Below are 57,671 nucleotides of genomic sequence, written 5' to 3'. Positions count from 1 at the left end.
TTCGAAAATCTCCTGAACCTGATCTCCTACTACAACACCTTTTAGAGCGGATGTTTTTATATTTTCAACCATACTTATTTAATTTAAAAATTCTTAAGGAGCTAATATAACAATTTTAAAGCTTTCTTATATCATGAAAACACGATAAGTTGAAAATTTAGACCATTTTTTGTAAAACTTTTCCTGTTCTGGCATGTAATTTCAAAAAAAGGGTATGAAAAATAAGCGGAAAAGTCCCATTATTACCAGGAATAAAAAATCCTTACATTCCCCAGCCAGTGTTCCTGCAAATTCTTATTTTAAAATCCTATTTAGACCTAAAATGCAGGATAATCTTCTTATTACAGTTTTTGAAAAGCATCTTCCGAAAGGAACAGTTTCATATTGTTACAAGCTATGGTATGAGAATCACTTTTACTTCAGGCTGGCCCGGAGAAGAGAGTCGAAACTCGGAGATTACAGATATGATCCCAGGACAAAGGAACACACCATAACGCTTAATCATGACCTGAACCCCTATTCATTTCTTGTCACCTATCTGCATGAAGTGGCACACCTCAAAGCACAGATCCGTTATGGGAACAGGATAAAGCCTCACGGAGATCAATGGAAGGCAATCTTTTCTGAATTACTAATACCTATATTCGAAAGGCATGATTTCCCTACCTCCTTGTCGAAGGCATTAAAAGATTATATCGCAGACCCTAAAGCTTCCACTTGCTCAGATACCAATCTGATGATGGCTTTAAGAGAATTTGATAAGGATGACAATCTTGTCTATTTATCGGAACTTACGGAAGGGCAAAGATTCCGACTTGGAAGAAAATTCTTTATAAAAGGAAAACTTAATCGGACAAGGTACATATGCAAAGAATGCAAGAGCGGAAAGAGCTATTATGTGTCTGAAGTTGCTCTGGTGGAAATATAAAAGTTGTAAGTTATAAGTAGTAAGTTGTAAGCCTCTTTTCTTAAAACTTACAACTTATAACTAAAAGAAAGAGGTTGCTTCCTTTGGAAACACCCTCTTTTAGTTTGATTATAATTCTGATTAAAATTTAGGAAGTTTTTTAAGCTGATCCTTAACGCCTTTTTCAGCTTCTTTCTTCAGTCTTTCCTGCTCTGCTTTCTGCTTTTCTTCCGCTTCTTTCTTAATTCTCTCTTGCTCTGCTTTTACTTTCTCTTCTGCAGCTTTCTTCGCCTCATCTGCTTTTTTCTGAGCTTCCTGAATCTGAGCATTGTTCTTGATCTCTTCTTTTACTTTGTTTTCAACAGCAGTTTTTGCCTGCTCTTTCCCTTGCTCCTGAACGCTGCTGCCAGCTATACCAACTTTGGGATCGCTGTTGGTACCGCCAATTTTCAGATCAAGTTTTATGTTTTCTGAGCCTGATGAAGACTGTCCTGTAATCTTTCCTAAAGCAGAATTTACAGCAGAACCTAAAGCACCAGCCGGAACATCCATTTTTACAATGTAATCAAGACCTCCGTCAAAGCCCGAAGCACCGCCAATATTCATCTTGAAATTGCCTGAATTTACGTCAAATGGTTCAACTTTTAACTTACCTCCTTCAATCTTGAAATTAGCAATCACATTTTTAACTCCAAGCGGATTAAGCTCTTTTACCATAGTAAGCTTGCTCATTGTAGCAAGAATAGGATTATCTTTAATCGTAGCATTAGGTATTGCTAGGGTTCCAGCTCCAGACATTGTAGGATAAAGCGGATTCATATATTTATCCATTAGACCGTTTGTCTTCAGGGATAAAGAAACTACACCTTCCATATTTTTTGCCATTGGAGCAAATGTCTGAACTGTATTGAAGGTTTTAAAAGCCTCTTTAATCTGAATTTCTGTAATCTTCATATCAAAATCGAATGACGGCTTTTCTATATCCTTAGTGTTATACTCTCCCTTTGCAAGCAGGAAATTTCCACCGAGAGAATTGAACACAAGATTTTCAAGCCTCGCTATCCCATCTTTCATGATAATGTTACCTTTAAGATCTTTAAGACTCATATTATCATAAAGAACTTCTCCGATTTGAGATGCTAGGAAAAAGTCAATGTTCTTCGGTATTTCGACAAGACCACTATCGACCGGTTCGGCCTGAGCTTGAGGAGTAGTAGCCTCTTCATCCGTCATCCATTCATTCACATCAAATTTCTTAGAATTAAAGCTCATGTTTCCGCGAAGGACCGTATCCTGCTTTCCGAACATATAACCCATGTAATTAGAGAAAAATCCCTTTATGCTGATATCACTTTTCCCAAGATAACCATCCATGTTATCGATAGTCATTTTATCAGGAGAAAGTGTAAAACTTGCTGAAGAAAGAGCCATTCCCTGAGGGAAGTCTTTACTTGAATATTTCAGATTAGAGACCTTCATTGTACCTGCTGTAGAAGTTTTATCATATCTTCCTGCTTCCACATCAGACAACACCCCTTTAGTTGCAATATCTGCAATGATTCTACCTGCTACGGTCATATCTTCAAGAGGATAAATCTTCGTCATTTTTGTAAGATCAATAATTCCTTTCAGATTCACGTCATAGGCAGGGTCATCAAAATTCACAACATTAGCCTTCATTTCAAACGGCTCTCCGTCCATTACCATTTTAAAGTTCTCCAATGATGCTTTAGATGTCGGCATATCACCAGAGCTTTGCACAGCAGCGTTAAAGCTCATTTGCTCTAATGCAGCAGGGAAATCTTTAGTTTTAACATAACCATTCTGTAAGAACATTTTCGCATCTACAACAGGCATCAGTTTCAGTGAATCACTATACATACCCTTCACCTTTACATCTGCACCGAAAAGACCTTTCAAAGTAGTTCCTTCTATAGGATAGAATTTAGTTACATCATCAAGTTTTACCTTAGCAAGTATATTAGCATCAATTTTATATGGATTCAATCCTTCAACAAGAGCACGAGCATCTACAGGATTTTTATCCATATCCATGTGGAATTTTTTCAGGTTGATAACAGTATTATCAATAATACCATCAGTATTAACAACACTCAGATCTGTAACAATATTGCTGATAGCAGAAGGAAGTGATGGATACTTCATGCTTGCATTATCAATTTTAAGATTGAAGGTAAAGCCAGGAAGCGTTGTTGCTGTTTGCTTACCTTTTACAATTCCGTTAAATGCAACTTTACCATCCGCTTTCAGGTCATTATAGTCTTTTGTGTAAACCGCAGGAACAAGAGAGATCAGGTCTTTGAAATCTGTTTCCTTTGCTGCATAGGTTAGATCATAAATTATATCATCACCTGGCATAGCTATAAGTCCGTCAAATCCGAAATCAAAATTATTGATCTTGATATTGTTCTCAAGAAACTTATACTCGGATTTAGGCATGTTAATATTCAGGTTAAGATTTGCCTCCACCTGATGTTTGTTCAGATAAGCAACATTATCAAAAATAACAACTGTCTCTTTAGACTTAGTGTATGTCTCAACATCATATATATCCTGAGTAATATCTCCTTTTCCAGTATGGTTAAAGCCTCTCAATTCAGCATACATGGGCAATGATTTGTCCTCATAAATAATAAGACCATCTTCGATTTCCCATTTGTCAAGAGCAATACTGAATTTTGAAGGTTCTTCAGGAGCTTTCTTTACAGTATCTTCAGGAGTAGCTATAGCAATGTCCCAGCTCATTTTTCCATCTTTTGTTACATATGTTGCAACAATTGGCTTATTCAGATAAATGCTTTTAACTTTTATCTGATCTCCTGAAATAACACTCATGATATCTGCGACAACTTTAAAGTTCTTAGCGAAGAAAAGCGTGTCGCCTTTAAACTCTTCCTGTTTTCCGATGATACCAAAATCATCGATTGAAATAGTTACGTTAGGAAAGTTTCTGATAAGAGACAATCCTAATTTATCTGAATCAAAAACAACAGTAGCATTGACGCTTTTTGCTATTTGCTCATCTACTTTAGCTTTGATTTGATCTTTAAAAAGGAATGGAATGGTTAACAGGAGGATAAATAAAAATGCTATTATCCCCAGAAAAATAAGAATACCTTTTTTCATTTGAATTGAATTAATTGATTTCTGTCAGATTTCTGTATAAACACTAAGAGCCCTAAAGATAGGCTTTTTTTCTATACGATTTATCGGATAAAGATATTGCGGAAGAGACTAAAGGAAGAAAAATAAATCGGAAACAAGTATTTAAAAAAATATCAATGCTAATCGGCCATTAGAAGTTATAATCACATGATTGATTATAGTGATTAACAGGATTTTTCAACAGCTAATGCTTAATTTTAATAATTTATCAGAACAATCCGGCAGCAGTTTTTCTTTTATAAAAATCCTGAAGGATATTTGCAATTTTTTCAGTTTCAATCAAAAAGCCATCGTGGCCATACAAAGAATCAATTTCCTGATATTCTGCTCCGACAATATTTTGTGCTAAGAAAATCTGCTCGCAAACAGGGAAAAGTATATCCGTTTTGATACCGATCACCAATGTATTTGATTTTATAGCTTTTAAAGCAACCTCAGCTCCACCTCGCCCACGTCCAACGTGGTGGGAATCCATTGCTTTTGAAAGATAAAGGTATGAATGACAATTGAATCTGTTTACAAGCTTAACCCCTTGATAATTCTGATAAGAGGATGCTTTATAATTATCCAGCTTATTGTCGTCTGTTTCTTTCTGTGTGGAAACGTAAGTATTATAATTTCTGTATGAGAGAAGCGCTATAGCCCTAGCAGCTTTCAAACCTTCCTGCCCTGCATCTTCTCTGCACTCCTGCCAGGATTTATCAGCCTGTATTGCCATTCTTTGGGACTCATTAAAAGCAATTCCCCATGGAGAATGAAAAGCATTTGTAGCCAGCAAGATCAGGTTTTCAATTGTATCAGGAGCTATGATAGACCATTCCATTGCCTGTTGACCGCCAAGAGAACCACCTATACAAGAATGTATTTTAGAAATACCTAATTCTTCTTTAAGAAGAATATGAGCATTTACCATATCTCTTATTGTAACCTGCGGGAATTCCAGAAAATACTGCTTTCCGGTCCGAGGGTTAACATCCAGCGGACCACTGGTTCCATAGCAAGAACCAAGAATATTGGCACATACTATAAAGTGTTTCTCTGGATTAAAAAATTTATCCTCTCCCACCAATCCATACCACCATGTATGTACTTCTGAATTAGCAGTAAGAGCGTGGCAAACCCAGATTACATTGTCTTTTCTACTATTTAGTTTTCCAAATGTAGAATATTGAATCGTAAGGTTTTCAAGAACCTGTCCTGACTCTAAAACAAAATTATTCTTATATGTAAAGGTCTTGTTTTCCACTTTTTAAACTCCAGATTAAACCAACAAATTCAGCACAAAACTAACAACAGATAAAGAGGAAATTAAAAGACTGGCCTTTACTCTTAAGGAAAGAGGTATAACGAAAGGTGTAGTAATATTCAATTAATTTCTTCATCATAATTAATTTATATGCCCTAATATCTTAGGAAAGGAATTAGCACCTTATCTCAAAAAGGATAGGTTGCTAGAGGTTCAAAGAGCCTTTTCTCTCCCCTCTTCTTTATAAATCAATTACATGTTCAGAGTAATTGACTTTGGAGGGTTCAAAATTAATCGGAGAAATGTTAAAAACAAAACAAATTGACCAATTGTAACAAATTTTAGTATTTGCATTCAAATTAAACACTATAAGCTACTAATAATCAGAAATCTAATTATAGTAGACATACAAGGGGATAAGGGAAAAATATTAACACAGACCTGATAAGGAATCCGGAGCCTCTTCATTACATAAATCGTTTAATATCACAGAAATAAAATTCGTGAAAAATCAGGTTACTTACCCTCTAAAAACACGTATAAATACCTAAAGACCTTAATTTTTTTTGTTATGCTACTATTCTTTATAATCGCCATCGTCTGCTTTTTAACCTATAAGGTCGTTTCTATGCCTAAAAAAATAGGCAAAAATAAAAACACAAAACATATAAACTCATCTCTTTAAGTTTTCGCATTCAAATAAATATTTTCCAAACTATTATACCCCATTTGCTGTTCCTAATTTTTCGAATTCCAAATCCTGGAATTCAAAGACGAACAATGATAAACAATTAAATTTTAGTCTGTTTATTTACGTTATAATTCCAATTAGTTAATATTGCTAACAATTAACTTAATTTACTATTGTTGTTGCTTTAAATGAGAATTATTTCATCAAAAGAACCTCCGCTGGGAAAACGCTGCACAGATCTGGCTAAAAATTACCTAGCATTTCTTGTAGAAAACCTGGAAAGCTCCGGTTTGGATAGATATTATTATATGTTGTTGGTTCTGGATGAAAACTCAGGGAAGATAACCCAGCAGCAACTTTCCGAACTACTTCATTGCGACAAAGTTACCACCTTGCGCAATCTTGATCATTTGTCCAAGCTTGAACTCGTGGAGAGAGTCATAAACCAGAAAGACAGAAGGGAGCATCTTTTACAAGTGACCGCCAAAGGCAAAAAATTGATTCCTCAAATACGGAAAACATATAAAGAATTGGAGCAAGGAGCTTTTAATGGAATGAGCGAAATGGAAATAAATACTTTCTACAATACTCTCGACCTGATAAGAAATAATCTAAAAGCCCTGCATTCAAGCAAAATAGACATCAAACTCAAAATTAAAAAAGTTAAGTAAAACCAAAGCGATGAGTATCAGAACCACCATATTTCCCGCTATTTTTATTTTGGCCATCGTCTGGTCATGCACATCCTCTGGCAAGAAGGTCAAAGAGATCCGTGGACCAAAAGATACACCACCTTTATCTATCACTGGCTTAATTCTAAAGCCTGAAGAGGTGGATAATAAAATAGAAATTATAGGAACTATACTTTCAAATGAAAAAGTAGATCTCAGAAGCGAAGTTTCCGGAAGAGTAACAGGCATCCATTTTAAAGAGGATGCAAAAGTTTCAAAAGGAACACTTCTTGTAAAAATCTTTGATGAAGAACTTAGAGCTCAATATAAAAAGATCAAGCTTCAACAAGAGCTAGCTAACAGAGAAGAGGACCGCAAGAGAAAGCTTCTAGAAATTGGCGGTATCAGTCAGGAAGAATATGACATTGCCAGCAACCAGGCAAGTACTTTGAATGCAGATCTTGACTTACTATCTGCTCAATTACGCAAAACGGAAGTTAAAGCACCATTCAGCGGCATCATCGGACTTCGATATGTAAGTGAAGGAGAAATCGTCTCTCCTACCACAGTCATAGCTTCTCTTCAGCAAATCGATCCGATAAAACTTGAATTTGACATCCCTGAAAAATACGGAGCCTTTGTAAAAAAAGGCTCAGATATAAAGTTTACTGTAACCGGATCTGACAAAATTTATCAAGGTACAGTATATGCTTCAGAACCTATGGTTGATGTGGCTACAAGAACTTTAAAAGTACGTGCCAGATCTTCCAATGAAGACTTCAGTCTGAGACCAGGATCATTTATTAAAATTGATCTCTTATTGCAAAAAGATGCTCAGGCTATTATGGCGCCTACGCAGTCTATTGTACCAATGCAAAACGGCTCAAAAGTATTTGTTTATAAACAAGGTTATGCAATTTCCAAAAATGTGAAAACTGGTGTGCGTAACGACTCTGCCATTCAAATTACCGATGGCCTGAATGCCGGAGACACTTTAATTACTTCAGGTATTATGCAATTAAAAGACAGCCTGAAGGTCAACATAACCTTATCAAAGTAAACTGCTATGAATATTTCTTCAGTAAGTATAAACCGCCCGGTTCTGGCAACTGTGATGTCCATAGTAATTGTGCTATTCGGACTGATCGGCTATAAATATCTCGGAGTGCGGGAGTTTCCGTCCATTGACCCTCCTGTCATTACAGTAAAGACATCCTATACCGGTGCCAATGCTGATATTATAGAATCACAGATCACGGAACCTCTGGAAAAAAGTATCAACGGAATCGCCGGTATCAGATCCATCTCTTCTTCCAGCAGTACAGGGACAAGCAGTATCACTGTTGAATTTAACCTGGATGCAGACCTTGAAACCGCAGCGAATGACGTTCGAGATAAAGTTTCACAGGCTGTTCGTTTTCTTCCGTTAGATATCGATGGCCCTCCTGTTGTTACCAAAGCCGATGCCAACTCTGATGCAATCATTGCTCTTACCTTACAAAGCAATACCAGAAGCCAGCTAGAAGTGAGTGACTATGCAGAAAACGTAGTGCTTGAAAGACTACAGACAATACCTGGTGTTAGTACTGTGCAGATCTGGGGACAGAAGAAATATGCTATGCGTATCTGGATGGACCCATTCAAACTTGCTTCTTATCAATTGACTGCGGCCGATGTGTGGGGTGCTTTAAATAAAGAAAATGTAGAACTGCCAAGTGGTAAGATTGAAGGTTATGCTACCGAGCTTTCCGTAAGAACTATGGGAAGGCTTACAACAGAAGATGAATTCAACAATCTCATTATTAAAAACGATGGCACCAGAATTATAAAGCTGTCTGATATCGGAAGAGCTACTTTAGGTGCGGAGAATGAAAACACCATGCTGAAGGAATCTGGCATCCCAATGATTGGTCTTGGTGTAGTGCCTCAACCTGGAGCAAACTATATTGAAATTGCCAATGAGTTTCACAAGAGATTTGATCAGATAAAAAAAGATCTCCCTGAAGATTATAAGTTGGACATTGCGCTCGATAACACTAGATTTATTAAGACATCTATCCTCGAAGTTCAGGAAACTCTGATCATCGCATTCGTGCTTGTGGTTATCATCATCTATCTGTTCTTCCGCGACTGGCTGATCGCATTCCGACCATTGATAGATATTCCGGTTTCACTTATTGGTGCATTCTTTATCATGTATGTTGCAGGGTTTTCAATTAACATTCTTACACTCCTTGCAATAGTGCTTGCGACAGGTCTGGTAGTCGATGACGGTATAGTAGTCACGGAAAATATTTACAAAAAAATTGAAGAGGGCATGGATCCCTTAAATGCCGCTCATGAAGGTTCGAAAGAGATCTTCTTTGCGGTAATATCCACCTCCATTACCCTTGCAGTGGTGTTTCTTCCGATTATATTTCTTGAAGGCTTTGTAGGACGCTTATTCCGGGAATTCGGTATTGTGGTTGCGGGTGCGGTACTAATATCAGCATTTGTATCTCTTACACTTACGCCAATGCTGAATGTAAAACTGGCGAGAAAAGATCACACGAAGAGAACACGCTTTTATGAATGGTCCGAGCCATTCTTTGTAGGAATGACCAATGCGTACAGTCGCTCATTAGGAAAATTCCTGAATATAAGATGGGTTGCAATTGCCATACTTCTTGGCTCACTTGGTACCATCTGGTATATCAAAGGAAATCTTCAGTCCGAACTTGCACCCCTTGATGACAGAAGTGTACTAAGAGTTTCTGCAACAGCCCCTGAAGGTACTTCATTTGACTATATGCTTAATTACATGGACAATGTATCTAAGTTCATCAAAGATTCAGTACCTGAGAATAAAATTGCAATGACCATCACTGCACCGGGATTTTCAGGATCCGGTGGTATGAACACAGGCATTTTCAGAATAGCCTTGACAGACCCTCATGACAGGGACAGGTCACAGCAGGAAATTGCAGATTACTTATCTAAAAATCTGAAGTCCTTCCCTTCTGCAAAACTCTTCGTTGTGCAGGAACAGACAATCAGTGGAGGTGGTGGTGCTGCAAAATCAGGACTTCCAGTCCAGTATGTTATACAGTCATCTGACTTTAAAAAACTGTCAGCAGTACTTCCTAAGTTTATGGAAGAAGTAGGAAAAAATCCCACGTTCATGGGCTTTGATGTGAATCTAAAATTCAACAAGCCAGAGCTTATTGTAAAACCTGACAGAGAAAGAGCCAAAGCTCTGGGCGTTTCTGTGAGTGACATTGCCCAAACGCTTCAGTTATCATTTAGTGGACAGAGGTTTGGCTATTTTAATATGAATGGAAAACAATATCAGGTTATAGGTCAGCTCGATAGGGCTAATCGCGATCAACCATTGAACCTGAGCTCGCTTTATGTAAAAAACAAAGATGGAGTCCCGGTCCAGATGGACAACCTGGTGAAAATAGAGGAAACAAACAGTCCGCCACAACTTTATCACTTCAACAGATATAAATCTGCAACAGTATCTGCCGGACTTGCTCCTGGTAAAACAATTGGTGATGGAATTGAAGCTATGGATCAGATTTCCAAAAAATTGCTTGACGACTCTTTCAGCACCAGTCTGAGCGGACCATCGAGAGATTTTGCTGAGAGTTCATCCAATATTCTATTTGCATTTACATTAGCGCTTGTACTTATCTATCTGATATTGTCTGCTCAATTTGAAAGCTTTATAGATCCGCTGGTAATTATGTTAACCGTACCACTAGCACTTGCCGGAGCTTTTATAACTTTGTATGCGTTTGGCCAGACATTAAATATCTTCAGCCAGATTGGTATCATTATATTAATTGGTCTGGTTACGAAAAACGGAATTTTGATCGTGGAATTTGCGAACCACAAAATAGAAGAAGGATTATCTGTAATGGATGCAGCACGTGAAGCGGCAGCAGCACGTTTAAGACCAATTCTGATGACCAGCCTTGCAACTATTCTTGGAGCTGTTCCAATTGCATTTGCTATCGGAGCTGGTGCTAAAAGCCGTATACCGATGGGACTTGTAATTATCGGAGGATTATTGTTCTCTTTAATCCTTACCTTATATGTAATTCCGGCGATGTATACATTCTTATCCAGAAAGAAGAAGAATAAAAAGAAAGAAGTTAAAGAAGAGCCTAAAAAAATAGAATATTCATATGAATAAAATTAAATTTTTTATGCTGGCTGTTATATGGACAGCCAGCTTTTTAAATGCTTTCTCTCAGGATACGCTTACACTTGAAAAAGCTATTCAAACAGGGCTTGAAAATAACTATTCCATTATAATAGCACGGAATAATCAGAAGATTGCCGAAAACAGTAATACCCTGGGGAATGCCGGATTTTTACCTACGGTTGACTTAAACTTTAACAATACCGGCAATCTTGTGAATACTCACGTAGAATATCAACCACCAACGCCTCCAAGGGATGCAAACGGCCTTAGACCCAAAAGCATCGCTGCCAATGCGCTTGTCAACTGGACCATTTTCGATGGGTTCAATATGTTTATTACAAAAAATAAACTTCAGGAACTTGAAAAAGCCGGACAAACAAAGGCTCGAACAGATATTGAAGTGACAGTTGCAAATATCATCAATACATATTACTCAATTGTCCAGCAGCAAAAGATGATGTATGTAATTCAGGAGGCGATAAGTCTTTCGCTTCAAAGATTAAAGCTGGCCCAAAGTATGAAGAGTATTGGTACTGGGTCTGAACAAGCTATTTATCAGGCAATGGTTGATGCAAATGCTGACAGTACAAGACTCCTGCAACAAGCAGCTCTTATCAGAAATGCCAAAGCAGATCTAAACAGGCTTCTTGCACGCGAAATCACCACTGCATTCGAAGTAAGACCAGAAATTCCAATTAATTCAAAACTTGATTATAATGATCTTTCCCAGAAGCTTGAGAGCCAGAATGCAATGTTATTGACCTCGAGAGCGAATGCCAATATTGCAAGATATGACATCGGGACTTATAGAAGTCAATATTTACCAATAATCGGTGTGTTTGGAGGATATAACTATTCAAAAACTCAAAACCCTGTGAGTCCTGCAAGGTTAAATAGATCAAATGGTTTAACATACGGAGTGACTGCAAGCATGAACATCTTCACTGGTGGAATCACTAATTTAAATGTCCAGAATGCAAAGGTTCTATACCAATCAAGTACTTCCCAATACGAAGACACCAAACTGTCTCTGAAGAATGACTTGTATAAATATTATAACAATTACCTCACAAGCATTCAACTGGTAAACATTCAGGTTGGAAACGTTGAAGTCGCGCGCAAAGATCTGAATATTGCGGTAGGAAGATATAAACTCGGTAATATAAATGACATAGATTTACGAATTACCCAGCAAAAACTTACCGATGCAGAAAACAACCTTCTTTCAGCCCAATTTACAGCAAAAACTGCCGAAATTGAGCTGCAAAGGTTAAGCGGCCAATTATTGAATGATCTTCAATAAAAGAATAACTTTACAGACGGTCAACGCTCGTCATGCTTTCTGGTTGCTTGTACAAATTTGAAAATAAAAGGAGAAGCTGCGAATACGAGAACACCTATAATCGCGGCTTCACCTATTTTTACTATACCAGTTGCAGCACCCGCAACGATGAGTACAACGATACCAATTAATCCAACTATAAAATGTACCTTGCTCATAAGATCTTTCCCTTTGGTTCCTTTATAAATCAACCAAGATCAAAATAAATAGGTGCAATTTCAGTTTGAAAAGAATTGAATCAATATTCCAACTGTTGTAAAATAACTGCAAAACAAGAGAATAAAAACGTAGATAACCTCCTATTCAAAAAGCCATCACCATGAACAACAAGGTTAATAAAAACCATTGGGAAACAGTTTATGAAACTAAAAACCCTGATCAGGTAAGTTGGACACAAGAAGTTCCCAAAACTTCATTGGATTTCATTCATTCATTTGGACTATCTAAGAATGCAAAAATTATTGATATTGGAGGGGGAGATAGTAAACTTGTGGATTTCCTGCTTGACGAAGGTTATGAAAACATAAGCGTACTTGATATTTCAAAAAATGCACTGGACAAAGCAAAAAAACGTCTGGGTAACAAAGCCGACAAAGTAAACTGGATTGTAAGCGATATTACAGAGTTTAAGCCTTCTTCAAGCTACGACGTCTGGCATGATAGAGCTACATTCCATTTCCTTACTACAAAAGATAAAATTGTCCAGTACCTGGAAATTGCGAAGCAAAGTGTATCCGGCTATATGGCTATAGGAACTTTTTCAACCGATGGACCAACAAAGTGCAGTGGACTTGAAATAAAACAGTATGATGAACAAGCATTGATATCAGAGCTTGAAGCTGGATTTGACAAAATGAAATGCATCACTGAGGATCATACTACTCCATTTAATACAAAGCAAAATTTCTTGTTTTGCAGCTTCAAAAGAAGGTTTAACTAAGTTTTGTACTTAATCTTAAGTCCGATTAATCACACCACAAAATAACCTGAAAACGGAACGCCCATTTCCAACGGATATCGAATTTGGTGAATCCTGCCTTGGCAATTAAAAGTTCCAGTTCTTTCTTCTTGAATGCTCTAAGCACCGAAAGCTGAGCATCATATTTCACCATATATGACTTGGAGAACAACCCCGTAAGGTATTTTATGGAATAATAAGCAAACCAATGCCTGTGAATGTCATTAATTATGATAGCAACACGCGTTTGTTTCCTCAATTGCTTTAAAAAATCTACAAAAACATCATCTTCAAAATGATGACAAAATAGTGTACAAGTGCTTATATCAAATAATTCATTTCTGAAATCATTATCCAGCACATTAAATTTTTTAAATGATATACTGTTATGTAAAGGAACTTTTTTTGCTGCATGATTCACCACATAGTCGTTAGCATCAATTCCAATAAGGTTTACTTTTATACTTTTTGACTGTGCCCATTTATAAATGAGTGAAAGCATTTCTCCTCCACCGCATCCGAGATCAGAAATAGTAATAGGACTATCCGATGCTTGCAACTTACCTTCCTTAATAACCCTTTTAACAGCATCCAACGTTACTGCATTACCCCCTAACCATTTATTTATAAATTCAATTTCATCTAACGTTTGACCAAGAACCTCCCCTTCGAACTCCAGGTCGTCCATAATTTCAGGGTCTGCTGATCTTTGCAAAAAACGACTCATACTGCTTCTATATTGATAAACTCCTTATCATCTTCAAGGGCTTTGGTAAATTCTGATGGAACAACTTCCAAAATCATAGATTCCATTGTAAGCCCTGGACCAAAAGCAAATGATAAAATTCTTTTCGAGGAAAAATCATCTTGCAAATCCTGCATAATCCTTTTTAAAACAAACAGAACAGATGGAGAAGACATATTCCCATATTCAGCAAGCACGTCAAAACTCTGCTGACACTTCTGCTTGTTTATTTCCAGCTCATCCTTTATTACTTCAAGTATCTTCTTTCCTCCGGGATGAATGGCGAAATAATCTATTTCATCAACATTGTAACTTAGCTTGGATAAAAGGTTTTTGGTTAATTCTTTTATTCCACTTTTTATCATTGAAGGAACATAAGAGGATAAAGTCATTTCGAAACCAAAGTCAGCTATAGACCAGGCCATGTCTTTGCGGCCTTCAGGAAGCAATTCACAATAAAATAACTCAGGGCTCAATGCTAACCCTTTTGGCCTTTCAGCCTGAACAATCACTGCTGCTGCTCCATCACCGAATATTGCATTAGACAGAATGTGATCCCAATTCATACTCTTCTGATAATGAATGGTGCAAAGCTCAACACAAACCATTAATACAACAGCATTTTTGTCTGCTTTACAGATAGCATCCGCAACTTTCAATCCGGAAAATGCAGCATAACATCCCATAAAATTAACACATGTCCTATTCACGGAATGAGATAATCCAAGTGATTGAACAATATCCAGATCGAGGCCTGGAGCATACATGCCAGTACATGAAACAGTAATAAGATGAGTTATCTTATCTTTGGGAAAAGATCCTAATTGATCAAGACAATTCTCAATTGCAACGATACTCAAAGGCAGCGCCTCTTGCCTATAAAGAGCCAACCTTTCAGACACAGAGGGCATTGCGGTTTTATCTCCAGGTCTGAAAAAATCAGAATGCTCAAATGCAGTACCAAAATCAGGCAAGACAGAATATCTATGTTTTATTCCAGATGCACGATATAAGGTAAACAACCTTTGTCTTTCTTCTTCATTCATGGAAACAGCATCCGACATGAACTCCGCAATTTTTAACTGAGGGAAGCCGTATGCAGGATTTGCAGTACCTATCGCTGTAATGAAACTTTTCATTCCTTAGAAACAAAATTTTATCTATCTTGTTAAAAACTCTTAAAACAATGATGATTCAAAAATCAACATTAATACACTTGAGAATTCCCTTCTCAATTTTTTTGATGCCTTTCTTCATCTTTGCTTTAAGCCAGTCACCAAATCCCAATATACCTTATTTGATTCTTTCATTCATTATAATTCACCTCTTTTTTTATCCCTCGAGTAATGGCTATAACAGCTATTTTGACAAAGATGAAGAGAGTATTGGAGGCATTGAAAATCCACCTCCGGTTTCTAAAGAGTTGTATTATACATCCTTACTATTTGAGTTTATAGCTATTGGTCTTTCATTTATTATAGGATGGCAATTTGCCTTAATGGTCTTTATTGTCGCAATGGCAAGCAAAGCGTACAGCCACCCTTCAACAAGATTAAAGAAATATCCCATAGGTGGACTTCTTGTCGTTTCTTTCTTTCAAGGTATCTGGACTTATCTGATGTCTTATTTGTCAATTAATGGATTATCATATTCTGATGCCAATTTTTATGATCTCATTCTTCCTGCTTCACTTTGTACTATGATCCTTTTAGGATCATACCCTATGACGCAAGTATATCAACATAATGAAGATGGAAGAAGAGGAGATCAGACATTCAGCAGAATGCTTGGAATCAGAGGCACTTTCATCTGGACAGGATTGGTCTTTACAATTGGCTCAGGTGGGTTTGTGTATTATTTTCTTTCAAAAAATCTTCTGATAGCGCTTTACGCTTTCCCTTTATTTATGCTGCCTACATTGGTTTACTTTTTAACCTGGTTTGTAAAAGTCTTAAAGGATGAAAAAGCAGCAAACTTTAAATCAACCATGACACTGAATATGCTATCCTCACTAGGATTTATAGCTTTCTTTATTTTTCTGACTGTTCTTAACTATATCTAGAAGGGCTTACCATGTGTCATTTTTATAAGTTGCCTGGAAACGGGTTTGGCACTATTCAGGAACCTTATAGAAAGTTCTGTCATCAGGTCTTGTCCGAATAACTTTTGTATTTGCCTCCCCACAAACAATCTGGTTGAAAACAATTCATTCCACTTCGATGAATATTGAGCTTCCAAAAGTTGTCTGTCTAAAGATGACTTTACAAAATGTATCGAGATAAGCTCAGAAAGGATCTTTGCAGAATGAATAGCCATCGCCATTCCATTGCCACAAAGAGGAGAGATCATGCCGGCTGCATCTCCGCAAAACAAGAGATGATTGGATACAGCTTCTTTCTTTTCGAAGCTTATTTCATTTATTACTTCCGGCTTTTTATATAGAAAATCAGAATTCTCAAAAATGTACTTTAAATGCCTGTTCCTGAAAAGTACCTCTTTCTCCATCTCATCAATGTTCCCATGATCTTTCAGATTATTTCTTGAACTCAAATAACATAGGCAATATTTATTGTCTTCAATTTTTGATATACCACAGTAACCATCTTTAAAGTTGTGCAAAGCGATCAGATCATCAGGGAACTCAGTTCTGATATGGTATTTCACTCCAATGTAAGGAGACCTTTTAAAGAAAAATTTGCGATTGAGTTGCCTGTCCAGGTTTGATCTTTTTCCAAAACTCCCAACAACGATGCGGGCATAATGCTCTGAGCCATCCTGTAGTTTTATATTGAAGCTATCGCCTTCAAAGTTCACATCTTCAACCTGGCCTTTTAAAAGAAAACTTACTCCTTTTGATTTTGCAAGTTCATATAAAGCGCGATCAAGTGTATAACGACTGAGCCCGAATCCGCCTAGATCAAGTTGCATGTTTACTTCCGCACCAAGCGGAGAAGTAACTTTAAGCCTGCTGATTTCAGAAGGACAAAGATCTGCCAGATTCAATCCTATGGACTGTAAAAATGGTTTTACTTCATTAGAGATGTATTCTCCACAGACCTTATGAAAGGGGTATTCTTTCTTTTCTATCACTAAAACATTATATCCCTTATCTGCAAGGCAAATTGAAGTAATGAGCCCACCGAGCCCTCCTCCTATGATTAGAATATCTTTCAATGTTTTGATAAGCAGTGGTTAATGTATCAAACTTACAATTCCAAAAATAAAATAGGGAATAAAAATGTTTAAATCTGCATTTACTCTATTATTTTTATTCCTGCATTACTGAACGTTTACCAAAAAATAACCAGGATTAAGTATTAAAAGAATGTCCATGTTAATTAACAAATAATAGTTGCAATCAAGTTATTGACTAAAGTGATTAACAGGATTTTTCAATGGGTAACACTTAATTTAAAATAATGCTTAAGTTTTTATAATCACCTATAAAGTTTAAATCATGACTCCTGCATTTAAAGAATGGTCATATATTGTTGAAGCCTTGGGAACAGGGAAGCAGAACATCATCATCCGAAAAGGAGGTATACATGAAGAAGGTTCTGACTTTGAAATTAAGACAAAAAAATTCTTATTGTTTCCTACCCTTTTCCATCAGGCAAAAGACTTGGTAAAAAGTGACTGGTTCGAAGGTTTTGATCCGGATAAGTTTCATAAAGAACAAGATAAAGTAAGAGTTGAGTATTTTGCGGAGATTGCTGACAGCAGGATTATCACAGAGTGGGACACGCTTGTCAAGTTATATCCCTTTCATGCATGGAGCGAGGGAATCATCAAAGAACGATTTGAAAGATGGGAAAAAAGAGCGCATCTATTGATTGTTCAAATATACAAATTGAACGAACCGCAAACTATTGAATTACTGCCGGAATATGGAGGCTGCAAGTCTTGGGTAGACCTGGAGGGAGATTTCAGGTTGGAAGGAAAACCAGTAATAAATAAGATGATTCGTTAGGGAAATAACGAATCATCTTTATTTAACTCATTATAAAATCTTACTTTAATAATTCGAGTGTCTTCTTAATTTCTCCAGCAAATTCATCAACATCCTTCTGACCATTATTTCCCTCGTCCAATTGCCACGATCTTTTCTTGCCATTTTCAGTGAGCTCTACATAAATGGTGCTTTGATCCCCACAACCCGGGCACCCAAAAACGTTCTGCGTTGAATTTCTTAGATATTCAGGAAATTTGTTTCTTAGCTTATGCGAGATAATGTATCTATCCTGGGATAATGGTTTATCACTGAATGTAAATTCATCAGATCCCTTATAATCATTTTTATTAACAGGATAGACTTTTCCATTACGCACAGCATATAAATCGACATAAGTAGACCAGGAAAAGTTATAAACTCCAAAGACAAAATCATAGTGGTCGGCTGTAACTTCAGGATCTTTTTTGCACGAAACAATTGTTAGAAAAATAATTCCAGACAAAAGTAAATTTTTAAAAAATGAAAGTTTTGTTGGATCCATGTTATTTAAATTTTAATATTTTATAAAAATTCTGATAAAAAGATTTAAGGTAAATAAATATACAATGGAAATAGTAAAATAAAGAATTAAGGCTTACAACCTTTTAGTAAAGGACTTATATTTTATAGAAAAGCATTTCACTATTACTAAAATGAAGAAAATTGTAACTGTTATTTTTATAAGCTTATTTTTTGCTGGCTATGCACAATCTCAAAGCTCAGGCATTTACGATAATTATTTTATAAAAAACCAATATGATTTTTTATACTCAAGGAAAATCAGCTATGAAGGTTCTGCTTATAAACATCAGCAATACGATGCTACCCCTTTGAAAAAAAACCTTCAAGGTAAGCCATACAAGATCTACCCTTCAAAGTATTTATATAGAAATTCCTCTCGAAATAGTTCTTGCTACTTTACCGAGCATTTTGTATCTGAAGTGGCAGCACCAATTATAACTGATATTCTTAGAAATCTAAATTGACAATTTCTATTGCTAAAATTTGGGCATGACAATTCACTATGCTTCGTTTTTGATAAATATCCTTTAACTTAACGATTCAATTTTTGCCCTTGCCCAATGCTGCAAATAATTAAGAAAATTTACAAAACTATCCTTTCCGAAAAAACCAGGATAAAACTTCATCATACAAAATTCTTTATAAGAGGTTTCTTTTATTCAGGATCGAAAGTAACATGCGTTTGCTGCAATAAAAATTTTACAAAGTTTCTTCCGCACGGAAATGTAAAAAGACAAAATGCTGTGTGCCCATCCTGCAACACCCTTGAACGCAACAGGGTTTTATATCTTTATTTGAGAGATAGAACAAATTTTATTTATGATAAACTAAGTGTACTTCATTTTGCTCCGGAATACAAACTGGAACAAATATTCCGCAAAAGGAAAAACCTCACCTATATCTCAGGAGATATCAATCCTGAGCTTGCCATGCAACAAGTGGACATACAATCAATTGGCTTTCCGGACAATCATTTTGACGTCATAATCTGCAGCCACGTATTGGGGCATGTTCCTGATGAATTTAAAGCGTTATCTGAGTTAAGAAGAGTAGTAAAGCCTGATGGATCTGTTATCATTATGACAAAAATCTATGAGGATCTTTCAGCCACTTTTGAGGCTTCTGGAATGCAGAATGCCGAGAACCAGGAGATCTTCAGGAAACACGGAAAAGACTTCCCTGAAAGGCTTAAAAATGGTGGTTTTGAAGTAGCGATAATTGACCTGGCCAAAGAAGTGGGGAATTTAGCAGCTGCAAAATATGGGCTGGGAGAAAATGAGCTGATATATCTTTGTAAGCGGAAAGCTTAAAGCGGAAGGCGGAAAGTTTTAAAGCCTACCTTATCGACAGGGAAATGCCAGCATGACATCTCCAGGTGGAATCAAACTTTGTGCTTTTCGCTTTGTGCTTTAAACTTTAACTTCTACTAATCAAAAATCGATTGTATATCTTCTCTGGACAGGTTCTTCACAAAGCTTTCTTCTGTTGTGATAAGCTCTTCTGCAAGCTTTAACTTATTCTTCTGAAGGTTCAATATTTTTTCTTCTACAGTATTCTGAGAAATAAACTTATAGGTAAATACTTTATTCTTTTGACCTATTCTGTAAGCTCTGTCTACTGCCTGCGCCTCAATTGCCGGATTCCACCATGGATCGAGGATGAAGACATAATCAGCAGCAGTAAGGTTAAGACCAACACCACCAGCTTTCAGACTTATCAAAAATACCCGCACCTCTTCATTATCCTGGAAGTAGTCAACCTGCGCCTTTCTATCTTTGGTAGAACCATCAAGATAAGCATACGTGACTTTCTTTTCATCAAGATACTTTCTAAGTATGCTAAGGTGCTTTACGAACTGACTAAATATAAGTATTTTGTGATTCTTGCTAATGGCATTTTCAAGCATGTAAAGGACATCCTCCATCTTGCCTGAATCTCCTTCGTAGTTCTCATCAACCATTAAAGGATGGTTGGCAAGCTGCCTTAATTTGGTAAGACCTTGAAGCAGGAGGAATTGAGAATTTCCAACACCCTTCTCTTCAATAGACTCCAGGATCATGTTCCTGTAGCTTGATTTTACCTTTTCATATTCCGCCTCCTGAGAAGCGGTCATGCGGCAGAACTTAACATTCTCGATTTTTTCTGGAAGGTCTTTTGCTACCTGAGACTTTTGTCTTCTAAGGATAAATGGCTTGATAATAGAGTATAGTCTTTTGATCTTTACATCATCTCTTTTCTTCTCAATCGGATTCAGGAATTCATTTCTGAAGAAAGACTGACTTCCCAATAAACCAGGATTGGCAAAGGTAATCTGAGACCAGAGATCCATAGTACTGTTTTCAATAGGAGTACCGGTAAGAATCAGTCTGTGAGTAGACTTGAGGTCACGAACGGCTTTGGCAATATTGCTGTCAGGGTTTTTGATGGCCTGCGATTCGTCGAGAATAATATAGTTGAAATAGTAATTCTTCAGATGCTCTATATCTATCCTAACTGTTCCGTATGAAGAAAGAACAAGATCATAAGATTCAAACTGCTCAACATTCTTATCTCTTCCTGTTCCTGTATAGTTCAATATTCTCAAGGAAGGAGTAAACTTACGTGCTTCCATTTCCCAGTTATATAACAAGGATGTCGGCATTATAAGCAGCGTTGCGCTTGTCGCACCATTTTCCTTTAATGATTGAAGAAAAGCTAGCGTTTGCACTGTCTTTCCAAGACCCATGTCATCAGCAAGACAGCCACCGAACTTATACTTATAAAGGAATTGCATCCAGTTGTAACCTGCCTTCTGATAAGGTCTTAGTTCACCAAGGAACCCTTCAGGAATCGGATGGTCTTCTATCTCTTCAAACTCCTTAAGCTTTTCAAGCTTCTGACTGATTGTAACCTTCGCCAGGTTCCCACTATGCAGTTCCTGTACAAGTGCAAGATGGTGCTTCTTCAGCTTAAGATCATTCTCATCACTCGGATCTTCCATGAAGGCGAACAGCTCTGCATACTGCGTAAACCATTCTTCAGGAATGACAGCTATTTCTCCGTTAGGAAGAGCAAACTCCTTCTTCTTTCTAAGAATGTAACTACGAAGTTTTAAGAAAGGAATTTCAAAATCACCGAATTTTACTGTAACATGTATATCAAACCAGTCCTGGTTTTCTTTAACTTCTAAGTTGATAGAGGTTTCACCAACAAAATACCTCTTGTTATCTTTTACATTCTGTCGAACAACAAAGTTTTTAGCTACCAGTTCATCTCTATAGCGATTCATCCACGCAAAAGCTTCAAACCTTTCAAGCATAAGCTTGCCGTTTTTCAGCTCAAGGCCAAGATCTCTGAGTTCTACGAGAATTGATTTTTCCCAATCCATAGACCTTTTCACCTTATGAAAAACATAAGAGTCTTTGGTCTTTTCCATTTTCACATAATTGCTTCCATTGACATCTGAATTGAATGTAAAGTTGCCATACTGAAAAGCAAGGTTAAATACAATCTTACAATCATCTGCTTCCTGCACGTCTACATCACCAGAGCCCGCGCTAAATAGGTTCAGGCTCTTGCCTGCAGTAGCGAGTTCGGTAAATGTAATAACAGGTTTCGGTTCATAATCTTCTGCAAAGATTTGAAAACCCTTAGCATGAACATCAAAAGTTGCAATAAGCGGTGTTACAAACTTCTCATAGTAGGTATCTTCCATTTTCCTTGGCACCACTATGAATTTCTTGTTAAGGAAAGGTTTTAACTTATTGCCATCTACGTCTTTTTTAAAGCTGTAGACTTTATCACCAACCAATAGCCATGCGGGTGAGTTACAAATGATGATGGCGTTCTTATATTGGAATTCTACTTTTTCTCCTTCGTATTTAATTGTCGGGAAATAGTGTGTATTATCTTCATTCCTCATGAAATGAAATAATACTGAAGCTTTCTCAGGAGCCAGATGAATGCGCTTCCAGGTCGATTCTCCATCGTTACCCATTTCAAAGACCATTTTATCATGAAGCAAATCAAGGATTTCAGCCTTTCTGTGTTCAATATAATCCCCTATAGCTTCCTGAAGCAGGGCATCCCCCTTGTCTTTATTATATACTTTAAGGAAAAATTCAGCGGGAGTAACTTTTTTATTGTAAAACTTCTTAAGGATTGCATCCTGTTGAATGCTATCGGTAAGATGTATCAGTTTAAAATCTATCTCATTTAAACCTGCTGAAAACTCTTCTGCATTTTTTGAAGAAATATTCTGATGCTTGAACGTAAGCCTTCCATTGGCATCCAATTGAACCACATACGATTCAAAAAGATACCCCAGGTATTCATGCTCAAACAATGAATAGATTATTTGGAACGGTTCGGCAGTTGAGACTTTCATTTCGGATTAAACAAGTATACAATATACTAAATTCAGTTTTATTAGAAATGAAAAAGAGAAGATAATTATACACAAAACTGAATCGTCCTGATTCTTAAATATTTTCCCTGATGCTTACCTGAATGGCTCTGGTTGCGGGTCTTACAGAGGCTAAAAAGGTAATCACAATAATTGTGATACCAGTACTTATAAAATCGGTGACTTCCATTTTAACTGGATATGCATCCACAAGCGATGTTTCCATACCCATAGAAACCATTCCAAATTGTTGTTGTGCAATGCAAAGACCAATACCTAAGACAAGTCCTAAAATAGCTCCGGTAAATGCAATCATAGCGCCTTCAGTAAGAAAAATTGCCCTTACCATATTTGGCGTTGCTCCTAATGAATAAAGTATAGCAACATCGCGTTTCTTATTAATGGCAAGCATTGTAAGACAGAAAAATATATTCATAGATGCAACAGCCAGGATAAATGAAATAGTAAAAAACATAAACAGTTTTTCAATTTTAACAGCCCGAAGCAAGCTTGCATGCTGCTCATCACTGTTCTGTACCAGAAAGTCCTCTCCAAGCAATTCTCTCAATTGATCTCTTACTTTATTTATCTTAAAGCCATCTTTTATCTTTATCTCCAAAGAAGTCCTTTTGTTTCCATAGTTCAGAAGCCTTTCAGCAAAATCCAGCGGTACGAAAATATAATTATCGTCATACTGCTTTTCAATTGCGAAGACTGCTCCCGCCCTTATATTTTCTCTGCTAAAGACTTTATCAGGACTTAAAGATGCAACAGCTTTAATATTTTTTGGATACCATACCTGTAAAGGGTTGATCTCGCTATTTAGAGATATAGCCAGGTTATATTGAATTCCACGTCCAATGATCGCATAGTCTTTTCCATTGTCATGGAACTTCAGCTCTCCTGCCACAATCATGGAATCCAATCTCTTTTGCTTCAGAAAGCTGTCGGAAACCCCTTTCATTTTCACCACCATCTGATCTTCCTTGTATTTGACAAGCACATTGTCTTCTATTACTTCCGTAATAATGGCGATACCTTCCCTGGATTTGAGCTTATCCAGAAAATCATGGTCAACTGTAAAAGATTTTCCCTGTACAGCAGAAATCTTCAATTGCGGATCAAAAGTATTGTAAAGTGATCGGATAAGATTTTCCAATCCATTGAATACGCTTAATGCTACCACCAAAGACATGGTTACAAAAGCAACCACAAGGATGGAGAGCAGAGAAACTATATTGATAAAATTAATTTTCCTGCCAAATAAAAAATAGCGCCTTGCAATGAAAAAGGGTACACTCAAAATTGTAGGGATTTAAAATTATTCTTCTTCGTTTTCTCCATCCTCTTTTTTCGCCGGAGGTATTTCAAGTCCGGAAAGGATCTTATCTATATTAGCGGCATACTCAACTGTATCGTCGATATGAAAAACGAGTTGAGGAACTATTCGAAGCTGTTTTCCGACCTTTTCCCCCAGCATTTTCCTTACCTGCTTTGTATTTTCTCTGATATTCTGAAGGATGGCACTCTGATTATTACTTTTCAGAAAGCTTAAATAAATTGAAGCAACCCCAAGATCCGGGCTGATTTTTACATGTGTAACTGTAATAAATGCTCCCCCAAATATCCCTTTGGTGTCTCTCTGAAAAAGTTCGCCCATTTCTTTTTGTATTAGCCTGGAAACTTTTTGTTGTCTTTTGCTGTCCATTTTCCGTATCGATGAAGGATGATTTATTTAATGGAAATTATTAAAATTATATCCATTAAATGAACAAGTAGTTATATTTACTTCAAACTTAGTTTTAATTAACAAGTTTTAATCGAAAATTAACAAATAATCTTTTGCCTTGGTTAGATTTTTCAAAACTTTTGATCCCTTTCGCTTAGGGATTGTAGTTATTATATTTCTGATAATCAGAATGTCATTCTTACTAAATGGCAGTCCTCTGCTTCTCAGTGAAATCAGTTGGCTCACAATAGGAGAAAAGTTGAATTCCTCGACTTCAATGTACCGAGACATCTGGTATCCTGCAGGGCCATTAGCATCTTCAATTTATTATTTCCTGAATCTGATCTTTGGAAAATCCCAAACCGCTCTTTGGATTACATCTACTCTTTTTGTGATTTTCCAGGCCGTTATCTTCAATTTAATCTTAAATGCAGTTGGAGCCCTGAGAGACAGAAGCGTCTTACCGGCTCTGTTCTATTTCCTCTTTGCTACTTTATTCTTCGATTTTAATACTTTGTTTCCCGTTTTGCTGGGAACTACCTTTCTGCTGATAGCCCTATTTCTTATATTCCAACAGCTTCGTAATGATCTGAAAGAAGAGCATATGCTCTATTCTGGAGTTTTTATAGGAATTGCAGCATTATTTAGCATTCAACTAGGGCTTTTCTTTTTCTTTGCATTTCTTTCGTACTTATTCTTTGGCGTTTTGAATCTTAGAAAGTTTCTTCTGTTAATTGTAGGATTCGCATTTCCGTTTTTGATTGCCTGGACTTACTATTTCCTTAAAAACGGATCTTCTGAATTTGTCACCTACTATGTACTTTCTTTTGTCAATTATAAAAAGACTATTTACGGTAGCCTTCAGCTCTATATTTTAATTTTATTGACCCCGGCAATAATGATGCTTTTCTCATTCTTCATTATAGCTAACTCTTCACGTTATGTTAATTTTCAGTACAATCTCATCAAATCCATGTTGCTTTGGATAATTTTTGGGGTATTTTCACTGGCTTTATCAAACAATCTGACTCCCTCCTCCACCTTTATATTTGTGCCAGCGCTGGCTTTTTTTGCTTCTCACATGTTTTCCCTTATAAGACACAAAGTGTTTTCGGAGTCCTTTTTTGCAGGAACCATCATCTTCATCTTAGGGATAAGTTTTATATTTTCATCAAAAGCTTCGATGAGCAACAAAACATGGAATATCAACTCTATGGTAGCTTCTCCGCTACAAAGTCCATTTGACGGAATAAAAGGGAAGAAAGTATTGGTTTTGGGAAAATTTCCGGAGATGTATATTAACAATACACTTGCTACACCATACCTTGATTGGCAATTGGCTGAAAAAAGGTTTGACAATCTTAATAACTTTGAAAATATTTCAGGGATATACAGAGACTTTTTAAGGGATTCACCGGATTTTATTGTTGACAAAAGTAATCTTGCAGAAAAGATATTTGCCAAAATTCCATCATTAGGGGCAGCTTACAAAAAAGTAGATGAAGGGCTATACGAAAAAGTACAGCCCATTAATAGCATTTATTAATTTTATCAACTCTGTTCTGATGTCTTCCTCCTTCAAAAGGTGTTTCGATGAAAGTCTGAACAAATTTCTTTGCATCTCCCAGCTCAATAAACCTTGCAGGAAGGCATAGTACGTTTGCGTCATTATGTTGTCTCGCAAGCGCAGCAAGATCATTCGTCCAGCAAAGCGAAGCTCTTATATCTTTATATTTATTTGCTGTAATTGCAACTCCATTTCCACTTCCGCAAATCAGAATTCCAAAATCAAACTCTTTGCTTTCCACTGCCTGAGATAATGGATGTACAAAATCCGGATAGTCAACAGAAGCTTCACTGAATGGTCCAAAGTCTTTTACCTCGTAACCTTTGCTTTGAAGGTCCGCTATTATTTCCTTTTTATAAGCGTATCCGGCATGATCACCACCTAGCGCTATTTTTTTAATCATTTGGGTATTTATATTTAATTATCTAAATATTGATAAAAATGAAAGTCCTGCTTTTTAACAAAGCAGGACTTAATATTTCTTATGAGTATGTTAACTCTTGCATTTCTTCTTTCTTCCTTCTCTTCTTGTTTACACTAGCAGAGATAAAGATACTTATTTCATACAATACAAAAAGTGGCAGAGAAATTATTATCTGACTAAGAACATCAGGAGGAGTAATGATCGCTGCAACTGTTAAGATCACAACTATTGCATGCCTTCTGTAAGTTCTCATAAAATCAGGAGTCATTACACCCAATTTGGATAGGATAAATACAGCCACAGGCAATTGAAACATCAACCCGCTACCGAGGACCATCATAGTAAGGGTAGAAATATATGATGCTAGGTCAAAATTGTTTTCTATGCTTGGGTCAAGGGAATAATTTGCAAGAAAGTTAATAGACATCGGAGAAACAATGTAATAACCAAAAAGCACCCCTGAAACAAATAATACAGTTACATAGAACAGGAGACCACTTGCTGCGCTTTGCTCTTTCAGATACAATCCCGGCTTTATAAAGCTCCAGATTTCCCAGAATGTATAAGGGAAAGCAAGAATAAGCCCAATTACAAATGCTGCATTGATGTGCATTGTAAACTGACCTCCTAATGTCCTGTTTTGGAGAGAAAAGTTCATCTTTTCAATACACAAATCCGGACCAAGTTTGCAAAGCATTCTGTAAGTCCAGAAATCTGTTTTGGCTGGTCCCAGAATGACCGTCTGAAAGATGAAATCCTTTGCTAGGAAAGCAACCAAAGAGAATACAACAATTGATATTAACGATCTAATGAGATGCCACCTCAATTCCTCAAGGTGATCGAGAAATGACATCTCTTTATTCTGAGCTTTTGCCACAAATTAGTTTTTATACGTAAAGAGGAAAGTCTTCCATCCAGTGGTTGATGTCTTTTTTCACCTTCTGGATAACCTTTTGATCTTCATTGCTCATCAATACTGTGTCGATAAGCTCAACGATTTTTTCCATATCGGCTTCTTTCATACCTCTGGTGGTAACAGCGGCTGTACCAACTCTCATTCCGGAAGTAACAAACGGAGATTTGTCATCAAACGGAACCATGTTTTTATTTATTGTAATATCTGCCTGTATAAGTGTATTCTCTGCAAACTTACCTGTCAAACCTTTAGATCTAAGATCGATAAGCATTAGGTGATTGTCTGTACCACCTGAAATGATCTCATATCCTCTCTTCTTAAATGCATCAGCCATTACCTGGGCATTCTTCTTCACTTGCTTAGCATACTCTAAATAATCATCAGAAAGTGCTTCGAAGAAAGAAACTGCTTTTGCAGCAATTACGTGCTCAAGCGGACCACCTTGTACTCCTGGGAAAACAGCCATGTCCATAACGTTAGACATCATTCTGATTTCACCTTTAGGAGTTTTAAGACCCATTGGGTTTTCAAAATCTTTACCCATCATGATGATACCACCTCTTGGACCTCTAAGAGTTTTGTGAGTAGTAGAAGTAACAAAATGACAATGAGGAACTGGATCGTTCAATAATCCTTTAGCTATAAGTCCGGCTGGGTGAGCAATATCTGCAAGCAATACAGCACCTACTTTATCTGCAATTTCTCTGAAACGTTTGTAATCCCAGTCTCTTGAATAAGCAGAAGCACCGCAAACGATCAATTTCGGTTTTTCTCTTAATGCTATTTCTTCAACTTTATCAAGATTAATTATTCCGGTTTCTTTTTCAACTCCGTAGAATACAGGTTTGAAATACTTACCTGAGAAGTTTACAGGCGAACCATGAGAAAGGTGACCACCGTGAGAAAGGTCAAATCCTAGTATCGTGTCTCCAGGAGTAAGGCAAGCAAGGAACACAGCCATATTTGCCTGTGCACCAGAGTGCGGCTGCACGTTTGCCCATTCAACTTTAAATAATTTCTTTAGTCTGTCAATAGCCAATTGCTCTGAAAGGTCTACAATCTCGCATCCGCCATAATATCTTTTGCCTGGCAGCCCTTCTGCATATTTGTTTGTTAATACGCTACCCATAGCCTCCATTACCTGGCGAGAGGTAAAATTCTCAGAAGCAATAAGTTCAACACCACTCTCCTGTCTTCTTTTTTCGCGGGCAATTAGATCAAAGATTTGATTATCCCTTAAGGCAGATATTATTGTAGTTTCCATGAAAGAGTTTTTGATTATTTGATATAATTATCAAAATTAACTTAAAGTGCGTTAGGAACAAAGAATTTCCGATTCCAAGATGCCTTTTAAGCTAAATTTTACTGATTTTATGATCGTTAAATAATTGTATTGAAGGAATTACAGCTGTTTATTTTTTGAAGAAAATCACCTTTCATAGGCTCCTAAATCCGCTTTTTCATCTCTGCTCTTATCATCAAGGTCTTTTAATATACCTAAATTAGTGCCTGTATCAATTGCTGGAGAAAGGCTATCGGGATGAAAATCCTCCCGAAACGGACTTTTGAATTGAGGGTCTTTTGAAATAAGATCATTGCCGGGAACTGGCTGAGAATTTCTAATGATGGAATTGGTGACAATAAAATCACCTCCGGGAGCTACTTCATAACTTCTATCACCCCAAATGATACTGTTTTCAATTCTTGTTTTTCCATTTGATTGTGAAAAATCCAATAATGGATAATCCCTGAAAAATGAAAATGAATAACCTGCCAAAGTGAAATGTCTGACATATACTGTTTCATTTCCTTTGGAAAGAATACCATTCCCCAGAATATTATAAGCCAAGTCATTCCATAAATAAGTATCTGCCTCCAAAGAAAAGCCCTCATTTTTCATATTTCTCACTACAGAATTGGACAATATCAACTCAGGAATGGTGTCATTATCCGGCACTGTTTCCTGACTGATGCCGGTATCGGCATTTTCTATTATGGAAAAATTGATTCTATTGTTTCTACTTTTGGCAGTAAACTGTATTCCTGCCCATTGACCAGGCTGATCTTCATAAATTTTCCCTCTTTTATCCGAACCAAAAAACACCTCTTTTCCCTTCTCTCCATTGACAATCAATGTTCCATCTACTTTCATTGAAGCATCATTGTGAAAGAGCACTTTTGTCCCTTTTTCAATTGTAAGCTTGCAACCTTCAGGAATGGTGACATGATTATAGATTACAAAAGGTTTTCCGGCCTTCCAGGTGGTATCACACCCTGTTTGAGCATTAATAAAGAAGTTTGCATTCTGGGCAAAACTTTCCAGTGCTACAGACTGAACGTTACCATTGGTATTAAAAAGAATTTTATCAGAGACAACATATGCATTCGCAGTATCAGTCGACTTCAACAATACAGATATGAGAATATAAATGCTGTCTTTCCCCCTGATTTCAACATCGGAATCAGAAAATGATTTTTTACCATTTATGATTAATGAATATGGTGAATTAGCAAGTCCTTCCAGCGAAATATGACTCACCTTAACAGCATTTTTATTGTGGTTATAAACCAAAAGTCTTTTTGTAATATTCGGAACGGAAGTAAAAAGAGTATCAAAAAAAATAGTGTCTCTTGAAAAAGATAGTTTTACAGAAGGATCTGAAGTCAGCTTTTCATCTGCTTTTTTACAGCACACGAGAAAACATAAAATGCTTAGAAAACAAATAGCAATATTCTTCATTCTGATCGGATAAATCCTAAAAAAATAACGTTGAATTTTGAAAAGTCATATCCAAAATCCAACGTTAAAATTTGATTTTTATTCTAAAAATTATTTAGCTCCTTCTTTCAATCTCTCTGCATTCTCAGCGATACGAAGTTGCTCTATGAAATCTTCAATATGACCATCCATTACAACCGGCAGGTTATAAACAGTATAACCTATTCTGTGGTCAGTAACACGACCTTGAGGATAGTTATAAGTTCTGATTTTATCTGATCTGTCACCGCTACCAACAAGAGATTTTCTCTGAGCTCCGATTTCGTCATTTTGCTTCTGAAGCTCAATTTCGTACAATCTTGAACGCAATACTTTCAGAGCTTTATCGAAGTTCTTAATCTGAGATTTTTCATCCTGACACTGTACCACCACACCAGTAGGAATATGTGTAAGACGAATAGCTGAATAGGTAGTGTTTACAGACTGACCACCAGGACCAGAAGAGCAGAAAGTATCTTTTCTGATATCATTCATGTTGATATCAACTTCCACATCCTCAACTTCCGGAAGAGCCACAACAGTAGCCGCAGAAGTATGTACACGACCCTGAGTTTCGGTAGCCGGTACTCTTTGTACTCTGTGCACTCCAGATTCAAATTTCAGTTTACCATAGACATCTTCACCTGCAACAGTACAGATGATCTCTTTGTAACCACCTGAAGTTCCTTCGGTATAATCCAGAAGTTCAAGTTTCCAGCCCATAATCTCAGCCAGACGCTGATACATTCTGTGTAAATCTCCTGCAAAAATTGCAGCTTCGTCACCACCAGTACCTGCGCGGATTTCAAGAATAACGTTTTTGCTGTCATTAGGATCTTTCGGGATAAGCATTTCTTTGACAAGCTCTTCCATCTTATCCTTTTCCGGAACCAATTCATCCAGCTCTGTCTTTGCCATTTCTCTGAAATCAGGATCTTTCTCTGTTTCAAGTACTTTTTTGGCGCTATCGATATTATCCAGAATTCCTTTATACTTTTTATAGACCTGCACTATCTTCTCCAGTTCCTTATATTCTTTTCCCAGTGCGGAATATTTTTTCATATCTGCCATTGCCTCAGGCTGAATAATTAATTCAGAAACCTCCTCAAATCTTTTTTTAATGGCCTCGAGCTTATCAATCATGTTTTTTTAGAAATTTGCGTTTGCAAAGATAATAAAATCTAAGAATAGAAAGTGACTGTATTCAAACACAAAAAGAAAGGGTTTTGTCCCATGAAATTCAATTTATTTGCCATTTGGGCTTTATTTATAGTAATACTCTCCGCCTGCAACGAGAATTCCGTTGATACCAAAGGAATTTCGGAAGAGCTTCAAAAAAGAAAAATTGTGAGGATTACAGAATCGGAGATCTTTGACATGGCAAATAAAACCGGTGAAAATGCAATCCGGAAGATCAATGAATCTTCAAAAAAGGAATTTGAAGCGCTTATAGTGGCTAAAAAAACCGAAGAAGCTGTTCGAGTTTGTAGCTATGCATCAATTAATAACCTCGATTCTCTGGCAAAAGCGATTGATGTCCTCAAAATCAACAAAATAGACACCAATTTTAAAAGTAAAATCCTTTTATCCGAAATAGAAACTCAACTTTTAGATGCTTATAAATACAATAGAGAAAATAAACTGGAAATGAAGCCCAACCTTCAGGCGGTAAATGATACGCTCTTTGTTTATATGGCTCCAATATTGGCATCCAAAGAATGTATTGCCACATCAAGCCAAACAAAAAGCACCTTAATTAATGAATTTCAAGGAATTTGGAGTGTCTATATTAAGAAAAGAGATATTGTTTTAGCCATTCAAAATGAGCCGAAAAAAAAATAGACGTTTGGCCTGATAAATTTCGGGTCAAATTTTTTTATCTGCATTCTCCCTTAATAAATTTTGTAACACCTGCCTTTTCTGCATAACAGGTATTAGGATAATTTTTGCCGTTGCATCCACAAACGGGATCGTATATTTCTATGCAAACTGTTTCCGGATTTATTTTTGTGGAATCAATACAGGCTTCAGTTCCAAGCTGAAAAGGTTCTTTTTGGCCCTCTTTTTCAGATGTATCTTTTGTGGTTCCATTGCAGGAAAACAAAATAAAAAATAGTACTATGCGATAACCCTGATTCACAATAGATCTGATCATTTTCGTTGTTAGTGTAAAGGTAAAACTTTTGTTTAGGGAAACTGTTCATCATTTAATTCGAACAGATCTAAAACTCAACACTTTTAAAATACGTTTTAAATCAAAGGAGGAGCATAGTTATGATTTACACTCAAAAAAAAGTTTACGATCACAATTTACACTTTTCTCTTGATGAAATCCCCCCGAGGGTTGAGCCAAGAAAAGTTCTAATGGCTAGTCCGGAATATTTTGATATCATAGATGTCAAAAATCCACACATGGAAAAAGGCCTAGGAAACATGGACAAGGAACTAGCAACAAGTCAGTGGGAGAGCGTCCGCAATGAATATGTGCGACTTGCAGAGCTTGGTATACTTGATTCTGTAAATGTAATTTCAGGCGTTCCTGGTTGTGAAGACATGGTATTTGCTGCCAACCAGACATTTCCATGGAGAGATGAATCAGGGAAAAAAGAAGTGATTCTCAGCAAAATGAGACACTGCTCCAGACAGAAAGAAGTGCCTTATTTTGAAGAATTCTTTCGGGATGAGGGATACAAAATAAATAAACTGGTAAAAACAACTCTTTTTGAAGGAATGGGTGACCTGATACCTCATTATGGCAAAATGCTCCTTTACGGTGGTTATGGTTTCCGTTCGGAAAAAAACGCTTATGACGAAATTGCTCAGTTATTGAATGTGCCAATAGTCGCTCTTGAACTTATTAATGAAAACTTCTATCATCTAGATACCTGTTTTTTACCTCTTGATGAAGAAACTGTATTAATATGCGCCGAGGCATTTACAACAGAAGGTTTGAAGACAATTAAAAAAATGTTCCGAGAAGTAATTGCCATCCCTGTGCATGAAGCTGCACAAAATTTTTCCCTGAATGCTCATATTATCAATGATCAGATAACAGGCAAGAAAGTTGCGCTTATGCAAAAAGGAGGCATTATCACTTTTCACCATTTAGTAAAAAAAGGATTTGAAGTAATTGAAGTGGACACTTCGGAATTTATTAAATCCGGTGGAAGCGTATTCTGTATGAAGATGATGGTTTATTAACCTCATCTTCTCATCTAAAACCATGTTTTATGCGATTTGACCAGGGCCAAGTTAAGGATATAGATAATTCTGTCATCCGTGTCGCTTCCGACATCGGAGCACTAAAATCGGTTCTGATCCACAAGCCGGATGAAGGAATTGAAAAAGTAACACCATCAAAGGCTGTTGACCTTTTATATGAGGACATTGTGTACCTTCCTAAAATGGTTGAGGAACATCAGGTCTTCACAAATTTGCTTGGCCATTTTATAGGTGAAAAAAACGTACATGATTTTTCAAACCTTTTAAGAGACATCCTGAAGCAAGACGATATTAAGAAAGAACTGGTAGCAGTAGTTTGCAGACTTGAGCACTGCGATGAAAGGGTAAAACAGTTTCTGATCAATGCAGAACCGGAAGTATTAGCCAATACACTGATATCAGGAGTATACCATAACAAAAAAGAAATCTCAATTTTCTTGCCTCTTCCTAATCTCATTTTTACAAGAGATCTGGGAACAGTCATCAACAACCATCTACTGATAGCACAAGCTTCCAAAAGAGCACGTTCTAGAGAATCCATACTTTCGTACTTTGTATTTCATTACCATCCACTGTTTTCGGCAGTAAACAAAAGCAACAAACTCTTCGGGATCTCAGACAACGTGGAGGAGCTGGTTGACAATAACAATGGTCACCTTGGAGTATTCTCTGTAGAAGGAGGTGATGTAATGATGGTAAATGAAAACCATTTACTAATAGGTACTAGCGAAAGGACCTCTGAAATGGCTGTTGAGAGAATAATCAGGAAAATCTTCGAACACAAAATTGTCAGTGAGATAACAGTTGTAAATCTTCCCCCACTGAGGTTTTGCATGCATTTGGATACTGTTTTTACAATGGCAAAAAGAAATCAAAGTGTGGTTTTTGCTCCTTTGATTATGCAGGAAGGTAAAATGAAAATACAACATTACTCTGCCAATAGCCAAAAACCAATTGTGGCAAAAAGTCTAAGCACGATATTAAAAGACATTTATCCAGACTGGCAGTTCATTCTTTGCGGAGAGGGTAAGTCTCCCTTTGAAGAAAGGGAACAGTGGACCGATGGCTGTAACTTGTTTGCTGTCCGGGAGGGTGTTGCATTCACTTATGACAGGAATCTGAAAACAAACAAAGCACTGCAGGAAGCCGGGTATCAAGTTGTCAAGGCATCGGAATTGCTTCAGGAACTTAGAAGTGGAAAGATTTGCCAGGAAGATATTCAAAATACAATCATCAATCTACCATCAGCTGAATTGTCAAGAGCGAGAGGTGGTCCGCATTGCATGACAATGCCACTTTGCAGGGGGTGACAATTTTCATATTGATTATTTATTGGCTGATAATTTTAATAATTAAGACCTATTTACAAAATTTGCGAACAAACGATTCAATAATCGTTTCTAAAGCTTAAATTTGCCGAATGAGGTTCCTAAAATACGTCACATTTTTTTTCTTCTTCCTCCTGATACACAGGAACGGCTTCTGCCTGCAGGAAGAATATATTGACGGAAATGATACTTATGATACATCTTTTTCTCCTCAAAACTTTCATTTCCAATTTATTGATCAGGAACAACTTAAGCTCAGCATAACACCGAATCCTGTAGAAGGTACATTACAATTATCATTGAAATCAAGTGTTTCCGACGAAGCACAGGTGCTCATCTACAACTCTTTAGGAGTCTTAATCAAAGAAGTTTATATAACTTTTAACAACGGTACAAGTCAGTTTGAAATTCCCGTTTCCAATATCCATCCTGGTCTTTACTTTTTAAGTATTAAAGGCAAAATAGTTAATACAACAGGTCGATTTATAAAAAGGTAGCTATCCTCTCTCACTGCTTTATCTCAACCTTTTAAAAGGTTCTCTGTTTCATTTTCATGGTCATAATCATTGCAGGCCTTCCAGGTTCCGGTAAATCTTTCTTTGCGGAAAAATTAGCTAAGCTTATTGATGCAAGATATCTCTCAAGTGATATTATAAGAAAGGAACTGTTTCAGAATCCTGATTACTCAGAAGAGGAAAAGGAAGCTGTTTATTCAGAAATGAGATTACGGATGAATAAGATCCTATTTGGAAAAAAGGATGTTATTCTGGATGCTACTTTTATTAAAGATGATTTAAGAAAATCATTTTGCAAGGAATGTATACCTCATAAAATCACTTGTAAGACTATTATTATAAGTGCCAATGAAGAGGATATAAAACTTCGGGTCTCTCAGAAAAGACCGTTCAGCGATGCTGATTATTCAGTATATCAGAAAATGAAAGAGCAGTTTGAATTACCTCAGACAGAATTCCTGAAGCTTGACTCTTCACATGATGATATTAACCTAATGCTTACCAAAGCAGTTGCATACTTAAATGCACATTGAAATTTTCATGGAAAAAGAACAATTGGATAAAATAATTTTACCTGATCATTCAAGCCCAATTTCTGTTACCGAAACCTCTATTTCCTGGGTCCTATTCTCAGAAAATAGAGCCTTTAAAATCAAGAGGCCGGTTGAAACTTCATTTCTTAATTTTACATCTTTAGAAAGCCGAAAATATTTTTGTGAAAAGGAGCTACTACTAAATCAAAGATTCTCATCAGATATATACATATCTGTTCATCCAATAAGAATAGTCAATGCGCGTCTTCAGATAGGAGCAGAAAATGGAGAAATCATTGATTATGCAGTTGAAATGAGGAGACTTCCTGAAGGAAAGGAATTAAACAATCTTCTTTTAAAAGAAGAGGTAGCAGAAAATGATATTCGCAATATCGCTGAAGCTATTGCGGAATTTCATTTTTCATCAAACCCTTTAATCATAAATAATCAAAGTGACCTGATTAAAGATAAAACCAAAGACCTCCTCAACTATTCAGCAATATTTAATAAAATTGATCCGGCCAATAAGGACTTTATTGATACAAGTACCAGCTATTGCCTGCAGTTTATTCAGCACTTTAAAAAATTTCTCGAATTCAGAATGCAGCAAGGATATGTCAGAGACTGTCATGGCGATCTTCATACAGGAAACATCTTTCTCCTTAATAAACCTATACTGTTCGATTGTATTGAATTTAGCGATTCGTTGAGGCAAATAGATGTAATGGAAGAGCTTGCCTTTCTTTCCATGGACCTCGACAGTTATGGAAGGAAGGATTTTGGAAAATTGATTCTTGAATATTATAATATATTCAATCCGGCAATAAGAAGCCCTGAGGAATATTTGCTATTTTTATTCTACAAGTATTATAAGGCCGGAGTCAGGGCTAAAGTTATGGCAGTACAATGGATAAGAGAAAAAGATAGCGAAAACAAAGTACAGATAGAATTACAAATGCAAACTTATATAAAACTAATGCATGAGTATTTTAATCAATTGCAAAAGGACTTCAATACAACCTATCCTCAAACTTCTCTGTCTACAATTCTTTGAAAAAAAGAAAAGTTTAACTTCATCAAACTTGCTAATTCATTAAAGAATCAAACACCTCATCGAGTCTGGCAGCAGCATGAATATTAACTTTGAATTTAGCAGTATCCAGACCTTTCTTATTATATTTTGAAATAAAAATATCTTTAAACCCAAGCTTCTCCGCTTCTGAAATTCTTTGTTCTATTCTGTTAACTGCTCTTATTTCACCACCCAGACCGACTTCACCGGCAAAGCAAACTGTCTGTGGAATTGCAAGATCTTTGAAGGATGAAATGATAGATGCACAAACTGATAAATCTATTGCAGGGTCTTCAATCTTAAGCCCACCTGCAATGTTCAGAAACACATCCTGAGCGCCGAGTCTCAACCCTCCTCTTTTCTCCAGCACAGCCAGTAACATGTTTAGTCTTTTCGCATCAAACCCGGTAGAGCTCCGTTGCGGCGTTCCGTAGGTTGCTGGGCTTACAAGAGATTGTACCTCTATAAGCAAAGGACGATTACCTTCTAAGGTTGCTCCAATAGTTATACCGCTCAAAACCTCATCTCTCTGAGATAACAAGATCTGTGAAGGATTAGAGACCTCCTTTAGCCCGGCACCAGACATTTCATATATACCCAACTCAGAAGTAGATCCGAAACGGTTTTTGGTTGTACGCATGATCCTGTAAGCCATATGGCGATCACCTTCAAACTGAAGAACAGTATCAACCATATGTTCCAGAATCTTAGGTCCGGCTATTGTTCCTTCTTTCGTAATATGACCTATGAGGAAAACAGGAGTACCGGATTCTTTGGCAAATTTCAGCAACTCAGCAGTACATTCTCTAACTTGAGAAATGCTTCCTGCACTTGAATCAATAAAAGAAGAGTGTAGAGTCTGAATTGAATCAACTACCAAAACATCTGGTTCCAGAATCTCAATCTGTTTAAAGATGTTCTGAGTAGATGTTTCTGTAAGTACATAACAGTTATTGGATTTTATGCCCAATCTCTCGGCACGCATTTTAGTCTGCTGCTCGCTTTCCTCACCCGAAACATACAATACCTTATGCTCAACAAGACTTAACGCTATTTGAAGCATGAGGGTGGATTTTCCTATACCTGGTTCACCACCGATCAAAACCAAAGAGCCTGGGACAATACCTCCTCCCAATACTCTGTTTAGTTCGCCATCATTGGTATAGATGCGCTCTTCCTGATCGTAAGCAACTTCATTGATGGGCTTGGGTTTATTAGCAACTTTTGTAGAAGAAGAGGACTTCCAGGACTGCTTTTCCTCTTTCTGAATAAGCTCTTCCACATAGGTATTCCATTCTCCGCAGGAAGGACATTTACCCACCCATTTAGCAGACTGCGCACCACAGCTCTGACAAAAAAACGAGGATTTTACTTTGGCCATAATATTATTATTCAAAGATACCACTTATTCATCACAGGACCATATTGTGGAAAAATTTGGAAAAATTCCAAATCCGACATTAAATATTGCTATATCGCGCTAGAGGTCTTTTGATATTTTTGTAATATTGTTCACTATACAGTAACTAATAAAAAACTAAAATATTCTATGAGCTTCAGGATTGAAAAAGACACCATGGGGCCGGTACAAGTTCCGGCAGACAAATATTGGGGAGCACAAACACAAAGATCAAAAGAAAACTTCACCATCGGCGGGCACCTTATGCCTACTGAAGTGATCAGAGCATTTGCTATTTTGAAGAAAGCTGCCGCACAAACCAATCTTGAGCTTGGCGTCCTTTCTGCTGACAAAGCTGAGATAATCAGCAAAGTATGTGAAGAAATTCTGGATGGTAAACTTGACGATCAGTTTCCTTTAGTGGTATGGCAGACAGGTTCAGGAACCCAGTCTAACATGAATGTGAACGAAGTAATCGGAAACAGAGCTCACGTTCTTCTTGGTGGTAAACTTGAAGACGAAAAGAAAAAAATTCATCCGAACGATGATGTAAATAAATCTCAGTCATCTAACGATACCTTCCCGACTGCAATGTCAATTGCAGCATACAAACTGATCGTTGAAGAAACAATTCCTAAGGTAAAGTCTCTTAGAGATACGCTTGATGCCAAAGCAAAGTCTTTTGCAGATGTTGTAAAAATCGGTCGTACGCACTTGATGGATGCTACTCCCCTTACACTTGGAAATGAATTTTCAGGTTATGTAGCTCAGTTGGATCATGGTATTAAAACCCTGCAATCTACCCTGGATCACCTTTCCGAGCTTGCACTTGGAGGAACAGCAGTTGGAACCGGGCTAAATACGCCAAAAGGATATTCTGAACTTGTAGCAAAGAAAATTTCACAACTGGCAGGGCATCCTTTTAAAACTGCTCCAAACAAATTTGAAGCATTAGCAGCTCACGACGCAGCAGTGGGAACTTCAGGGGCGCTGAAAAAACTTGCAGTAAGCTTAATGAAAATCGGAAATGATATCAGATTGCTTGCTTCCGGACCAAGATGCGGGATTGGAGAACTAATAATTCCTGAAAATGAGCCAGGTTCATCAATTATGCCAGGAAAGGTTAATCCTACTCAGTCTGAAGCACTTACAATGGTTTGCGCACAAGTTATAGGAAATGACGCTGCAATTTCTGTCGGTGGAATGCAAGGACATTTCGAACTAAATGTTTTCAAGCCCGTAATAATCTTCAATTTGCTAATGTCTGCAAAACTAATCGGAGATGCTGCCGATAGTTTCAATAAAAATTGCGCAGTCGGTATTGAGCCAAACTTACCATTCATCAATAAAAATCTTGAAAATTCGTTGATGCTGGTAACCGCTCTTAATACACATATCGGCTATGAAAACGCAGCTAAAATTGCCAAAAAAGCTCATAAAGAAAACAAAACTTTAAGAGAGGCAGCTATAGAGCTACAACTATTGACTGACGAGCAATTTACTAGTTGGGTTAACGCAAAAGACATGATAGGAAGCCTTAAATAATATTTTAGGGTTTCCTGTCGGCAATTATAAAAACAGGATACTCTAAAAACATTATTTAAATAGCTACTATCATGAAAAAGAGCGCTCATGTGTTCGGATTGTTAATGTTTCTGGCAGTTTCTGCCGGATTTGCCCAATCTGATAAGGAAACTGAAAAAGAATGGGCTAAAAAACTGAAATCTCTTACTCCGATGGAGTATAAGAAGCTTATTGAAGAAAAAGATGCTTTATCAGCTCAAGCTTCCCAATCAGCCAGTTTAAAATCTGAGGTGGATGCCAAAAATGCAGAAATAGAGCAACTTAAAAAAAGTCTTCAATCAGGAGGAGCTGGCAGTGTTAAATCCAAAACCGTACCTGGCGTTACTTTTAAAGTGCAGGTAGGCTCTTTCAGAAACAAAGACCTGTCAAAATATTTTGACAATAATCCAAACTTCAGTGGCGAAGTAGATAGTGATGGCATAAAGAAGTACACATTGGGCAATTTTGCTGACTATTGGGAGGCAAATACATTTAAAAAAGCACTCAGGGACATGGGTGTAAAAGATGCCTGGATCGTCGCTTATAAAAATGGCGAAAGAGTACCGATTAAAGATGTGCTTGAAGGTGTATTATAATACCTCATTTAATAAGTAATTAAATATTTAAAAAGGCTGATTCGAAAGAGTCAGCCTTTTTTATGCAATAGGATATTTTTTTAATTATCCGATTCTTTATTTTTTAATTCCTTCATAATTTTCCACGAAATTTTTTAAAATCTCCTATTGAATTGCTCTTTCAAAACTAATGATTATTGAGTCATTTCATCTTTTTAACTTTAAGCTTTCTGCTTTTCGCCTTCAGCCACATATTTCTTATCTTTAACAATACTTCAAGAACTTTCTAGTGGAAAATAAAATTACCTGCCCCAAATGCGCTCATCATTTCAATGTAGAAGAAGCGCTTGCCAGCCATATAGAGGAAAAATTAAAACAGGATTTTGAGAAAATCCAGAAACAGAAAGAAGCTGAACTCGCTGAAAAAGAAAACAAACTCCGTGCTTATCAGGCCAAACTGATTAAAGAACGGGAAGATCAGGAATCTCAGATGAAAAAAACACTGATTCTGGAAAAGCAGAAAATTGAGGAACAGCTCAAAGGCAAAGTGAAAGAAGATTTTGAAATGCAGCTCAAAACAATGCAGGAAGAAATTGAGGAACGCAAAAAGGAAAACCGCGAGCTGAAAACGAAGGAGCTTGATCTTTTGAAAAAAGAAAAAGAACTGAAGGAGAAAAGTGATGAACTTGAACTGGAGCTGGAAAAAAAACTTCTGAACAAAACCAAAGAAATGGAAGATCAGCTCAAAAGCAAAGTCAAAGAGGACTTTGAGCTTCAACTAAAAAATTTACAGGAAGAAGTTGATGAGCGGAAAAAAGAAAACCGCGAGCTTAAAACTAAAGAGCTTGAGCTTCTAAAAAAAGAAAAGGAGCTGAATGATAAAAAGGAAGAACTTGAGCTGGAAATGGAGAAAAGGTTTCTCAATAAGGCCAAGGATATGGAGGACGACATTCGCAAACGAATGGACGAAAACAATCAACTGAAGATCAAAGAAAAGGACATGCAGCTGGATTCTTTGAGGAAACAGATTGATGAGATGAAAAGAAAAGCAGAACAAGGCTCTATGCAGTTGCAAGGTGAAGCCCAGGAAGTTGTACTTGAAGGAATGCTCAGAGAAGTTTTCCCATTTGACCTGGTAGAAGAAGTAGGAAAAGGGGTAAGAGGAGCCGATGTGATTCACACTGTAAGGAACTCTTCCGGAAAAGATTGCGGAAAAATCATCTATGAAAGCAAGCGTACCAAGGCTTTCAGCGAAGGTTGGATTGAAAAACTGAAAGGAGATCTTCGGGGGCAAAAAGCTGACCTTGCTGTCCTTGTAACTGAAACCATGCCTAAAGACATGGAAAAGTTTGGTCTTCGCGATGGTGTTTGGGTTTGCTCTTTCAATGAAGTGAAAGGTGTTGCCATGATTCTCAGAGATACCCTTATTAAATTGACTGAAGTAAAATTATCACAGGAAAACAAGGGGGATAAAATGCAAATGCTGTATGACTATCTGACCGGTAACGAATTCCGGCAGCAGATGGAAGCAATTGTTGAAGGCTTTTCTTCCATGCAGGAAGCTCTAGCAAAAGAAAAACTTGTCACCCAAAAACTCTGGAAAGAACGTGAAAAACAACTGGAAAAAGTCCTTCACAATACAGTAGATATGTATGGGTCAATTAAAGGAATAGCGGGCAAAGCCGTTGGAGATATCAAATATCTTGAGACTCCTGACTTGCTGGAAGAAGGCGAATAATGCCTTTTCAGGTAATAAACCCGGAATATTTGCCTGATAACGTCCCCTTTTTATAAAAAAGTCGCTATTTTTTTATATTTTGTATGCTTTATGGAAAAGCGTTGGGTATTTAAACATGTTCCTCCGGCTCAAAACATTGAGTCTTTATCACAGGCGATTAATATCAACGCTTCTCTCTCTTCTCTACTGATTCAAAGAGGGATCAATACATTTGAAGAAGCCAGAGATTTTTTCAGACCTTCATTAGAAAATTTACATGATCCATATCTTATGAAAGATATGGATAAAGCTGTTTCCAGGCTGTGTGAGGCCATGGACAATGAAGAAAAAATCCTTATATACGGAGACTATGATGTCGATGGTACTACTTCTGTCACACTGGTTTACGGCTTTCTAAGCAACTATTACGAAAACCTCGAATTTTATATTCCCGACAGATACAAAGAAGGTTATGGCATTTCAAAAACCGGTATCGATTGGGCTCAGGAAAATGGCTTTTCTCTTATTATCAGTCTTGACTGCGGCATCAAGTCATCAAATGAAATAGCTTATGCTACAGAGCAAGGAATAGATTTCATAGTATGTGATCACCACAAGCCCGGCGATATTATCCCTATCGCCTGTGCTGTCCTTGACCCCAAAAGATCAGACTGCGATTATCCATATAAAGAACTTTCTGGTTGTGGCGTTGGCTTTAAATTGATGCAGGCATTGTGTATTGACCTTGGTCTGGAAGAAGAAGTACTCTTTAGCTTTCTTGACTTAGTTGCTGTAAGTATAGCTTCAGATATAGTGCCTATTACCGGTGAAAACAGGATATTAACCTACCATGGTTTGAAGGTGTTAAATGAGTCGCCTCGTCCCGGAATGAAAGCGCTCATTGACATATCAGGCGTATCAAAAGAACTTACGATCAATAATATTGTCTTCGGGGTTGGTCCCAGAATAAATGCTGCAGGAAGAATTGCACATGCCAAACATGCAGTTCACCTGCTTATTGCCAAAGACCAGGATGAAGCAGATCTACTGGCTGAAAAGATAAACGAAAAGAATAAAGTAAGAAAGGATTTTGACCTGAACATCACTGACGAAGCTATTCGAATGATTCAGGACAAAGTGGCTTTGGATTCAAAATCAACTGTCCTTTTCAAAAACGACTGGCATAAAGGGGTTATAGGGATTGTGGCTTCCCGATGCATTGAGAAGTATTACAGACCTACTATTATTCTTACTGAAAACAATGGCATGGCTACAGGCTCTGCAAGATCTGTAGACGGATTTGATGTATATGAAGCAATAGCAAAGTGCTCTGATCTGCTTGAACAGTTTGGAGGACATACTTATGCCGCCGGACTTACTATGAAGCTTGAAAATATCAAAGCTTTCCAGGAAAAATTCGAGCAGGTTGTTTCTTGCGATATTCGGCAAGAGGATTTAATACCCAAATTGGATATTGATCTTAAAATTGAATTGTCACAGATTAATCAGAAGTTTTATAACATTCTGAAGCAATTAGCTCCATTCGGGCCAGGAAACATGGATCCCGTATTTCTTTCTGAGAATGTCAGAGATGATGGTTCCGCAAGATTGTTGAAAGACCAGCACCTGAAATTGAGAATTTCCCAGGATGGCTTTAATCCCATTGAGGCGATCGGATTTAATATGGTAGAACCATTTAAAAGAATTTCAAAAGGAGAGCCATTTAATATTTGTTACCATATTTATGAAAATGAATTTAATGGTAAAAAAACTTTGCAATTATTCATAAAGGATATAAAATTTGTCAATAATTAAAAGAGGGTCTTCCTTTTATTTTGTTATATAATCAGAGATGATACTCAGAGCGGAACATTTAATTAAGAGATATAAAGCCAGAACCGTAGTTAACAACGTTTCGGTAGAAGTTAAACAAGGGGAAATCGTAGGACTGCTGGGACCGAATGGAGCCGGAAAAACTACTTCATTCTATATGATAGTGGGCCTCATAAAACCCAATGAAGGAAAAATTTTTCTGGAGGATGAAGAAATAACCAAACTCCCTATGTACCAGAGGGCAAAAAGAGGAGTAGGTTACTTAGCACAGGAAGCTTCAGTTTTCAGAACACTTACAGTGGAAGAAAACATTATGGCAGTTCTGGAAATGACTAAACTTTCCAAAGCAGACCAAAAGCAAAAACTTCAGGAACTTCTTGATGAATTCAGCTTAAACCATGTGAGAAAAAATATAGGCATGGTGCTTTCAGGAGGAGAAAGAAGAAGGACAGAAATAGCCCGAGCTCTTGCCGTAGATCCGAAGTTTGTGTTATTGGATGAGCCGTTTGCTGGTGTAGACCCAATTGCGGTTGAAGAGATACAATCAATTGTTGCTAAACTAAAGAATAAAAATATCGGTATTCTTATTACTGACCACAATGTAAACGAAACACTTTCCATTACGGACAGGGCTTACCTTTTATTTGAAGGAAAGATTCTAAAATCAGGTACTGCAGAAGAACTTGCGGCGGATGAGCAGGTTAGAAGAGTTTATCTTGGAAAACATTTCGAATTGAAAAGAAAGATCTAACGGATGATTCTGAATCTTATAATGAAGAATATTCTCAAGAGGCGTATAGGCCATATTGAGCGTTTTATGAAAAATCCTCATGAGATTCAGGAACAATTATTTTTTGACCTTGTCCAAAAAGGAAAAAATACGGAGTGGGGAAAAAAGTATGGCTATAATTCCATTAAGTCTGCTGAAGCATTTAAAAACTCTGTACCAGTATCACCCTATGAATCTTTGTTTCCATACATAGATCGTATGATGCAGGGCCAGCAGAATATTCTTTGGCCCACTAAAATCTCCTGGTTCTCGAAATCATCCGGGACCACTAATGCAAAAAGTAAATTTATACCAGTTTCCAAAGAGGCGTTGTATCATTGTCACTATAAAGGTGGGAAAGACCTGCTCTGCCTTTTCTTTAATAATAACCCCCACAGCAAGTTATTCAATGGGAAAAACCTTGCAATAGGCGGCTCCTATTATAAAAACCCGAAGTGGAAAGATTCATTTTATGGTGATGTTTCTGCTGTAATCATGGCCAATCTGCCTATGTGGGCTCAGTACTCAAGAACACCTGATCTCACTATTGCTTTGATGGATGAGTGGGAACAGAAAATTGAGAAAATGGCCAAAGCCACACTAAGTGAAAATGTAACCTGTATCAGCGGTGTTCCTACCTGGACCATCGTTCTATTAAACAGGATACTCGAACTTACAGGCAAAAAGAACATGCTTGAAGTATGGCCGAACTTTGAGGTTTTCTATCATGGTGCAGTGGCATTCTCTCCTTATAGGGAAATATTCAAAAACTTCTTTCCAGCTCCCTCTGTGGATTACATGGAAACCTATACTGCCTCGGAAGGATTCTTCGGAATTCAAGACCAGAAAGGATCAGACGAACTGCTTCTGATGCTGGATTATGGCATTTATTATGAATTCATTGATATCGATCACCAGGATGATGAATTCCCAAAAAGCTATTCCCTGCACGAAGTTGAGCTTGATAAGAGCTATGCTATGGTAATTTCTACCAATGCAGGTTTGTGGAGATACAAAATTGGAGATACAGTAAAATTTACTTCCCTTTCACCTTATCGCATCAGAATAACCGGAAGGACCAAGCATTTTATAAACGCCTTTGGTGAAGAACTAATGGTCGAAAATGCAGAAACGGCTGTTTCCAAAGCAGGCATGAAAACCAGCTCTATTGTGAGTAACTTTACTGCTGCCCCTGTATTCTTCGAAGGGAATAAAAATGGAAGACATGAATGGGTTATAGAATTTTCTCAGTCACCAAAGGACCTGCATCAATTTTCCCAAATATTAGACGAAGAGCTTAAAGTCGTAAATTCTGACTATGAAGCAAAACGATATAAAGATATTGCCCTTCAGCAACCGATTATTCATTCAGTACCACAAGGGACTTTTTACAAGTGGATGAAGCAGAGAGGTAAGCTGGGCGGTCAGAATAAAGTGCCCAGACTCTCCAACTCTCGTGAATTTGTAGAGGATATTTTAAAGAATTTAAACCTCTAACTGTAAATTACATCGCTCATAAGCTTGTCAGCCATGGCATTTAATGCCAGCGATCTTTTTATATCTCCATTCTTACGGGCTTCAAGCGCGTCAAGCCTGAGTTTTGTATAGTATTTTCTCAGCTTTTGTTGTTGAAAATATTTAATGAGATTCCACATACCTAAAACTACTTTAGAGTACAACCTCAAACCAAAATAAATTGTTAATGGATATGAACTCCCAGTAGAATAAACAATTAAGAAAATTGTAGTCACAGAGCATGAAATAGTTAATTTCTCATTTTTAGGGGGAATTTTAAAGCTTCTCCTGAAAGAGAAGGATTCAGAAGGTGATCTTTAATAGGAATTAAAAAATATACTTAAGATCAAAATCTTCTACCTTAATTCAGAAGAATTATTCCAACAACTTAAAAATTGTACAATTTCAATATGGCAACAAAAAATTTTACAAGCGGAAAAATGACTTTTACCAAGTTTTAGAAAATTTGCAGGGGCCCTTTACCTACTGAACAGCAACATATTACATAATTATAAATCTTATATTTTTTCAATTTTTCGAGCCAAGTTTTTCCACAAAGTTATTCTTTTATCCACAGAGCGAAAATGTTCACTCGAATTCAACTGACAATCAATGACTTTAAAGCATTCATCGACCTATATCCAGTGTTGATAACCTTAACATTTTTTTTCATGCCTGCAAACAAAAGTCTTTTTAAAATTTTATCTATACACGCATGTATTTTATATTTCTTGAAAATGGTCAAAATCAATGCTATACATAAACCTGACAATTAGTATATTAGTAAAGAAAATATATTGTATTTTTCCAATCAAATAATTTATTACCCATGAATAGAGTCAATCAATTATTCGAAATTGAATATCCGATTATACAAGCGGGAATGGTTTGGTGCAGCGGCTGGAAGCTGGCTTCAGCAGTTAGTAATGCTGGTGGCCTCGGCTTGATAGGAGCAGGCTCTATGTATCCAGAGGTTTTAAAAGAACATTTGGTCAAATGCAAACAAGCTACTAGCCACCCTTTTGGAGTGAATGTCCCCCTCCTTTATCCGGATATAGATAAAATTATTAAAATCATTATTGAAGAAGAAATTAAAATTGTTTTCACTTCTGCTGGCAACCCCTCTACATGGACCAAAATTTTGAAGGAGAATGGTATTAAGGTCGTTCATGTGGTATCAAGTGTCAAATTTGCCAAAAAATCTGAAGATGCGGGAGTAGATGCGGTTGTAGCCGAAGGTTTTGAAGCAGGAGGTCACAATGGCCGGGAAGAAACAACTACTTTTTGTCTGGTACCAATGGTTAAAGAAGCGGTAAAAATTCCTGTTATAGCAGCGGGTGGTATAGCGACAGGCAGAGGAATGTTGGCGGCTATGGCTTTAGGTGCAGATGGAGTGCAAATAGGAAGTCGGTTCGCAATTAGTGAAGAATCTTCTGCACATATCAATTTTAAAAACAGAGTTACAAATTCTGCAGAGGGTGAAACAGTGTTGACTCTTAAATCTGTGACCCCGGTGAGATTGCTTAAAAATAAATTTTATGAGGAAGTAAAACAAGCTGAAGAAAAAGGAGCTGATCCGATATCATTAAAAAATTTACTTGCAAAAGGCAGAGCTAAGAAAGGGATATTTGAAGGGGACCTCAATGATGGAGAACTTGAAATAGGTCAGGTTTCTGCACAAATCAAAGACATTAAACCGGCAAGTCAGATTTTAAAAGAAATCTGGGAAGATTACCTAAGTCACAAAAAACAACTGTGTGCCCTTTAATCAACTTTTGAAAAATCCAGGACATTCTTTTCGTCGGATAAAGTAAGCTTAAGTCCGTCGAATTTATATTTAAAATTTTTCCGGGAAAGAGCTGACAGAAGATCCTGTTCGAAGGAATAAGCATTACAAAGCATTTTGGTTGAAGCAATAGATCCGATCGCCAGAATGCTTTTGCTCTGGATAAAACTTCCACTAATAGCATTGCAACCAGCATTTCCAAAAATTTTTCCTTCTCTGATATTAAATTCAAGGTAAGGAATACCTTTATCAAAATTTGTTGCGTCAATTTCTTTACCATTAAATGATCTTAGAGCCCATATATCGTGAAGGCGCCAATCTCCCAAAAAACTCCCGCACCCGGTAAATCTTGAGACACCTTTGTTTCTTAAGCCCTCGGCAGATATTAAAACTTTATAAGGAATTGATTCTCCTGAAATGCTATCTATACAAATATCCTTCGTGAGCTCAATTGATAGAAAAGATCCGGGAGCAGAACTAGTGAATTTCCAAATGTTGCGATCAGGGTCAATTTTATCATTAAGTGCAGCCCTTATAACTTCCCCTTCAGGGAATTGAAATACAGCTTCTTTTTCAAAATCGATCGTAAGCTTCCACTTTTCATCCAGGTCCGTAATAAAATCAATCCCTCCCTTACGCATTTTTTCACTCTCTTCAAGTTTGACTTCAGCATTAGATCTGTATAAAATATATTGATTTCGAACTGAAGATCCTTTCTCATTAAGCAGGCCAAGCTCATTTCTTTTAAATAGAAACTTTGCTTTGCTTCCATCCATCTTATTCAAGCTAAGAACGCTATCATTGATCATTTGCCAGGTGCCTTCCAAAATTTCCGAATTGCCTTTTCCATTAACCTTCACAGACTCCTCCCTGAATAACCCCGATCTTTGAATAGTTAGCTTATAGGCCAGAACATCGCAATCAGGGCATGGCCAACTCCCGCTCCAGAGACCATATAGCTCTGCATTGGGAACCCATGGATTAGTACCGTTCTGGTTTAAATGATTTTGTTGACATCCAAGGAAAAACAACAGAACCGCGAAAATATAAGGCAAGAGCCATTTCATCAGTGTAGTAAACAAGCAGAAGGACTTTTTGTTAAAAGTGTTTAAACATCATTTACGAGATTCCGATAAAAAAATACTTTTATTTTCGTCCAACGAAATCAAAATTCCGTTAAACATACGCTTTGAAAATTTTAGGATTTAAAGGCGTTTTTCAGACAGCAAGAGGTTATATTCATCCCAAAAACATTATGAAATGTATTCAAAAGACTTTTGTTCTGCCTGCATTTAAAAGGGGATTTCATCTGATCACTAATAAAATTGAATCTGAAGTTCCTGAATTGAAAAACGTTTCTGCAGGATTGGCTCATGTCTTTATTCACCATACCTCAGCAAGTCTTACCATTAATGAAAATGCTGATCCGACAGTTAGGCAAGACTTTGAAAGTCATTTCAACAAAATGGTACCTGAGAATGTGCCTTACTATAAGCATACTTTGGAAGGACCCGATGATATGCCAGCTCATATTAAGGCATCGTTAATGGGCAGCTCAATAAGCATTCCTGTCACTCGAGGAAGTTTTAATCTGGGAACATGGCAGGGAATTTATTTATGCGAACATCGTAATCATGCATCAGGCAGGGAAATTACCGTAACGATCTTTGGGGAGTAGTTACAAACTACTCCACCCACAAAGCAAGGCCTTTCAGATATTCACCTTCCGGATGATAAAGATTAACAGGATGATCTGCTGGCTGGTGCAACTGAAAAAGAATTCTCACATTTCTTCCCGAATCAGCAGCAGCACCAAAAATGATTTTTTGAAACAAGTCTTTAGTTATATGCTGTGAACATGAGTAAGTGAAAAGCATTCCTCCCTTTTTAATCTTCCTGAATGCACGCATGTTTATGTCTTTATAACCCCTGGCAGCCCTGTCAACTGCTGCAGCGGATTTAGCAAATGCGGGAGGATCCAGAATGATGAGATCATAATAGTTCTCCGGCATTTCTTTCAAAAATTCGAAACAATCCTTTGCTATGGATTTATGCGAAGCCGTGGGGAAGTTCAGCAAAACATTGTCTTGAGCACCTTTCACTGCATCTGATGAGATATCCAGAGAATGCACTTCCTCTGCTCCTCCTGCTTGAGCATATACAGAGAATCCTCCTGTATAACTAAAAGCGTTGAGAACTATTTTATTAGAGGAAAAACGTTTTACTAATTCACGATTATCGCGCTGATCAAGGAAAAAGCCTGTCTTCTGGCCTTCTACAACATCTATCAAAAACTTAAGTCCATTTTCCAATACTTCAAAGGGGCCTTTATCTTCTCCGGCAATCCAAACACCTTCAGACTTGACATCAAGATTCTTCTTTGAACTCCCGCTTGATCTGAGGTAAATAGATGAATATCCTAACTTTTTGAATATATCAAAGAATAGCTCCTTCCTTTGTTCTATCCCAGTAATGCTTATTTGCAAAACCAAAGTATCTTTATAAACATCCGCAATAAGTCCTGGTAAAAAATCTCCTTCCGCATGAAGTAGTCTGTAAGCATTCGTTGAGCTAAAATCAATAATTGATTTTCTTAACTGAAGCGCTCTTTCAATTTTGCCTGACCAATATGCTTCATCAAATTTATCTTTGCTTTTGTCCCACTCAAACAACCTACATACAATCTGGCTCTCTGAAGAATAAAATCCATAGGCAAGAAACCTATTATCAGCATCTACAACTTCAACAATATCTCCATCTTTTGCATTTGCCTTAGCCACTGCACCAGAGAAGACCCAAGGATGTTTGTTTAATACAGCCTTTTCCTTCTTTGGTTTTAACTTTACTATTCTGTTCATCTTTTGAAAAATCCTCCTGATATCAATACAGGAAGACTTTGTGGTTATAATTCTTATTAAAATTTAAAATCAAGGAGCGTTCTATCAATGCGCTTCAAGCCAATTTTCTCCGACGCCTATACCAATCTCCATAGGAACAGACATAGGAAGAGCAGTTTTCATAAACTCTTCGACCTTCAACTTCAATACATCCACCTCTGACCTATGAGCATCAAAAACAAGTTCATCGTGTACCTGCATAATCATTCGTGACTTCAGGTTTTCTTGCTTCATCCAATTATGAATATTGATCATTGCTACTTTTATCATATCAGCGGCACTTCCCTGAATAGGCGCGTTAATGGCGTTCCTTTCAGCATAACCTCTCTGGGTGATATTTCTGGAATTGATATCTCTTAAATATCTTCTCCTTCCCAGGATTGTTTCTACATACTCATGCTCACGTGCTTTGTTGATAACCTCATCCATATAAGACTTAATGGCCGGAAACTCATTAAAATATGCATCTATGATATCCGCAGCTTCTTTTCTAGGAATATCAAGCCTTTGAGAAAGGCCGAAGGCTGAAATACCGTAGATGATACCAAAGTTTACCATCTTGGCATTTCTTCTCATATCAGATGTTACCTGATCTAAATTAACCTTATAGACCTTACTTGCAGTAGTTGTATGAATGTCAATTCCCTTTTGAAAAGCCTCGATCATATTCTTTTCCTTACTGAATTCAGCCATTATTCTAAGTTCTATTTGAGAATAATCTGCCGATAAAATCAGGTGGTCACTGTCTCTGGCAACAAAAGCTTTCCTGATTTCTTTTCCCCTATCAGTACGAATAGGAATGTTTTGCAAATTGGGATTTGTGCTGCTCAGTCTTCCCGTAGCCGCCACTGCCTGATTGTAACAAGTATGAACCCTTCCATCGACTTTACTGATAAGAAGTGGTAAGGTATCCACATAGGTAGACTTCAGTTTTTGAAGCTCTCTGTAATCAAGGATTTCCTGAGCAATAAGATGTTCTGGAGCAAGTTTGGAAAGAACCTCTTCTCCTGTTGCATATTGTCCGGTCTTAGTCTTCTTAGCCTTAGGATCAATTTTCAGTCTTTCAAATAATACCTCTCCCAATTGTTTTGGAGAAGCAATATTAAACTCACATCCCGCACGGTTAAAAATACTTTTTTCAATATCAAGGAGTTCCATATCCAGTTGCTTTGAAAACTCTTTCAGAGCATCCGGATTGATCTTTACTCCGGCGCTCTCTACGTCTGCAAGTACTGTTACCAAGGGGATTTCGACTTCGCCGAAGAGTTTTTCCGTTTTCTGCTCTTTAAGAATAGGCTGAAGTATATGTTTCAGCTGGAAGGTAATATCAGCATCCTCTGCTGCATATTCAGCAATATCTTTTAGCGGAACATCTTTCATATTCTTCTGCCTTACACCCTTCTTTCCAATCAGGGTTTCAATAGAAACAGGAGAATAATTAAGGTAATACTCTGACATGAAATCCATATTATGACGCATATCTGGCTCTATCAGATAGTGAGCAAGCATTGTGTCAAAGACAGGGCCATCAACATTAATCCCGTATCGTTTTAAAACAAGGATATCAAACTTCAAATTCTGACCGATCTTTAAAATCCTTTTATCTTCAAGAACATCTTTGAAGGCATCTACTATCGCTTTAGCCTTTTCAAAATTCTGCGATACAGGGACATAATATGCTTCACCTTTGTAGTATGAAAAAGCCAGTCCGACAAGATCTGTCTCAGCAGCATCAAGACTGGTGGTTTCAGTATCAAAACAGAACTCATCCTGAACTTTCAGATAAGAGACCAAAGAAGATATAAGTTCAGGAGTATCAATAACCCTATAATCATGAACAGTATCTTTTATAGTACAGAAGACCTTTTCTTCTACTTGCTCTTCAGTCAGAACTTCCTCCTCTGCATTTCCGAACATTGACATTTGCCCGGTCGGATTTACCTTTGTTGTAGACTTTCCTGAAGCAGCCTGCTGTACAGCAGAAGCATCTTCTCCAAAAACTCTTTTCTTGAGAGTTTTAAATTCTAGTTCATCAAAAAGCTTTGATAATTCTTCTTTCAGAGGTTCTTTGTACCTGAACAATTCATCATCGAATACAACCGGGACATCACAGTGGATTGTAGCAAGCTCTTTCGAAAGAATTCCCTGAGGTCCGAAGTTCACAACATTTTCTTTCAGTTTACCCTTCAGATTGTCGGCATTGGCAATAAGATTTTCAACCGTATCATATTCTGCAATAAGTTTCTTAGCTGTCTTTTCTCCAATACCAGGAATGCCCGGTATATTGTCAACACTATCTCCCATCAGGCCCAGGATATCTCTTACTTGATCAACTCTCTTAATACCAAATTTCTCAAGAACTCTGGCAACATCGTAAACCTCATGTCCGTTGCCCATATAGGATGGCTTGTAGAGATACACACAATCGTTAACCAACTGGCTATAATCCTTATCCATAGTAAGCATGTACACGGTATAGCCTTCTTTGCAGGCTTTAGTTGACAAGGTACCAATAACATCATCTGCCTCATAGCCGGGAATTCCTATAAGAGGAATCTGAAATGCTTCCAAAAGTCTGGCTATATAAGGGATTGCTATGGTAATATCTTCAGGCTGTTCTTGCCTGTTCGCTTTATATTCAACAAAACTTTCATGTCTGAATGTCGGCCCTGCCGTATCAATTGCTACACCAATGTGGGTAGGTTTTTCTTTATATAAAACTTCCAGAAGGGAATTGGTAAAACCAAAAACTGCGCTGGAATTTATACCTGTAGAAGTTATTCTCGGATTTTTACTGAAAGCAAAATGAGCCCTGTAAATCAAGGCCATAGCATCCAGGAGAAAAAGTTTTTTTTCGGAACCGTTCATGAACTAAAATTAATACTTTGTAAGGGAGATAAACAAAAGATTTATCCTAGGGAACAAAATAAAAATCAAAATAATTCTAGTTTTCAGGCTTTTAAAAATAAGCTTGAATTTTTATCAGATTATTGCCTTCCACATTTATCGGTCAAGTTTCCAACTCTCTAAGCAACAATGCGTAAATCTCCAGTTCAGGGAAAAAACTGATCTTTTTCCAAGTTGCAGTTAGACAAAATGGTTTAATTCTTGTTAAAAACTTAATGGAGCATTTTGCCTGACTGCCGATTGTAATATTGTTTTAACTTATTACTTCATTTAATGAAAATATATTCAGCTATACTGGATGACGTTGAAAGGGAACAACTTAAAATTCTATCTGAAAAAGAAGGCTCTATTGAGGAAAAAGCTTCATGGTGGAAAAACGTTCTAAAGGCCCATTTTTCACGTAATGAAATCAATCTCTGGAAGGAAGTATTTCATGAACTTTATAAGAAAAATAAAGCAGGGATTGCCTGGTCTCCATCACATAAGGATATTGAAAATTCTAATTTATCATGGTTGATAGCTGAAAGTGGCAGCAAAGATTATAAAGAACTTTTCAGTTGGGCATCATCTTTCAGAGGACTATACTGGGAGAGGGCTGTTAAAAGGACTGGCATAAAATTTAAAGAATCTTATCTATCAATACTCGACACTTCTCACGGTGTGGAAGAAGCCATTTGGATGGAAGGGGCTCTAATGAATATTGCAGATAGCTGTTTCCGTGCTGACAAAAATAAAATGGCCATCATTGAAGGCTGCGAAGAAAATGAAAATATCCAAAAGATAACATACGAACAACTGGATTTATATACCAACCGTATTGCTAACGGCCTTTTGGAGAGCGGATTCAAAAGAGGCGATCGGTTTGTTCTTTATCTTCCATTTTCTATTGATGCAGTAGCCATATATCTGGCTCTTGTTAAGGCGGGCATGATTGCCGTTTCTGTTGCAGACAGCTTTTCGCCTGTTGAACTCCGCAAGCGTGTCGAGATGACTGATGCAAAAGCGATCATTACTATAACTCAATACACTTATGGAGGCAAAACGCTTAATGTTTATGACAAAGTTAAAGAAGCGAATTGCGGACCTGCCATTCTTGTATCTTTGGACCAGGAAGAAAATCTTCGGAAAGGAGACTTGGTATTAGGAAAATTACTGTCAAAAAACACTGCATGTTCCACGGAATGCGATCCATACGATATAACCAATATTCTTTTTTCATCCGGAACAACAAAGGAGCCAAAGTCAATTCCATGGACGCACACCACACCTATAAAATGCGCAGCTGACGGACATTTTCACCTTGACATAAAAGAGTCTGATGTGGTAACCTGGACAACAGGAATGGGTTGGATGATGGCACCATGGCTTATATATGCCGGATTAATCAATAAAGCAACTATAGCCTTATTCACTGGATCACCAGTTACCGAACAGTTTGGAAAATTTGCTGAAAAAGCCTGTATCACCATTATGGGAACGATCCCATCGGTTGTAAGAGGTTGGATTAAAAACGATTTTATAAATAAGTTTAACTGGAATGTTCGGTTGTATTCATCGACAGGAGAGCCTTCCAATGCTGATGATTACTTATATCTTATGGGAATGTCAGATTTTAATGCTCCCATAATCGAATATTGTGGAGGCACAGAAATAGGCGGAGGCTATATTACAGGTACTATTTGTGAACCCGCTTCACCTGCTATGTTTACAACACCCGCGCTGGGCCTTAATTATTATTTACTTGACGAAAACAAACAAGCTGCGGGAGTCAATGAAACCGGGGAAGTGTTTCTTGTTCCGCCCTCACTAGGTTTAAGTCAAACACTTTTGAACAGAAACCATCATAACGAATATTTTTTAGGGATGCCCAGTGGGCCAGGTGGAGAAGTACTTCGAAAGCATGGTGATGCATTTGAAACAATTCAAGAAGGACCCTACAGATTTTACAAAAGCGTAGGAAGAACAGATGATGCAATGAATCTTGGAGGCATAAAAATAAGTGCTGTCGAGATAGAAGAAACCCTCAACAAACACCCAGAGGTGATGGAAACTGCTGCTGTGTCAATCGCCCCGACTACAGGCGGGCCGGAAAGGCTGGTAGTCTTTTACACAGAAAGAAATCAGTCCTCCGATGAAGGTCTTCTTAAGAAGAATCTGCAAGATTTACTTACATCTCAGTTAAATCCCTTGTTCAGAATCTCTCAAATCGTAAAAATTGCAATCATTCCCAGAACTGCCTCAAATAAGATCATGAGAAGAGAGCTTAGAAAAGTATTAACAGAAGTTTAACCAATAATTTAAACAATTCATTTTTCCTCATGTTAAAAGTGAAAAACTTTACTTTATGACCGAGGATACAACTCTAGATATTTTACTGATCGAAGATGAAATGAGTTCAACGCTTCTCACAGAAAGGCTTAAACGAGAATTTCGTGAGAAAGTGAATATACACAGGAATGGCCATACAATAGCAAAGGATCTCGACATCTATACCGGTAAGGACCTTGACATTGTAATCCTGGATGAACAATACTCTGATCTTAATATAATCGATGCAGTAAAGCTTATCAAAAAAAGGAAGCCGGAAGCCGATATTATAGTTCTTACCAATGAAAAAGAGAAAGCTTTAATTGATAAAGTAAAATTGGCAGGAGCTTTTGATTATGTTGTAAAAGATAAATCTACAGTTGACAAGGTCGTATATGCAGTAAAAGGATTATGGGGAAGTAAATTCGCCAAAACTGAGAACCTGCGCCTTAAAGCTTCCAGAAAATCTTCAAGGACAACTGTTGCGATTCTAGTTATACTCTTTGTGCTCATTATCGCAGGAGCAATTTATTATTTTACCCAACAAAAATAAAGAATGAAACACGATTGACTTTCAAAGAATTAGACATTTGAAAATTCTCAATTAGAAATTTTAATCCGTACTAAATAGCTTATTTTGCCCGTTGAGTCATTTGAATTATCTTTGATAATCAAATATTCACAATGGTCTTTAGTTCTCTTGTTTTCATATTTCTTTTCCTGCCAATATGCCTTTTGGGATATTATATTTTACCGGGAAAATTTAAAAATCTATTCCTTTTAGCAGCAAGTCTTTCATTTTACATATGGGGAGAAGCGCAGAATAGTTATGTGATGCTTGTCTCCATTTTAGCTAATTTTTTCTTCGCATCAATGCTGGAGAAACCGGATGAGCTGGCTCCCAAAACCACTATTACTCTTGCTGTAATATTCAATCTTGGTTTTTTGATTTACTTCAAATATTCCAACTTCTTATTGGAGTTAGGAGGCATGCCGGCAGCAGAAAAAATTACACTGCCTCTAGGCATATCTTTTTTTACATTTCACGCCTTATCTTATATAATTGATGTATATAGAAAATCTTCACAGTCACAAAAAAGCATTGTAAACCTGGGTTTATACATTACTAATTTCCCTCAACTGGTAGCAGGGCCCATAGTGCGTTATCCGGAAATATCGCAGCAGCTAACCGAAAGAAAACACTCATTTAAAAAAATAGTCATAGGATTAAAGAGATTTATTATCGGACTTGCCAAAAAAGTTTTGATAGCAAATAATCTTGCCGGAGCAGTAGATTATATTTTTGCTCAAAATGCAGCAGAAGCAGGATTCTTTATTTCCTGGATAGCCATCCTCTCTTATGCCATGCAAATATACTTTGACTTTTCTGGATACTCTGACATGGCGGTCGGATTAGGTAAAATGTTTGGCTTTGATTTTCCTGAAAATTTTAATTACCCATACATTTCAAAATCAATAAAAGAGTTTTGGCGCAGGTGGCATA

At 37.1% G+C, this 57,671-nt stretch carries 50 protein-coding genes and 1 riboswitch (2 of these 51 running past the window's edge); of the genes, 28 read left to right on the top strand and 22 right to left on the bottom strand.

What is annotated here, in order from left to right; translation table 11 throughout:
• On the bottom strand, positions 1 to 72 hold the beginning of the coding sequence (fbaA, locus tag K350_RS0116065; RefSeq protein WP_028980777.1) for a class II fructose-bisphosphate aldolase. Its footprint begins 1,020 nt before the window's first position; 72 of the gene's 1,092 nt are visible here — the first part of the coding sequence; the start codon lies at positions 70 to 72; its stop codon lies beyond the left edge, outside the window.
• Positions 73 to 214: 142 nt separating this feature from the next.
• Between fbaA and K350_RS0116060 the strand changes: the two genes are divergently transcribed.
• Positions 215 to 928: a SprT-like domain-containing protein gene (locus tag K350_RS0116060; RefSeq protein ID WP_081671034.1), complete on the top strand. Its 714-nt coding sequence runs from the start codon at positions 215 to 217 to the stop codon at positions 926 to 928.
• A 120-nt stretch (positions 929 to 1,048) separates the two neighbouring features.
• Here the strand turns inward: K350_RS0116060 and K350_RS29140 are convergent, their stop codons facing one another.
• The gene (locus K350_RS29140; RefSeq protein ID WP_051313203.1) at positions 1,049 to 4,054 is read right to left on the bottom strand and encodes an AsmA family protein; all 3,006 of its coding nucleotides are present in this window, start codon (positions 4,052 to 4,054) and stop codon (positions 1,049 to 1,051) included.
• Between the two features lie 247 nt (positions 4,055 to 4,301).
• Positions 4,302 to 5,339 carry a homoserine O-acetyltransferase family protein gene (locus K350_RS0116050; RefSeq protein WP_028980775.1) on the bottom strand — a complete coding sequence of 346 codons (1,038 nt, stop codon included), beginning with the start codon at positions 5,337 to 5,339 and terminating at the stop codon, positions 4,302 to 4,304.
• A gap of 143 nt (positions 5,340 to 5,482) precedes the next feature.
• Positions 5,483 to 5,589, bottom strand: a riboswitch (SAM riboswitch).
• Between the two features lie 629 nt (positions 5,590 to 6,218).
• Between K350_RS0116050 and K350_RS31370 the strand changes: the two genes are divergently transcribed.
• From K350_RS31370 to K350_RS0116030, 4 genes are read left to right on the top strand one after another with little or no spacing between them, the layout of a single operon-like run.
• Positions 6,219 to 6,701, top strand: a complete 483-nt coding sequence (locus K350_RS31370) for a MarR family winged helix-turn-helix transcriptional regulator (RefSeq protein WP_051313202.1) — start codon at positions 6,219 to 6,221, stop codon at positions 6,699 to 6,701.
• 10 nt (positions 6,702 to 6,711) lie between these two features.
• The gene (locus K350_RS29130; RefSeq protein WP_037575985.1) at positions 6,712 to 7,761 is read left to right on the top strand and encodes an efflux RND transporter periplasmic adaptor subunit; all 1,050 of its coding nucleotides are present in this window, start codon (positions 6,712 to 6,714) and stop codon (positions 7,759 to 7,761) included.
• Positions 7,762 to 7,767: 6 nt separating this feature from the next.
• Entirely contained in the window at positions 7,768 to 10,881 is a 3,114-nt protein-coding gene (locus K350_RS0116035; protein WP_028980774.1) for an efflux RND transporter permease subunit, read from the top strand.
• Entirely contained in the window at positions 10,874 to 12,196 is a 1,323-nt protein-coding gene (locus K350_RS0116030) for a TolC family protein (protein WP_028980773.1), read from the top strand. Before K350_RS0116035 ends, K350_RS0116030 begins: the two co-directional genes overlap by 8 nt.
• Before the next feature lie 20 nt (positions 12,197 to 12,216).
• Here K350_RS0116030 and K350_RS0116025 read toward each other — a convergent pair whose 3' ends face one another.
• Positions 12,217 to 12,393 (bottom strand): hypothetical protein, encoded by a 177-nt coding sequence (locus K350_RS0116025; RefSeq protein WP_156027063.1) that lies wholly within the window; start codon positions 12,391 to 12,393, stop codon positions 12,217 to 12,219.
• A 161-nt stretch (positions 12,394 to 12,554) separates the two neighbouring features.
• On the opposite strand from K350_RS0116025, the gene K350_RS0116020 reads away from it, so the two are divergent.
• Complete coding sequence (locus K350_RS0116020; protein WP_028980771.1) at positions 12,555 to 13,175, top strand: class I SAM-dependent methyltransferase; 621 nt, start codon at positions 12,555 to 12,557, stop codon at positions 13,173 to 13,175.
• 25 nt (positions 13,176 to 13,200) lie between these two features.
• On the opposite strand, the gene K350_RS0116015 is transcribed toward K350_RS0116020, so the two are convergent.
• Both K350_RS0116015 and K350_RS29125 read right to left on the bottom strand, forming a co-directional pair.
• Positions 13,201 to 13,920: a methyltransferase domain-containing protein gene (locus tag K350_RS0116015; RefSeq protein ID WP_028980770.1), complete on the bottom strand. Its 720-nt coding sequence runs from the start codon at positions 13,918 to 13,920 to the stop codon at positions 13,201 to 13,203.
• Entirely contained in the window at positions 13,917 to 15,077 is a 1,161-nt protein-coding gene (locus K350_RS29125; protein WP_051313201.1) for a type III polyketide synthase, read from the bottom strand. The genes K350_RS0116015 and K350_RS29125 overlap by 4 nt, the downstream gene beginning before the upstream one ends.
• Before the next feature lie 47 nt (positions 15,078 to 15,124).
• On the opposite strand from K350_RS29125, the gene K350_RS0116005 reads away from it, so the two are divergent.
• Positions 15,125 to 16,000: a UbiA family prenyltransferase gene (locus K350_RS0116005; RefSeq protein ID WP_245598667.1), complete on the top strand. Its 876-nt coding sequence runs from the start codon at positions 15,125 to 15,127 to the stop codon at positions 15,998 to 16,000.
• Here K350_RS0116005 and K350_RS0116000 read toward each other — a convergent pair.
• Positions 15,997 to 17,112 carry an NAD(P)/FAD-dependent oxidoreductase gene (locus tag K350_RS0116000; protein ID WP_028980768.1) on the bottom strand — a complete coding sequence of 372 codons (1,116 nt, stop codon included), beginning with the start codon at positions 17,110 to 17,112 and terminating at the stop codon, positions 15,997 to 15,999. The two genes, K350_RS0116005 and K350_RS0116000, sit on opposite strands and share 4 nt — an antisense overlap.
• Positions 17,113 to 17,395: 283 nt before the next feature.
• Here K350_RS0116000 and K350_RS0115995 point away from each other — a divergent pair, with 283 nt between their 5' ends.
• Entirely contained in the window at positions 17,396 to 17,908 is a 513-nt protein-coding gene (locus K350_RS0115995) for a DUF1802 family protein (RefSeq protein WP_028980767.1), read from the top strand.
• Positions 17,909 to 17,948: 40 nt separating this feature from the next.
• Here K350_RS0115995 and K350_RS0115990 read toward each other — a convergent pair whose 3' ends face one another.
• On the bottom strand, positions 17,949 to 18,431 hold the full coding sequence (locus K350_RS0115990) for a hypothetical protein (RefSeq protein WP_028980766.1): 483 nt from the start codon (positions 18,429 to 18,431) through the stop codon (positions 17,949 to 17,951).
• 151 nt (positions 18,432 to 18,582) lie between these two features.
• Between K350_RS0115990 and K350_RS0115985 the strand changes: the two genes are divergently transcribed.
• Positions 18,583 to 18,915 (top strand): hypothetical protein, encoded by a 333-nt coding sequence (locus tag K350_RS0115985; RefSeq protein WP_028980765.1) that lies wholly within the window; start codon positions 18,583 to 18,585, stop codon positions 18,913 to 18,915.
• A gap of 96 nt (positions 18,916 to 19,011) precedes the next feature.
• The gene (locus tag K350_RS0115980; protein WP_028980764.1) at positions 19,012 to 19,761 is read left to right on the top strand and encodes a class I SAM-dependent methyltransferase; all 750 of its coding nucleotides are present in this window, start codon (positions 19,012 to 19,014) and stop codon (positions 19,759 to 19,761) included.
• A 116-nt stretch (positions 19,762 to 19,877) separates the two neighbouring features.
• Here the strand turns inward: K350_RS0115980 and K350_RS0115975 are convergent, their stop codons facing one another.
• From K350_RS0115975 to rbfA, 3 genes are all read right to left on the bottom strand, one after another.
• Positions 19,878 to 22,817, bottom strand: coding sequence for a DEAD/DEAH box helicase (locus K350_RS0115975; protein WP_028980763.1), 2,940 nt, complete (start codon positions 22,815 to 22,817; stop codon positions 19,878 to 19,880).
• A gap of 94 nt (positions 22,818 to 22,911) precedes the next feature.
• Positions 22,912 to 24,138, bottom strand: coding sequence for an ABC transporter permease (locus tag K350_RS0115970; RefSeq protein ID WP_028980762.1), 1,227 nt, complete (start codon positions 24,136 to 24,138; stop codon positions 22,912 to 22,914).
• An 18-nt stretch (positions 24,139 to 24,156) separates the two neighbouring features.
• Positions 24,157 to 24,543: a 30S ribosome-binding factor RbfA gene (rbfA, locus tag K350_RS0115965; protein WP_028980761.1), complete on the bottom strand. Its 387-nt coding sequence runs from the start codon at positions 24,541 to 24,543 to the stop codon at positions 24,157 to 24,159.
• Between the two features lie 211 nt (positions 24,544 to 24,754).
• Here rbfA and K350_RS0115960 point away from each other — a divergent pair, with 211 nt between their 5' ends.
• A complete protein-coding gene (locus K350_RS0115960; RefSeq protein WP_028980760.1) occupies positions 24,755 to 26,110 on the top strand; it encodes a hypothetical protein in 1,356 nt (451 codons plus the stop codon).
• Here K350_RS0115960 and rpiB read toward each other — a convergent pair.
• The 5 genes from rpiB to prfA all read right to left on the bottom strand — a co-directional run bounded on the left by rpiB (position 26,094) and on the right by prfA (position 31,372).
• The gene (gene rpiB, locus K350_RS0115955) at positions 26,094 to 26,534 is read right to left on the bottom strand and encodes a ribose 5-phosphate isomerase B (protein ID WP_028980759.1); all 441 of its coding nucleotides are present in this window, start codon (positions 26,532 to 26,534) and stop codon (positions 26,094 to 26,096) included. The two genes, K350_RS0115960 and rpiB, sit on opposite strands and share 17 nt — an antisense overlap.
• 79 nt (positions 26,535 to 26,613) lie before the next feature.
• On the bottom strand, positions 26,614 to 27,432 hold the full coding sequence (tatC, locus tag K350_RS29120) for a twin-arginine translocase subunit TatC (RefSeq protein ID WP_342665052.1): 819 nt from the start codon (positions 27,430 to 27,432) through the stop codon (positions 26,614 to 26,616).
• A 10-nt stretch (positions 27,433 to 27,442) separates the two neighbouring features.
• On the bottom strand, positions 27,443 to 28,735 hold the full coding sequence (glyA, locus tag K350_RS0115945; RefSeq protein ID WP_028980758.1) for a serine hydroxymethyltransferase: 1,293 nt from the start codon (positions 28,733 to 28,735) through the stop codon (positions 27,443 to 27,445).
• 165 nt (positions 28,736 to 28,900) lie between these two features.
• Entirely contained in the window at positions 28,901 to 30,211 is a 1,311-nt protein-coding gene (locus K350_RS0115940; protein ID WP_028980757.1) for a hypothetical protein, read from the bottom strand.
• A gap of 90 nt (positions 30,212 to 30,301) precedes the next feature.
• Positions 30,302 to 31,372 carry a peptide chain release factor 1 gene (gene prfA / locus K350_RS0115935; protein WP_028980756.1) on the bottom strand — a complete coding sequence of 357 codons (1,071 nt, stop codon included), beginning with the start codon at positions 31,370 to 31,372 and terminating at the stop codon, positions 30,302 to 30,304.
• 90 nt (positions 31,373 to 31,462) lie between these two features.
• Between prfA and K350_RS0115930 the strand changes: the two genes are divergently transcribed.
• A complete protein-coding gene (locus K350_RS0115930) occupies positions 31,463 to 32,071 on the top strand; it encodes a hypothetical protein (RefSeq protein WP_028980755.1) in 609 nt (202 codons plus the stop codon).
• Between the two features lie 34 nt (positions 32,072 to 32,105).
• Here the strand turns inward: K350_RS0115930 and K350_RS29115 are convergent, their stop codons facing one another.
• On the bottom strand, positions 32,106 to 32,384 hold the full coding sequence (locus K350_RS29115; protein ID WP_037575978.1) for a Kazal-type serine protease inhibitor family protein: 279 nt from the start codon (positions 32,382 to 32,384) through the stop codon (positions 32,106 to 32,108).
• A gap of 119 nt (positions 32,385 to 32,503) precedes the next feature.
• Between K350_RS29115 and K350_RS0115920 the strand changes: the two genes are divergently transcribed.
• From K350_RS0115920 to K350_RS29105, 5 genes are all read left to right on the top strand, one after another.
• The gene (locus tag K350_RS0115920) at positions 32,504 to 33,430 is read left to right on the top strand and encodes a dimethylarginine dimethylaminohydrolase family protein (protein ID WP_028980754.1); all 927 of its coding nucleotides are present in this window, start codon (positions 32,504 to 32,506) and stop codon (positions 33,428 to 33,430) included.
• A 29-nt stretch (positions 33,431 to 33,459) separates the two neighbouring features.
• Positions 33,460 to 34,761: an arginine deiminase family protein gene (locus K350_RS0115915; protein ID WP_051313200.1), complete on the top strand. Its 1,302-nt coding sequence runs from the start codon at positions 33,460 to 33,462 to the stop codon at positions 34,759 to 34,761.
• Between the two features lie 110 nt (positions 34,762 to 34,871).
• Positions 34,872 to 35,276, top strand: coding sequence for a T9SS type A sorting domain-containing protein (locus tag K350_RS0115910; RefSeq protein ID WP_028980752.1), 405 nt, complete (start codon positions 34,872 to 34,874; stop codon positions 35,274 to 35,276).
• A 56-nt stretch (positions 35,277 to 35,332) separates the two neighbouring features.
• A complete protein-coding gene (locus K350_RS29110; protein WP_037575976.1) occupies positions 35,333 to 35,827 on the top strand; it encodes a P-loop nucleotide/nucleoside kinase family protein in 495 nt (164 codons plus the stop codon).
• A gap of 7 nt (positions 35,828 to 35,834) precedes the next feature.
• Complete coding sequence (locus K350_RS29105) at positions 35,835 to 36,881, top strand: hypothetical protein (RefSeq protein ID WP_051313199.1); 1,047 nt, start codon at positions 35,835 to 35,837, stop codon at positions 36,879 to 36,881.
• Between the two features lie 31 nt (positions 36,882 to 36,912).
• On the opposite strand, the gene radA is transcribed toward K350_RS29105, so the two are convergent.
• On the bottom strand, positions 36,913 to 38,280 hold the full coding sequence (gene radA / locus K350_RS0115895; RefSeq protein ID WP_028980751.1) for a DNA repair protein RadA: 1,368 nt from the start codon (positions 38,278 to 38,280) through the stop codon (positions 36,913 to 36,915).
• Between the two features lie 168 nt (positions 38,281 to 38,448).
• Here radA and fumC point away from each other — a divergent pair, with 168 nt between their 5' ends.
• The 6 genes from fumC to K350_RS0115865 all read left to right on the top strand — a co-directional run bounded on the left by fumC (position 38,449) and on the right by K350_RS0115865 (position 46,252).
• Positions 38,449 to 39,843: a class II fumarate hydratase gene (fumC, locus tag K350_RS0115890; protein ID WP_028980750.1), complete on the top strand. Its 1,395-nt coding sequence runs from the start codon at positions 38,449 to 38,451 to the stop codon at positions 39,841 to 39,843.
• 71 nt (positions 39,844 to 39,914) lie between these two features.
• A complete protein-coding gene (locus K350_RS0115885; protein WP_028980749.1) occupies positions 39,915 to 40,457 on the top strand; it encodes an SPOR domain-containing protein in 543 nt (180 codons plus the stop codon).
• 268 nt (positions 40,458 to 40,725) lie between these two features.
• Positions 40,726 to 42,174 carry a DUF2130 domain-containing protein gene (locus K350_RS0115880; RefSeq protein ID WP_051313198.1) on the top strand — a complete coding sequence of 483 codons (1,449 nt, stop codon included), beginning with the start codon at positions 40,726 to 40,728 and terminating at the stop codon, positions 42,172 to 42,174.
• A gap of 90 nt (positions 42,175 to 42,264) precedes the next feature.
• Positions 42,265 to 43,968, top strand: coding sequence for a single-stranded-DNA-specific exonuclease RecJ (recJ, locus tag K350_RS0115875; RefSeq protein ID WP_028980747.1), 1,704 nt, complete (start codon positions 42,265 to 42,267; stop codon positions 43,966 to 43,968).
• 37 nt (positions 43,969 to 44,005) lie between these two features.
• Positions 44,006 to 44,737, top strand: coding sequence for an LPS export ABC transporter ATP-binding protein (lptB, locus tag K350_RS0115870; protein ID WP_028980746.1), 732 nt, complete (start codon positions 44,006 to 44,008; stop codon positions 44,735 to 44,737).
• Positions 44,738 to 44,740: 3 nt separating this feature from the next.
• Positions 44,741 to 46,252, top strand: a complete 1,512-nt coding sequence (locus K350_RS0115865) for a GH3 auxin-responsive promoter family protein (RefSeq protein WP_245598666.1) — start codon at positions 44,741 to 44,743, stop codon at positions 46,250 to 46,252.
• Here the strand turns inward: K350_RS0115865 and K350_RS32390 are convergent.
• The gene (locus tag K350_RS32390; protein WP_156027062.1) at positions 46,249 to 46,410 is read right to left on the bottom strand and encodes a DUF6435 family protein; all 162 of its coding nucleotides are present in this window, start codon (positions 46,408 to 46,410) and stop codon (positions 46,249 to 46,251) included. The genes K350_RS0115865 and K350_RS32390 overlap by 4 nt on opposite strands.
• 689 nt (positions 46,411 to 47,099) lie before the next feature.
• On the opposite strand from K350_RS32390, the gene K350_RS0115855 reads away from it, so the two are divergent.
• A complete protein-coding gene (locus K350_RS0115855) occupies positions 47,100 to 48,038 on the top strand; it encodes an NAD(P)H-dependent flavin oxidoreductase (protein WP_028980744.1) in 939 nt (312 codons plus the stop codon).
• Here the strand turns inward: K350_RS0115855 and K350_RS0115850 are convergent.
• On the bottom strand, positions 48,035 to 49,123 hold the full coding sequence (locus tag K350_RS0115850) for an META domain-containing protein (protein WP_028980743.1): 1,089 nt from the start codon (positions 49,121 to 49,123) through the stop codon (positions 48,035 to 48,037). The two genes, K350_RS0115855 and K350_RS0115850, sit on opposite strands and share 4 nt — an antisense overlap.
• Before the next feature lie 188 nt (positions 49,124 to 49,311).
• Here K350_RS0115850 and K350_RS0115845 point away from each other — a divergent pair, with 188 nt between their 5' ends.
• On the top strand, positions 49,312 to 49,734 hold the full coding sequence (locus tag K350_RS0115845) for a secondary thiamine-phosphate synthase enzyme YjbQ (protein ID WP_028980742.1): 423 nt from the start codon (positions 49,312 to 49,314) through the stop codon (positions 49,732 to 49,734).
• A gap of 7 nt (positions 49,735 to 49,741) precedes the next feature.
• Here the strand turns inward: K350_RS0115845 and K350_RS0115840 are convergent, their stop codons facing one another.
• Both K350_RS0115840 and polA read right to left on the bottom strand, forming a co-directional pair.
• A complete protein-coding gene (locus tag K350_RS0115840; RefSeq protein ID WP_037575971.1) occupies positions 49,742 to 50,914 on the bottom strand; it encodes a class I SAM-dependent rRNA methyltransferase in 1,173 nt (390 codons plus the stop codon).
• Between the two features lie 84 nt (positions 50,915 to 50,998).
• Positions 50,999 to 53,821, bottom strand: coding sequence for a DNA polymerase I (gene polA / locus K350_RS0115835; protein ID WP_028980740.1), 2,823 nt, complete (start codon positions 53,819 to 53,821; stop codon positions 50,999 to 51,001).
• Positions 53,822 to 54,133: 312 nt separating this feature from the next.
• On the opposite strand from polA, the gene K350_RS0115830 reads away from it, so the two are divergent.
• From K350_RS0115830 to K350_RS0115820, 3 genes are all read left to right on the top strand, one after another.
• A complete protein-coding gene (locus tag K350_RS0115830; protein WP_051313197.1) occupies positions 54,134 to 56,149 on the top strand; it encodes an AMP-binding protein in 2,016 nt (671 codons plus the stop codon).
• 55 nt (positions 56,150 to 56,204) lie between these two features.
• On the top strand, positions 56,205 to 56,720 hold the full coding sequence (locus tag K350_RS0115825) for a response regulator (protein ID WP_028980738.1): 516 nt from the start codon (positions 56,205 to 56,207) through the stop codon (positions 56,718 to 56,720).
• 131 nt (positions 56,721 to 56,851) lie between these two features.
• Positions 56,852 to 57,671: the 5' portion of an MBOAT family O-acyltransferase gene (locus K350_RS0115820; RefSeq protein WP_028980737.1), read on the top strand. 590 nt of this gene lie beyond the right edge of the window; 820 of the gene's 1,410 nt are visible here — the first part of the coding sequence; the start codon lies at positions 56,852 to 56,854; the stop codon falls past the right edge of the window.

This window comes from Sporocytophaga myxococcoides DSM 11118, from assembly GCF_000426725.1.
Classification (GTDB): domain Bacteria; phylum Bacteroidota; class Bacteroidia; order Cytophagales; family Cytophagaceae; genus Sporocytophaga; species Sporocytophaga myxococcoides.
The sequence above is the reverse complement of the archived record's forward strand: the minus strand, read 5'-3'. Positions and strand labels throughout refer to the sequence as shown.

Bases quoted from the DNA above. Each gene is read 5' to 3' on its own strand.
- K350_RS29110 (WP_037575976.1), top strand. From the start codon at position 35,333: ATGGTCATAATCATTGCAGGCCTTCCAGGTTCCGGTAAATCTTTCTTT.
- K350_RS32390 (WP_156027062.1), bottom strand. From the start codon at position 46,410: ATGTGGAATCTCATTAAATATTTTCAACAACAAAAGCTGAGAAAATAC.
- K350_RS0116025 (WP_156027063.1), bottom strand. From the start codon at position 12,393: ATGAGCAAGGTACATTTTATAGTTGGATTAATTGGTATCGTTGTACTC.
- K350_RS0115830 (WP_051313197.1), top strand. From the start codon at position 54,134: ATGAAAATATATTCAGCTATACTGGATGACGTTGAAAGGGAACAACTT.
- K350_RS29140 (WP_051313203.1), bottom strand. From the start codon at position 4,054: ATGAAAAAAGGTATTCTTATTTTTCTGGGGATAATAGCATTTTTATTT.
- K350_RS0115885 (WP_028980749.1), top strand. From the start codon at position 39,915: ATGAAAAAGAGCGCTCATGTGTTCGGATTGTTAATGTTTCTGGCAGTT.
- recJ (WP_028980747.1), top strand. From the start codon at position 42,265: ATGGAAAAGCGTTGGGTATTTAAACATGTTCCTCCGGCTCAAAACATT.
- K350_RS0115920 (WP_028980754.1), top strand. From the start codon at position 32,504: ATGATTTACACTCAAAAAAAAGTTTACGATCACAATTTACACTTTTCT.
- K350_RS0116005 (WP_245598667.1), top strand. From the start codon at position 15,125: ATGATGATTCAAAAATCAACATTAATACACTTGAGAATTCCCTTCTCA.
- K350_RS29125 (WP_051313201.1), bottom strand. From the start codon at position 15,077: ATGAAAAGTTTCATTACAGCGATAGGTACTGCAAATCCTGCATACGGC.
- K350_RS0115845 (WP_028980742.1), top strand. From the start codon at position 49,312: ATGAAATGTATTCAAAAGACTTTTGTTCTGCCTGCATTTAAAAGGGGA.
- K350_RS0115825 (WP_028980738.1), top strand. From the start codon at position 56,205: ATGACCGAGGATACAACTCTAGATATTTTACTGATCGAAGATGAAATG.
- K350_RS29115 (WP_037575978.1), bottom strand. From the start codon at position 32,384: ATGATCAGATCTATTGTGAATCAGGGTTATCGCATAGTACTATTTTTT.
- rpiB (WP_028980759.1), bottom strand. From the start codon at position 26,534: ATGATTAAAAAAATAGCGCTAGGTGGTGATCATGCCGGATACGCTTAT.
- K350_RS0115985 (WP_028980765.1), top strand. From the start codon at position 18,583: ATGAAGAAAATTGTAACTGTTATTTTTATAAGCTTATTTTTTGCTGGC.
- K350_RS0115980 (WP_028980764.1), top strand. From the start codon at position 19,012: ATGCTGCAAATAATTAAGAAAATTTACAAAACTATCCTTTCCGAAAAA.
- K350_RS0115850 (WP_028980743.1), bottom strand. From the start codon at position 49,123: ATGAAATGGCTCTTGCCTTATATTTTCGCGGTTCTGTTGTTTTTCCTT.
- K350_RS0115910 (WP_028980752.1), top strand. From the start codon at position 34,872: ATGAGGTTCCTAAAATACGTCACATTTTTTTTCTTCTTCCTCCTGATA.
- K350_RS0116030 (WP_028980773.1), top strand. From the start codon at position 10,874: ATGAATAAAATTAAATTTTTTATGCTGGCTGTTATATGGACAGCCAGC.
- K350_RS0115990 (WP_028980766.1), bottom strand. From the start codon at position 18,431: ATGGATCCAACAAAACTTTCATTTTTTAAAAATTTACTTTTGTCTGGA.
- K350_RS0116060 (WP_081671034.1), top strand. From the start codon at position 215: ATGAAAAATAAGCGGAAAAGTCCCATTATTACCAGGAATAAAAAATCC.
- glyA (WP_028980758.1), bottom strand. From the start codon at position 28,735: ATGGAAACTACAATAATATCTGCCTTAAGGGATAATCAAATCTTTGAT.
- K350_RS0115840 (WP_037575971.1), bottom strand. From the start codon at position 50,914: ATGAACAGAATAGTAAAGTTAAAACCAAAGAAGGAAAAGGCTGTATTA.
- rbfA (WP_028980761.1), bottom strand. From the start codon at position 24,543: ATGGACAGCAAAAGACAACAAAAAGTTTCCAGGCTAATACAAAAAGAA.
- K350_RS29105 (WP_051313199.1), top strand. From the start codon at position 35,835: ATGGAAAAAGAACAATTGGATAAAATAATTTTACCTGATCATTCAAGC.
- K350_RS0115995 (WP_028980767.1), top strand. From the start codon at position 17,396: ATGACTCCTGCATTTAAAGAATGGTCATATATTGTTGAAGCCTTGGGA.
- lptB (WP_028980746.1), top strand. From the start codon at position 44,006: ATGATACTCAGAGCGGAACATTTAATTAAGAGATATAAAGCCAGAACC.
- polA (WP_028980740.1), bottom strand. From the start codon at position 53,821: ATGAACGGTTCCGAAAAAAAACTTTTTCTCCTGGATGCTATGGCCTTG.
- K350_RS0116015 (WP_028980770.1), bottom strand. From the start codon at position 13,920: ATGAGTCGTTTTTTGCAAAGATCAGCAGACCCTGAAATTATGGACGAC.
- fumC (WP_028980750.1), top strand. From the start codon at position 38,449: ATGAGCTTCAGGATTGAAAAAGACACCATGGGGCCGGTACAAGTTCCG.
- K350_RS0115940 (WP_028980757.1), bottom strand. From the start codon at position 30,211: ATGAAGAATATTGCTATTTGTTTTCTAAGCATTTTATGTTTTCTCGTG.
- K350_RS29130 (WP_037575985.1), top strand. From the start codon at position 6,712: ATGAGTATCAGAACCACCATATTTCCCGCTATTTTTATTTTGGCCATC.
- K350_RS31370 (WP_051313202.1), top strand. From the start codon at position 6,219: ATGAGAATTATTTCATCAAAAGAACCTCCGCTGGGAAAACGCTGCACA.
- K350_RS0115975 (WP_028980763.1), bottom strand. From the start codon at position 22,817: ATGAAAGTCTCAACTGCCGAACCGTTCCAAATAATCTATTCATTGTTT.
- K350_RS0115915 (WP_051313200.1), top strand. From the start codon at position 33,460: ATGCGATTTGACCAGGGCCAAGTTAAGGATATAGATAATTCTGTCATC.
- K350_RS0116020 (WP_028980771.1), top strand. From the start codon at position 12,555: ATGAACAACAAGGTTAATAAAAACCATTGGGAAACAGTTTATGAAACT.
- K350_RS0116035 (WP_028980774.1), top strand. From the start codon at position 7,768: ATGAATATTTCTTCAGTAAGTATAAACCGCCCGGTTCTGGCAACTGTG.
- K350_RS0115930 (WP_028980755.1), top strand. From the start codon at position 31,463: ATGAAATTCAATTTATTTGCCATTTGGGCTTTATTTATAGTAATACTC.
- prfA (WP_028980756.1), bottom strand. From the start codon at position 31,372: ATGATTGATAAGCTCGAGGCCATTAAAAAAAGATTTGAGGAGGTTTCT.
- K350_RS0115855 (WP_028980744.1), top strand. From the start codon at position 47,100: ATGAATAGAGTCAATCAATTATTCGAAATTGAATATCCGATTATACAA.
- K350_RS0115865 (WP_245598666.1), top strand. From the start codon at position 44,741: ATGATTCTGAATCTTATAATGAAGAATATTCTCAAGAGGCGTATAGGC.
- radA (WP_028980751.1), bottom strand. From the start codon at position 38,280: ATGGCCAAAGTAAAATCCTCGTTTTTTTGTCAGAGCTGTGGTGCGCAG.
- K350_RS0115960 (WP_028980760.1), top strand. From the start codon at position 24,755: ATGTCATTCTTACTAAATGGCAGTCCTCTGCTTCTCAGTGAAATCAGT.